This window comes from Lysobacter sp. DMC104, from assembly GCF_056313665.1.
On record NZ_JBQUZW010000013.1, the window covers coordinates 1 to 57,671 of the forward strand.

Consider the following 57,671-nt stretch of genomic DNA (forward strand, 5'->3'; position numbering starts at 1 on the left):
CTTCTTCACGTCCAATCTCCTCTCTCTGGGGAATTGGACTCCAGATCCGGCTGCTACTCAAAAGCGGGGGGACGTCGGCTTCTTTCAGGGCGCGCGCGTACTTATCCATGATAAGGATCGTATCGGTTTTTTTGAGCCCATGCAAAGCAGTTGTAAAGTCATTGACAAATAATTTAGGCATAGCTTAATTTCTTCGGCGTACCCGAGACGGCCACAGAGAGGTCGCGGGTCACAAGGAAGGAGAAGCATGCGTATCGCTACGTGCCAGATCGGGGGAAGCCTCCGGCTTGGGGAGAAGGCAGGGATCACCATCCACGCCCGGCAGGGGGAGCGGATCGCCTTCGGCGCCTGGGCGCCGTCGGGCACCTATCTGGTCCTCGGCGGCGAGGCCGTCCATCCCGTCTCTGGCCGGGCCGGCGTCTGGAGTTACCTGTTCTCGCTCTATGGGGGCCGCCGTTTCCAGTTCGGCCTGTACGAGGTCCGCATCTGGCTGCCGGGCGAAGTGGTCGAACTGGCCGCGGACTGTCTGGAAAGCCTGCACGTGGGCGTTGACAGCCAGTTCCCTGTGCCGCCGCCCGTGTACGTCCCTCCTGCGGGCGCCCGGCGACGGCCAGCTCGCGCCACTGAGCCATTGCCTTCCTGGTCGCCGGCCACAGGCAGCGCCGCGTTTCAGCACGCGAGGGGGATCTGAATGCCCATCCTCGACTGCACCCTGCTCGAATCCATCACCATCGGCCGGGACATGCGCCTGCACCTGACCGGCCGCATCGACGACGTACTGTACGTCTACCTCGATGCGTCGGCGCGCCACGATCTTGGCGGCGTCGACGGATTCCACGCGAGCGCACCATCCGGCATCGGGCGCGTCGCCCACGTCCTCGCGCTGCGTGACGGGGATACCTTCACCATGGGCCCGACCACGATCGCCGTGCAGGCCGTGTGCCTGCGGATGGACGGAGCACAAGCTCTGCGGGATATCCGCCTGAGCATCGACCCGCCAAAGGTGCTTCGGATCGTGCGGACGCCGCCACCGCGTCGCCGCACGTCGAAGCTGGCGCGCACGACGGAACCCGGGAGGCAGCCATGCTGGTCCTGACTCGTCGCGTGGGCGAGAGCATTCGCATTGGCGACCACGTGCGCCTGACGATCCGCGGGAAGGTACGCAACCACTACACGGTGGCGATTGTCGCGCCTGGCGATCTGTCGATCGTGGATGGCGATGGCGAGCCGCTCACCGCCTTGCGTCACCGGCAGCGGCATAAACGCCGCTACGTGGCCGCACTGCTGGCCGGCGAGTGCCTGCGGATCGGCGATGCGGTCCATGTCCTGTTCGGAGAAGACCGCTACGGCGGCACGTCGCGCCTGCGATCCGGACAACAGGTGCGCATCAGCATCGACGCGCCGCGCGAGGTGTCGGTGCACCGCGAAGAAATCTACTGGCGGATCTGGCACCAATCTCGTGAACGGCCCGGGAGGGCGGCTTGATTGCGGCAGAAATTGAAGGCGTCGCATAGCAGTCATGACTTTCCGGAAGGCGTGCTTCTTTTCATCTTCAAATCGATGTTTGGTCTGCTGATGTATTTCTTCTGTTGAGGACGGATCGGCAACTCCGGAGCAGACGAAACCCGCACGGAGAAGCACCCAGGAAATTGCACATGTCCCATTGCCAGAGACAGGTCCCAAGGCTCGCATGCACCGTCTCAGCTGGTGCGTCAGGCGAGAAGCATACTTTCAGCGGGGCGCCTGTGTTTTGGCAGGGATGGGGAAATAGCCGGAAGCGGAGAAGTTTCCGATGACGCGGGCTCTCTTCCGCAACAGGAAAATGGCTGCACCTTATTGAGCGAATGCATCGTCGATGCAATCGGCCCTGCATGCCCATGAGGAGCAGCGTTCAAGGATCGAAATCTGTCGAAGTTGATGGCCCCCGCAGAACGAGGGGTTTGGTGACAAGTGAACAGTGAGGTCTGGAGAAGAAAAATGAAGACAACCGAGTCTATGGAAAATTCAAAGAGACACCGGGTGGTGTCAAGGCTGGTGCGTCGATATCGAATCGCGATCGTGCTTGTCGTGCTGTCCTTGTGCGCGGGTGCCATTGTGTGGGCGCAGCAGGAGCCATTGCCCTACTGCTACAAGGGCGTTGCAGGCGATCAGTGCTTTGCAACGCGCTCGCAGGCCGAACAGGCCATGCGCGCCGCGCCCGAGAACGCATCCATCGCGAATCTGCTCGAACAAGGCGACACCAATCCTCAGCCGAGCCTGGGGAGGGCAGCGTACTACTACCGCGTGAAGAACCAGCCTGCCTCGGCGATCTACGGGCCGAGCTACATCGAGGAAAACAGCAGCGGCGGCATCGTCAGCACGATGCACAACTGCACGCCGGGCAACGATCCGAACATGCCGGACGGCTGCTCCAGCGAGAGCGAACTCCTCGGCAATGTTATGCAGTATCTGCGTGATGCCCGGCCAGACTGCAGCCACGAAGGGCCGATCTTCCTGACGGACCGTGTCCCTCCCTACAAGGCGATCACGCCGCACGAGAACGGCCTGGGAAGTTGGACCTATGGCGTGATCGATTACGGACAGACCGAGCATCGAGCGATACGCACCTGCAACGGTACGACCAACAATTTCACTATCCGCATCTCGAAGAAGGAAACGTATCGATGCCCGGCGGGATACGAGCGCATCGGCGATACGTTCAAGCCGAACGACGGCGTCGATGATCGCATCATTCCGGTGCTGTGCAAGTTCAAGCCGGACGGGATCAACAGGATCATCACCGGCCCGATCGAGCAATGCGCCAGCTGCGCGGCCAGCCCGTATCCGTTGTATCCGGCGACCGGCGAAAAATCGCGTGTCGAACCGGACTTCACGTTCGCGGGGCGGACGTTCTCCCGCTACTACCACTCCTTGCGACAGTTCCGGAACAACCCGGGCTTCGCCGAAGGGTGGACGCACACCTTCAGCGATCAGCTGATCGTCTACGGCTCCACGCCTGGCGGCCTCGTCGACGAAACGGGCGCCTACGAATGGTTCGACACGGTGTCGACGAACCACTATCGCGGACAGAACTCGACGGACAAGTTTCTGGAATACGCGCCCACCGACGTAGTGCGCTGGCGCCTGCGTCTTCCCGATGGCGAAGTCCATGAGTTCAACGCCAACGGTGCCCTGACGGCCATCCGCGATCCGGACGACCCGAGGCAGGACGTGGTGCTCTCCTACGGCAACGGGATGCTGTCGGCGGCGACGGATGGCCAGGGGCGCGTACTGCGCTTCGAGTACAACGCTGATCAGCTGATGAGCCGCGTCGTCCTTCCGGATGGGTCTTCCATCGCCTACGGCTACGATACAGGCAAGAATCTGGCCTTCGTGGACTACGGCGGCGGTGTCCTCAAACGGTATCACTACGATGAGTCCGGTCTTGTGGGGGATGCCAGCCAGCGGCATCTGCTGACGGGCATCACTGCGGAGACGGGGCGCCGCTTCGCTTCGTTCCGTTACGACGCCCGCGGGCGCGCAGTCGAAAGCCGCATCTTCGGCACGCCGAACCATGTCACGACTGTCAGCTACGACAGCGATACGCAGGCGACGGTCACATCGGCGAGCGGTGAGCAACGCGTCTTCACGATCCAGCCCGGCCTCTATCGCCGGATCACGGGCGTGTCCACGGTCGGCGAGACGAAGCAGGACGTGCAGGCCTTCGATCCGCAGGGACGATTGGTCAGTCAGACGGATCGACGCGACGTCCAGACCACCTATGGCTACGACCCAACGAATGGTTACCTGAACACGGTCACGGAAGCGGTCGACACTCCGGAACAGCGTCGGCAAGAGATCGTGCGAGACCCCACGCGGAACCTCGTGACGGAGCGTCGGACTTTGGACGCTACGGGTGCAGTGAAGGCCAGGACCACCTGGACCTACAACGGTCGAGGGCAGGTCCTCACGACTTCCGATGTCGACCCGGTCACCGGAGTCCAGCACACAACGACGAACACCTACTGCGAGGCGGGTGACGTGGCGGCGGGGGCTTGTCCGATGGTCGGACTGCTGCTCGCCATCGATGGGGCGCGAGATAACGTGCAGGACGTTGTCGACATCACCAGTTTCGAGTACCGATCTGCCGATGCGCAGGGCTGCTCCACGTCACCGGCCACCTGCGGATGGCGGAAGGGCGATCTATGGAACATCACCAACGCGAAATCCCAAATCACGGAAATCCTCTCGCACGATGCGTGCGGCCGCGTCACGTCGGTCCGTGACCCGAACGGCGTGGTCACCGAGTTCGAATACGATCCGCTCGGGAGACCGACGGCCACGAAGACCCGCGGGACGAACGACGCGAGTGAGGCCGACGATCGAATTCAGCGACTGGAGTACACGGCTGATGGCCTTATCCATCGGTTGATCCAACCTGACGGCAACTACCTGACCTTCGAGTACGACGATGCCCAGCGCATCAGCGCCGTGGTCGATCGTGACGGCAACAGGATCGTCTACACGCTGGATAGCGCAGGGCAGCCCATCCAGGAAGACGTGCGGGACGCGAGCGGGGTGCTGCAACAGACGCTGTCGCGGACGTTCGACACGCTCGGTCGGCTGAAGTCCATCGCCGATGCGGGGAATCACGCCGTGGTGTTTGATTACGACGCCGGCGGTCTGCTGACGAAAGCGACGGACACATTGGGGCGGCAGGCGACCCGGGGGTACGACCCGCTCGGACGTCTGATCAGTAGCGTCGAGAATGCGACCAGTACGTCTGAGTCGGCCGAAATCCGTTACGGCTACGATGTGCTCGATCAGATAGCGCGCATCACCGACCCTAAGGAGTTGGCGACCGAGTATCGCTACGACGCCTTCGGCGGCATGGTCGAACTGCGCAGCCCCGATACCGGCCTCTCGACGCAGTCCTACGATCCGGCCGGGAACGCGGTCAGCGAACTCGATGCGAACGGCAAGTCGACGCAGTATCGCTACGATGCGCTGGATCGCCTCAAGACGGTCGATTACGCCGCAGTTGTTCCCGATGAAGCCCTGAGCTACGACATCGCCATGAGCGACTGTCCAGCGGGCGAGCAGTACCTGGTCGGGCAGCTGGGTCGATTCGCGGATGCGACCGGGTCCACGACGCTCTGCTACAACCGCTTCGGCGATCTCGTTCGCAAAGTGCAGCGTGCTGGAGCTTCCTCGCTCACGGTGCGATGGGTCTACGAGGCCAGCGGGCGATTGCAGAAGATGATGTATCCGGGCGGCGTGGAGGTGGACTATGTCCGCGACGCTCAGGGGCGTATTGCCGAAATTGGTGTCACCCGCAACGGGAGCCGTCAGGTCCTGCTGAGCGGCGCGAGCTATCACCCATTCGGTCCCGTCAAGCGTTGGTCGTTCGGCAACGGCCTTGAACTGCGGCGTGCGCTTGACCTCGATGGTCGTCCCATGGCGGTGGAAGATGGCCCGGTCAACGGCACCGGTCCTGGCATCGCCTTGCGCTACACCTACGATGACGCAGGGAGGCTGAGCCGCCTGCGTAGCGGACATGGTGCGGCCAGTGTCGAGCAGGCCTACACATACGACGGGCTCGACCGCCTGTTCGAAGTAAAGGACGCGGCTGGTCTGGTGCTCGAACGCTATACCTACGACCGCACCGGCGATCGGCTGACCGCGGGCGAATGGGTTGCATCAGGCGTCTCGGGCGGTCCTGGCGGTGGAACACCGACCTATACCTTCCAGACGCTTTCGTACGGCTACGCGCCGGACAGCCATCGGCTCACGAGCGTAGGCGACGAGCCTCGCCAGTACGACGCGGTCGGCAACTTGGTGAGCATGGGTGATCCCAACGCACCGGGCGGCCCGCGTCGGCAATTCAGCTACAACGATGCAGAACGCCTAAGCACGGTGACCAGCACGGCGCCCATCGCGACGTATGGCTACAACGCACTGGGCGAGCGCATCCGCAAGACCGCCTATGGGATCAACACCTACACCATCTACGACACCGACGGTCATTGGCTGGGCGACTTCAACGGTACCGGCAGCCTGGAGCGCATCGCGATCTGGCTGGATGACCTGCCCGTGGGCTTGGTGGTGGGTACTGGATCGGCGCAATCCCTGTACTACGTCGAAGCGGACGCACTGGGCAGCCCGCGCGCGGTCATCGATCCCGTGCGCAACCTCGCAGTGTGGCGCTGGGAGGCGCTGGGCGACGCCTACGGCCACGATTACCCCGAGGAAGACCCCGATGGGGACGGTGCTGTCTTCAACTTGGACATGCGCTTCCCGGGGCAGCAGTTCGATGCCGTCAGTGGCCTGCACTACAACGGCTTCCGTGACTTCGATCCGACGACGGGGCGCTACGTTGAGTCCGACCCGATTGGCTTGGCGGCCGGCCCAAGCACTTACGGGTATGCGAACGGATCGCCGATGATGCATAGCGATCCCGATGGGCTCTATATTCAATTTGGCGCAAGGCTGGCCATGCGGTTCATCCTTCCGCGTCTGGGCATCCGTGTGGGTTTGGGGTTTGCTGCAAGAAGTGCCGCTCTCGCTGCGAGACGAGAAACGTTTGCGCAATTTGCCAGGCGTCTAGCGCAGCGCCAAGCGGAGAGGATCGCTCGCGCAACGCAGTCTATTGCCTGCGGCGGTGGTAAGAGAGCAGTTGTCCCCGGTGAAGCTGGTCGCTTTGCTGATCTTGCCAAGAGAGGTGTCAAGGGCGACAAGTTGACGCCGCATCACATGCCACAAGTTGCTGCGAATTTCACCTCGCGCGCGGATGGCGGTGCGTTGATGATGACGGAGGCTGAGCACGTTCTAACGAGAACGTATGGTTACGCTGGCTCAATTACAGCCAAGCAAGAAGCAGGTATGGCTTTCCGTGATGTGCTTGCCAGAGATCTGAGGGATGTTCGAAGAATCGTCGGAGGACGCTACAATTCAGGCATGCTCGATTTGATAGAATACTATCGGGTCAACTTTCCGTGGTTGATGGCTAAGCCTTAAAGGAGGAATCCATGCAGTCCGCAATTTCGTCGCTTCTGGAAATGGGGCCGCTTCCTGGTTCCGATGACGCTAGTCCAGATTTCCTACAGAAATTTCAGGGCCTCTTGACGAAAATCCATCAGCCAATCACTGATGAAGATGCCTTGCGGCTGGCAAAGTTGCTGGGTCCGGATGACTGCTTCGGACTTGCCTGGACGCTTGTTCACATCATCGAGACTGCGCCGGGATGGCCGTTGAAAGAAGCAATTTCTGGCCTGAATGAAGACTGGCGAAATATCCTCAATGACCGTTGTGGAAACTAGATGGTCTTGTTTCCCGATGATCAAAAACAGGCCCACTCCGAGTGAGTGGGCCTGTCTGTTGTAGGGGCGGGGCGGTCTGTTGGTATGGATTTTTTAGGATAAAAGCATGGACCAATTTTCTGGAGACTGGGCTGCTTTCATGGAGCGCGTCGCATCCATGCTTCGTGCGGGTCGCGACGAGTCGAGCATTTCAGATGAATTTTCCGGGGCCTTTGTGGCCTGGAAAGGAAAGGTGCTGGAGAAGAAGCTGCACGAAGAGTATGCACAGGGCATCAGCCTTGAAATGAGTCCAGGCTTTGTCGCCTTGGATCATGGGAAAGTGCTGAGAGGTGACTACCTTTTCGTTAACGTCTCCAATGAGCACAGAGAGGAATGGCGCGACACCCCTGTGGGTGCTGAGGTTGTGTTCACCGCCAAGGTGGCAAAGGCAGCTGGCCCCTTTCCTGAGATACAGGTTTCCGAAGTCGAAGGCGAGCCTGAACTCATTTTGATGGTCGGTGTCTACCAAGGTCGGCCTGCCTAGCGCTTCTCTCTGTCTGTTTAGTGGGATGTCTTTTTCGGCGGCACTCTGTCTTTGGATGGAGTGCCGCCGTTTTCATGTATTGGGACTAGGCAGGAGATTAGTGGTGATTTTTGAAGATATCATCGCGCGGTACGTCGCTGTGCACTCCGATGATGTCATGGACCTCATTGGATTTTCTGAGCGACCGGATGGCGATGGAAAATACCTCATCTTGCAAAGGTCGCATGAGTTCGATGAGCAAGACAGGGCCCTTGGTATGGATAAGGTTCACGTCCAGATTTCGGACGAGTCCAGATCTTGCTATGGGGGAATCAGCGAAATTGTCGTGTCACATGACGGCATTTGCTTTTCCTTTGACGAGAAAGCCGCAGTTGCTCTTGGGTTGAATGGCCCACTGTATATCAACGTAGATGAGGCGCTCCTATCGTCGACAGGGGCTATCGATCTCATAAGCAAAATTTGCGATCCTGATGGAATCAGGATTTCCAGAAAATAGCCCTGATAGGTAGGCTCCGCGCTGACGGAGCCCGCCTATTGGCATAATCGCGTGACCCGATGGGTGTTGCGATCTTGGCTTGGCGTCAAACTTTGAGGTAGAGATACATGCAGTCAGCGATTTCTGCGCTCATAGAAATTGGGCCGCTTCCTGGTTCCGATGACGCTAGCCCAGATGCCCTCCAAAAATTTCATGGTCTCTTGACGGAAATCCATCAGCCGATCACTGATGAAGAAGCCTTGCAGTTGGCAAGGTTGTTGGGTCCGGACGACTGCTTTGGAGTTGCCTGGACGCTTGTTCACGTCATCGAGAGTGCGCCGGGGTGGCCGTTGAAAGAAGCAATTTATGGCCTGAACGAAGACTGGCGAAATATCTTTAAGGACCGTTGTGGAAAATAAAATAATTTGATTCTTTATGATGAAAGAGGGTCGGCTTCCTTGGGGTGGGCGTTTTTGCTATTGGGTTGATATCAGGATAGTAGGCGCCTTCTTTTGGGGGCTGCCCTCATGTGGGGCGTGTCGCATTGATGCTTTGGTCGGGCTCGGGCGATTGAGTATTTCTATATATTTTCTTGGCCTGTTGCAAATTGGTAGTATAAGAAAGCATTTTGCTAATCGAGAGGGATGGGGAAGTGAGCCAGCTAAAGTCTGCTGCAGATATTCGCCGTAGGATCATGGAATCGCCCGGCACCACCGTTATAAATCGTGCCCACATGCGCACGTTTTCCTTCAACGTATTTCAAATCAACGCGATTGAACTCATCGAGGCCACTCACAGAGTGAAGGACCCAAGTCAAGGGGTGGCACTCATGATGACGAGAAATAGGGATGCGGGAACTCAAGCGCATCGCGAAATAAATAGGCATATACACAATTTCGTGGCATCCGCTTTAACACTCGTTGAGCACACGCGCATTCATATGCGTGAGAACTACGAAGGCACCGAATTCATGGCGGCCTATGATGCGCAAGTGGCCGCCACATTTGCGCAGTCTCCTGTTGCTCAATTCGTGCAAGGTCTCCGCAATTACATGCTTCATCGAGGTCTGCCTAATTCCCATATGTTCATGAAATTCACCGCTGCGCCTGAAGCCACTGATGGGTCAGGTACAGCGGAAACCGGCATCAGCATCAGCACGGCCTCTCTTCTGGAGTGGAAGGGCTGGAAGTCTGCGGCGCGAACATACTTAGAGAAGGCAGGGGCAGATCTTGATGTTCAAGAGTTCGCGCAAGAATATTTGGTTCTGGCTAGTCAGTTCCAAGGGTGGTTAGAGGCTTCGCTTTCGGATCATCATCAACGTGAGCTGAAGGAGCTAGATGAGCTTCATTCGGCTCTTGAAGAAGCTGATTCAGAAGCTGGACTAGCCAACGCCTCGGTGGCCACGCCTTTGGTTCCGGACCTGGAGACTGCTTCTGATCTTAAGTTAGATGGAATCAATGATCTTGATGGGATTGCCTTGGAGCTTTTTGGGAAAATTCGCGAGCTTTATTTTCGGAATTCAACCCGTAGCTTTCGGAGCGAAAGGGAGGCGATCACTATCACCGATCAAGATCTGAGCGGGCCCGTTGTCTACTCTGGTCAGCAGGAGGATGGAACCGCTGCCTTTGCTTTTATCCAGCAAAAGGGCAAGTTCTACGGCCTCACGGAGAACGATAATGATTTGTTTGAGGCTCTATTCTCTAGTGTCAAGAAGTCAGCTTGGGCTCGTGAAAGTATCAGCGACTTATTCACAAAAGAAGTTTTTGTGGACTGGGCCCGGACTCGCTTCCAGTCTGGTGCTTCGACGCCGTTTTCAGTTGAGCTTATGAAGATCGTTCGCGAGAAGGTCACGTCGGTTGAGGTCTGGGCGCCGATCGCCTATATGGAGGTCGAAGAGGCATTCACCTTTGGGCCTGTGCGTATAGAGCCGATCACTGCTGCCTTTATGAAGGGCCTTGCCACGAAGGTGCATTCGGAAGATGCGGAACAGCAGGATAGAGTCAAGCAACTGCTCGACGACATGAAGCGAAAATTTCAAGGGTATGCTGCAGTGCTCGTCAGAGTGACCGCCGAACCAAGGATGGCGAAGGAAGCGGCCTTGCAGCTCGCGCAAGATGCTGTTGGATTGTTACGTTTCTTCTCCCCTCCAGCAGCAGTATCGTATTTGTTCAGTCCGCTTTCGCTGAACGGCGCAGAGCACATTCCAATCGCTAGATTGATAGTTATTCTTCAGGACGGGTTGATCTACAGCGAGAATGTGCTGCCTAAAAATATCGGTCATTGGAGTCTCTCCAAGAGACAAATCTCTGAATTGCAGACAGAATTATTTGAAGAGGCTGCATCCCTTGTAATTTCTAATGGGTTGAGCGAATTTGCGCTGGCTGTGCGCGCAAGCCTTCTCGCATACAGCAAGTCAATGACTTTCGTCGACCCACTGGATCGGCTGAGGGGCTGTGTATCGGCGGTGGAAGGCGTTTTACTAAAGCATGAATTGGAGCCGCGCGTGCACAGTATCGCCAATCGAATTGCACTACTTGTTGGGGGCGATAAAGAAGGTGAACTGCTGAGGCAGATGGTACGAAAAATTTACTGGTTGCAAGAGCAACCTAGTCGCCACCGTCTACGTCATGAGGAAGAAGAACTTATCTTCGATTTCACGGCTTGCGCGCATCGCGTGCTTTGTTTATCTCTAGCTAACACCGCCAATTTCACATTTAAATCGCACTTCCTAGGTGAAGTCGACAGCTTTAGCTAAAGCTCGGTCGTGCGCTGCTTTAATCTTCGTGTGGGCGATTGCCCGCTCGGCGATGGCACTTTCCAGCATATCCGTTTGAGAAATTGCTTAACACTTCTGTCGTGTAGGAGGAATGGGGGAGGCTTCGATAATACAAATTTCCCGCGCAGAGACTTGAGATTTCTGATGGCGCGTTCACTTTCGAATCGTGAGACCCAGCAGAATGACGCAAACCAGCGGATTAGCCTGTGCTGCTTCATTGCTAAGTGCAGCTGCCCATGGTCGATGGCTACCTGAACCCGCGGGAACGATACCGAATGCATGCCCTAAACGACGCTGGCCTGTCGCTGCGGCCCATCGGCTGTCGGCATGATCGCGCATCCAACACGATCAGCGGGTAGCTGCGAAGAAGCAGCGCTCGCCCGTCCCACTAACCGGAGTAGGCGGTATGCCTTGAGGCGGGTGAGGCGCTCCAATGCCAGTTTACGACCGTGCATCAATGTTCGTCGCATCGGCCGCATCGAGGCGTATCTCAAGGGTGACTTGAGCCTGTAGCAGATCGCCGGTACGACCGGACTGGCCAGCCATGAGTGGATCTACCGGCACTTCTATGCCGACCAGCGTCGTGGCGGCAGCCAGTTCCGCTGAGTCCAGCGCCGACGGTGTCAGCGACTTCGGCGCAGTTGTGGCGATAGTTGCGGCCAGCTTCGCAACAGGCGCAGATTGCGCGAATGCCAGGCCGTGGTCGAACGACGTAGCCGTATCAGCGACTGGCTGGTCGACACGATTTACGGTTGCGGCACGGCCGTGGTGGTGACCATGACCGTGCATCTTAACTGGCTGCGCCCGCTTGCCCGTTTGCCCGATCGCTAGGCCGAGAACGTCGCAGGTACGGTCATCGGGCGGCTGGGCGGGCTGTTAGCTGCGGTGCATGGTCGACCACGGCAAGGAGTTCGCCGGGCGCCGGGTCATTGAGTCGGCGTTGAGGGCCGACTTCTACTTCGCCGACGCCTGTACTTCCTGGCCGCGCGGCAGCAACAAGAACACCAATGGCCTGAGCCGGAGTTGCTGGTAACCGCAGCTGGTTAGCTACGGTAGTGCAACGCACTTTTTTTGTTATAATATAAATCGTTGAATTAATTGATAAAAATAGAAATATAAGTCCAGTCCATCATCGGCGCCACCGAGAGGCGGAGGGCATCGCGATCAATATGATTTCTCAAGACTTTCCTTTTTGCCTCAATGGGTTCTTGATGAATCATTTCGTTCACTCTAATGGCTGCGGCATCAATGTCGGGTCCACAAACGCTCTGGCTCTGGACAGGTTGAGCCCATCGATGAATTCTCGCGTGGCGAGACGCAGAGATGCGCTAATACAGTTGATAGCTAACCAGCGACTTGCGATGAAGCGTCAAATATTAGCATCGCGAACTCGGCAGGGACGCGGCTCAAAAGTGATCGTCAGAGTTCTCCAAGGGGTGCTTCGATGTTGATATGCACGTTCATTCGTGAGTTTGCGCTGTCCAGCATCCTCGTGGTCACCGCGGCCTCCGCCTTTCCAGCCTTTGCACAATGCTGTCCCGGTGATGGAAATGGGGCGCCGAGGTCGCTTTCTGGTTTGGGGCAGACGCATCCGGTCGCTGTAGATCGATCATTCGATCCGAATTGGCGTGTCTACCAATTCCAGAGGGCGGGTATCAATTACATCCAAGTGAACGATCGGAACGGTATCGTTCGTGCAGCGGTAGGCAGCATCGATCAATTGATCTGGGTAATGCCGATAGGCGTTGATGCTGATCGCGTACTGGTAGCGCGTGATGAAGAGCAGTTCGGCTACGGAACTCTGCTCTATCGTGATGATGCTGTAGCGGTGCTGCGATCACCGGATGCGTCCGGTAGCCGGTGGGTATTCCGCGTGCCGGATCCGAAAACGGGTCGGATGTCGCCGGTTCCAACAGTCAGGTAGCTCTTTCGTTACCAGTTCCAGCGCCGCGAGTGCGCTGGAACGGAATGTGTGCAAAGAGACTCTGCCACCATGGAGAGACCATGGTGCCTGATGTGAGGTCACTGCCGCGTCGGTGCCGGCGTCGCCAGGCCTTTCGCGAAGGCGTCGTCGATCAGTCGGCGGGTGCGGGCTTCGGCGTCCGCGGCGCTGCGCTCGATGCGGGCGCCGAGGGCTTCCATGTCCTTGCCGATCGCTTCCATCGGCTTGCCGGCGGTTTCCATCTCGCGGCCGATCGCTTCCATCGGCGCGGTGCGGGCTTCGATCCGTTCGCCGGCGGCCTCCATGATCGCGCCCTGGCGCTCCATTTCGCGGCCGAGGCCTTCCTGCTCGGCCGACAATGCTTCCATCTGCGCCTGCAGGCGATCGCGTTCGGCTTCGTCGGCGCCGGCCATGCGCGCGCCCAGCGCGCCCTGTTTCTCGCCCAGCGCCTGCATGCGTTCGCCGAGCCGCTCCATCTCGACCCGGGCGGCTTCCATTTCCGGCGGCTGGACGACCTCCACCTGCAACGCCTGCATGCGTGCGCCCAGCGCCTGCATCTTTTCCTGGTGCGGCTGCATGCGCGCGCTCAGCGTTTCCATCTGCGCGCTGAGTTCGCGCGTTTTCGCCCAGGCGGCGTCGGCTTGCGCGAGCGTGGCGGCGTCGCGCACCACGTAGGCCTTGCCGTCGCGACGGAACCACAGGAAATCGCCGTCGATGCCGCGTCGTGCCGCTTCGATGTCGCCGGTATCGCGATCGTCGTGGCTGCCCGACATCGTCATGCCATCCTCGCCCTTGCGGACCAGCGCGTAGGCGGTCTGGTCGTGGCGGTCGTCGGCGCGGGCGACGGTGCGCGTTCCGGCGATGTATGACGTGTCCGGTGACGCGACCACCGAGGCGTTCGCCGGCGCAGTGCCGTGCGGTGCAGGTGCGGCGGCCGGCTTCGGCGCCAGATGGGCGTGGGCGTAGAACGCGCCCGCGGCCACGGCGAGGCCGAGCAGCGGCGGGAGCACGGCGCCGCCGAGGGCGCGGCGCGAGGGGCGGACGAGACGTTGGATGCGGGACATGAGATGACCTCCGTGCGCGGCTTGCGCGAATGCGGGGAGCGGGAAGGGCGATCGCGGCGCGGCGGCGAGGCGATCGAGGGTGGCGAGGGCGATGGCGAGGCGGCGGCGGTCGCCCAGCGCGGTGGCGGCGAGATCGTCGGCGACGAGTTCGCGTTCGATGCGGATGCGGTGCGACAGCCACCACACCACGGGGTGGTAGAACAGCAGCGTCTCGACCAGCCGCTGCAGCAGGTTGACGAGGTAGTCGTGGCGGCGGACGTGGGCGAGTTCGTGCGCGAGCAGGGCTTCCAGCAGGTCTGCGGGCATGTGCATCGCGACGGCCGCCGGCAGCAGGATCACCGGACGCCACCAGCCCGCGGTCGCGGGGCCGTCGCCGTCGGTGGTCAGCCGCAGCGCGACCGCGCGCCGCACGCCGAGGCGGCGGGCGAGGTCGTCGACCCGCGCCTGCCACGGGCCGGCCTCGTTGCGCGCGTCGCGGCAGAGGCGATGCAGCCACAGCGCGCCGCCCAGCATCCGCAGCGACAGCAGACCGGCCCCCGAGGCCCACAGCGCGACCAGCCAGGCCATCGAGGCTTCCGGCGGCGTCGGCAGGGCGAAGGCAACGCCGGCGTGCAGTGTCTGCGTGGCGATGGCGAGATCCGGGATCGCCATCGATGCTGCGCCGGCCGGCATCGGCGCATCGCCGGCCGCGCCGACCGCGAGCACGAACCGTGCGATCGGCAGCAGCGCGCACGCCAGCAGTGCGAGACAGGCCGCGGCGTAGCGCCACTGCGGCCGGGCATTGCGCAGCAGCGTCAGCGCCAGCCAGGCCAGCAGGCCGATGAGTGCGCCCTGCCAGATGAAATCGATCAGGACGCTGGCGAGAACCGGGACGAAGGCGGCGTCAGACATCGCGGGTGTCCTCCAGGAAGCGCTGGATCTCGTCGCGTTCGGCGTCGCTGACGCTGCCGCTGCGCAATGCCGCCATCACCAGTTCCTTGCCGGAGCCCGAGAACGCCTTGTGGATCAGGTCGTCCAGCAGCCGCGTCTGCAGCGAGTCCTGCGGCTGCGCGGCGGCGTAGACGTGCGAGCGCTGGCTTTCGTCGCGGGTCAGCAGGCCCTTGCCATGCATGATCTGCATCAGCCGCAGCACGGCGGCGTAGGCGAGGTCCGGTCGCTCCTGCTGCCGGGCTTCATGCACCTGCTTGACGGTGGATGGGCCGAGCTGCCACAGCGTGCGCAGGAGTTCGAGTTCGGCCGGCGTGGGGCGGGGCGTGCGGGACATGGGGGCGTCCTGTGCGGGGTCGGATCTAGACTATGTTGTCTAGACTGACTTGTCTAGAACGTTTTGTCTAGGCCCATTCGTCTCGGGTAGGACCGGATGGAGCCATGCCTCCCGGCCGGCGGGATTTCGATGGTTTTCGTTATGCTGGCGGCCCCCTGCGCAGCGCGTGCGGGCACGGACCGGATCGCAGGCATTCGAGGGAGAAAGGATGTTCAACGCCGACTATCGCGAGATCAGGCAGTGGCTGGTCGAGCAGATCCGCGCGGGCCAGCCCGCCGAGGCGCTGCTGCGCTCGATGCGGGACCGCGGCTGGAACCGCGACGTGGCCATGGGCCTGATCGCCCAGGCGATGTCGATCCGCGCGGGGGGCGATGGCGCCGCGACGGCGGCCGCTGCGCCCGCCGTCGCGACGCCGGCCGCGCTGCCGCGCCGGGCCGAGATGCCGAGGCCGATCGTGTCCGAGGGCGCGATGCACGTGGACCTCGGCGACCGCAAGGTGACGGTCATGGCCGCCATGGACGCGCCGGAAGTGATGCAGTTCGACGGCTTCCTCAGCGATGCCGAATGCGATGCGGTGATCGACCTCGCGCAACCGCGCATGCAGCGTTCGCTGACCGTCGACATCGAGACCGGCGAAAGCCGCAAGGATCTGGTGCGGACCAGTCGCGGCATGTTCTTCACCCGCGGCGAGACGGCGCTGGTGCGCACGATCGAGGCCCGCGTCGCGCGCCTGCTGGCGTGGCCGGTGGAGCGCGGCGAACACCTGCAGGTGCTGCATTATCGCCCCGGCGACCGCTACGAACCGCACTACGACTATTTCGATCCGAACGGTCCCGGTGCCGGAGCGGTGCTGGCCCGCGGCGGCCAGCGCATCGCGACGTTCCTGATGTACCTGCGCGAACCCGAACGCGGCGGCGAAACCACGTTCCCCGATCTCGGCATGCGCTTCATGCCCAAGCGCGGCAGCGCGCTGTTCTTTTCCTACGAGCAGCCCGACCCGCGCACCCGCACGCTGCACGGCGGCGCGCCGGTGATCGCCGGCGAGAAATGGGTGGCGACGAAGTGGCTGCGCGAGGGCCACTTCGAGTAAGCCGACGCACCCCGCCGTGATGCGGGGCGCATCGAAGCTGTCAGCGTTGCCTCAGCGCTTCAGCGCGCGGAGCGCGTCGGCCATCGCGGTGTTCGCCGGCGGCGCCGACTGGCCCGGGCGCGGCTTCGCACCCTGACCGCCGCGGGCGTCGCGGCCCTGCGGACGGTTGTTGCGATCGTCGGGCCGGCCCGCACCGCGTGCGTCATCGCGCTTGCCGCCGCGCGCTTCGCCCGGCACGTCGTCGAGGCGACGGGTGAGGGCGATGCGCTTGCGCGGCACGTCGACCTCCATCACTTTCACCTTCACCACGTCGCCGACCTTCACCACGTCGCGCGGGTCCTTCACGAATTTCTCGGCGAGCGCGGAGATGTGCACGAGACCGTCCTGGTGCACGCCGATGTCGACGAACGCGCCGAACGCGGCCACGTTCGTCACCACGCCTTCCAGCACCATGCCCGGCTGCAGGTCGGCGATCTTCTCGATGCCTTCGGCGAAGCGTGCGGCCTTGAATTCGGGACGTGGGTCGCGGCCGGGCTTTTCCAGTTCCTTCACGATGTCGCGCACGGTCGGCAGGCCGAAGCGCTCGTCGGTGAACTGTTCCAGCTTCAGGCCGCGCAGCGTCGCGCCATCGCCGATCAACTGCGCCACCGGGCGGCCGCAGTTCTTCACGATGCGTTCGACGACGGGGTAGGCTTCGGGATGCACCGCCGAGGCGTCCAGCGGTTCGTCGCCGCCGGCGATGCGCAGGAAGCCGGCGCACTGCTCGAACGTCTTCTCGCCGAGGCGCGGCACCTTCAGCAGTTCGCGCCGTGATTTGAATGCACCGTTCGCGTCGCGCCACACCACGATGTTCTCCGCGACCGACGCCGACAGCCCGGACACGCGCGACAGCAGCGCAGCGGAGGCGGTGTTCACGAACACGCCGACTGCGTTCACGCAGTCCTCGACCTTCGCGTCCAGCGCGCGGGCGAGCGCGTAGGGATTCACGTCGTGCTGGTACTGGCCCACGCCGATCGCCTTGGGTTCGATCTTCACCAGTTCCGCCAGCGGGTCCTGCAGGCGTCGCGCGATCGACACCGCGCCGCGCAGGCTCACGTCGAGATTGGGGAATTCGCGCGCCGCGAGTTCCGACGCCGAATACACCGACGCGCCGGCCTCGCTGACCACGACCTTCGTGAGTTTCAGTTCCGGATGCTTCGCCATCAGCTCGCCGGCCAGCTTGTCGGTCTCGCGCGAGGCGGTGCCGTTGCCGATGGCGACGAGTTCGACGCGGTGCGTGGCGCAGAGCTTCTTCAGCGTCGCGATCGAGGCGTCCCACTGCCGCTTCGGTTCGTGCGGATAGATCGTGTCGGTCGCGACCAGCTTGCCGGTGGCGTCGACGATCGCGACCTTCACGCCGGTGCGCAGGCCCGGGTCGAGGCCCAGCGTCGCGCGCGGGCCGGCGGGTGCGGCCAGCAGCAGGTCCTTGAGGTTGTCGCCGAACACGGCGATCGCTTCGTTCTCCGCCTTCTCGCGCGCGGCGGCGACGAGATCGAGTGAGAGGTTCGTGAGCAGGCGCGCGCGCCACGCGAGGCGGCAGGTGTCGGCCAGCCACTTGTCGGCGGCGCGGCCCTGCGCGGCGATGCCGAACGTCAGCGCGACGCGGCCTTCGGCGTAGGCGTGGCCCTGCTCGACGTCCTGGGTCGGTTCGAGGTCGAGCGACAGCATTTCCTCGCGGCGGCCGCGCAGCAGCGCGAGCATGCGGTGCGAGGGAATGCCGGCCAGCGATTCGCTGTGGTCGAAGTAGTCGCGGAACTTCTCGCCTGCGGCTTCCTTGCCCGGCAGCACCTTCGCGCGCAGCACGCCCTTCTGCTGCAGCCACGTGCGCAGTTCGCCGACCAGCGCGGCGTGTTCGCCGATGCGTTCGATCAGGATCGCACGCGCGCCGTCGAGCGCGGCGGCCGCGTCGGCGACGCCCTTGTCCGCATCGACGAACGCCGCGGCACGCACATCCGGCGCGACCGTCGGGTCGGCGAGGATGGCGTCCGCCAGCGGCTCCAGCCCGGCTTCGCGCGCGATCTGCGCCTTGGTGCGCCGCTTCGGCTTGTACGGCAGATAGAGGTCTTCGAGCCGCGCCTTGCTGTCGGCGGCGAGCACGTCGTCCAGCAGTGGCTTCGTCAGCTTGCCCTGCTCGGCGATGGAGGCGAGGATCGCGTCGCGACGGTCCTCCAGTTCGCGCAGGTAGACCAGCCGCGATTCGAGATCGCGCAACTGCGTGTCGTCGAGGCCGCCGGTGACTTCCTTGCGGTAGCGCGCGATGAACGGCACAGTCGCGCCTTCGTCGAGCAGGCCGACGGCGGCGCGCACCTGCGCCGGCTGCGCGGCGATCTCGGCGGCAATGGTGTCGGCGATGACGGTGGCGATGGCCGCGGCGGAGCGGACGGGCGCGGGCAGGCTTTCGGGTGCGGCAGTGGTGCTGGACATCGGGATCTGCGTGACGTGCGAGAGGCCCGGATTGTCGCCGCCGTCCACGCGACCGAACAGACTGGCGCCGGTCCCGGCGATGTGTCAGGCATCGCGCACGGGAGCGTGACGCCGGTCGCGACCATGCGCGTCGTGCGCAACAGCCCGCTTGTCGCTGTCGCGCCAGGGGTGTTATACGAAGCTTCAGGATTCGTTCCGTCTCGCAAGATGCCGCACGGCACGCGAGGACGCGGCAGGGATGCCCGGACGGGGCGATGGCGTCACGGAGTTCCGATCTCATGGAGGAGACGACAATGCAGCATCCGGTCCGTAGCCGGCGCACGAAGCGCCCGTCGTTCATATCCGGTCGCGCGGGTCTCTCGCTGGCGGCTGCAGTGCTTTCATTCGTCCTGTGCGCCACGGCCGCCGCCGCCGCCGCCGCGCCGGCGGCATCGCATGCCGCGGACACGGCCCGGACGACGCTGGCATCGGCCGATGCCACGCTGCAGCGCTGCGTGGCCGTGCTGGACGCGTTGCCGAAGACGCCGGAGGTCGAAGCGGTGCTCGGCGATCTGCACCGGCAACTGCGCGGGCAGCGCGGTGCGGCGTTCGATGCCGAAGCCGCCCTCGCGCGGGTGACGCAGGCGGCCGGCGCGCCGGTGCCGATCACCGCCGGGCAACTGGCGTTGTGCGCAGGTGCGTACCGCACGCAGGCGGAACTCGGCGAAGCCCCGGACGTCGCTGCGCGCGCCGGCGGCACGGGCAGCGGCTATCCGAACTGCGCCGGTGCCTGCCCCCAGCCGTCGTCCCCCGGCGGCATCTGCTGCGGCTCTTCGCTCTGTTCGCAGACCTGCGGCGCACGCGGCAACTGCGCGGCGATCTGCGAAAGCAGCTGCTTCCCGTCCGACGCCACGGTGCGGCTGGCGGACGGCAGCGTCCGCACGATGGAGAACCTGCGGCTCGGCGACCGTGTCCAGGTCGTGCGCGACGACGGCAGCATCGGCTACGAGGACGTCTACCTGATGACGCACGACGATCCGTCGATCGCCGCGGACTATCTCGACGTGGCGTTGTCCGGCGGCGCGCGGCTGAAGCTGTCGCCCCGGCATTTCGTGCCGATCGCGCCGGGTGGCGACGTGCACTGGCGTGGTCGCGTCATCGTGGGGGCGGACGAACTGAAGGCCGGCGACACGATCTGGCATCGCGCCGGCGACGGCACGATGGCGACGGCGACCGTGGTGTCGGTGCGTCGCTTCCGCACCCTGGGGGCGTTCAATCCCATGACCCGCTCCGGGACGATCGTGGTCGACGGCGTGGTCGCGTCGGCGCACAGCGACTGGTTCCTGGATGGCCTGGTCTCGGCCGATGCGCAGGCCGCCATCTACCAGCGGATGCTGGCGCCGGCGCGATGGCTCTATGCCGTGATCGGCCCTGCGCAGATGCAGCGGGTCACCCAGCAGTGGGGCGTGACCCGGTTCATGCGGACGCACCCGCTCATCGGCATCCCGCTGCTGCTGGTCGCGTTCGGCCTGCTTGCGGGCATCGCGTTCCGGCTGCTGCGTCTCTCGTGGCGGACGCTGGCGATGCGCATCGACACGCTGCACGAGGCACCGATCGATCTGCCGGCGCATTTCCGCACCGGATCGTGATCCGCCGGCGCGGGCCGCGGTTGCGGTCCGGGCTTGGCGAAAGGCATCCCCGCGTCAGTCGCCGAGCGTCAGCAGCGAGGCGTTGCCGCCGGCGGCCGTCGTGTTGACGGTGACGGTCTTCTCGGTGGCGAAGCGCGGCAGGTAGTGCGGGCCGCCGGCTTTGGGGCCGGTGCCGGAGAGGTTCTGGCCGCCGAACGGCTGCACGCCGACGACCGCGCCGATCTGGTTGCGGTTGACGTAGATGTTGCCGACCTTCGCGCGCTGCACGATGCGGTCGATGGTCTCGTCGATGCGCGAGTGGATGCCGAGCGTCAGGCCGAAGCCGGTGGCGTTGATGGTGTCGACGACCGCATCGAGCTGGTCGGCCTTCCAGCGGATCACGTGCAGCGCCGGGCCGAAATTCTCGCGCGTCAGCTGCGACAGCGATGTGAGTTCCCACGCGCGCGGCGCGAAGAACGTACCGTGCGCGGTGCTGTCGTCGGTGGCGGCGACCGCGATCTGCTTCGCGGCGGTCGCCATCTTCGCGGCGTGCGCTTCCAGCAGCGCCAGCGCATCGGCGTCGATCACCGGGCCGACGTCGGTCGACAGCAGGCCGGGGTCGCCGACCTTCAGCTCGGCCATCGCGCCGGCGAGCATGTCGACGACCTTGTCGGCGATGTCTTCCTGCACGAACAGCACGCGCGCGGCCGAGCAGCGCTGGCCGGCGGAGGTGAAGGCGGACGAGATCGCATCCTTCACCAACTGCTCCGGCAGCGACGAGGAGTCGGCGATCAGCGCGTTCTGGCCGCCGGTCTCGGCGATCAGCACGCCGATCGCGCCGTCGTGCGCGGCCATCGCGCGATTGATCGCGCGGGCGGTGTCGTTGGAGCCGGTGAACGCCACGCCGGCGACGCGCGGGTCGCGGGTCAGCGCGGCACCGACGGTGGCGCCGTCGCCGGGCAGGAACTGCAGCACGGCTTCCGGGATGCCGGCCTCGTGCAGCAGCTTCACCGCGGCGAAGCCGATCAGGTTGGTCTGTTCGGCGGGCTTGGCGATCACGCTGTTGCCGGCGGCCAGCGCCGCGGCGACCTGGCCCATGAAGATCGCCAGCGGGAAGTTCCACGGCGAGATGCACACGAACACGCCGCGGCCGGCGAGCTGCAGCGTGTTGGATTCGCCGGTCGGGCCGGGCAGGGCCTCGGGCGCGAAATGCTTGCGCGCCTGGCCGGCGTAGTAGCGCAGGAAGTCGACCGCCTCGCGCACTTCGGCGATGCCGTCGGACAGGGTCTTGCCGGCTTCCTTGGTGCACATCGCCATGTACGTCGCGATGCGCGATTCGAGCAGCGTGGCCGCGTGTTCGAGGATCGCGGCGCGGCTGGCGGCCGGCGTGGCGTCCCATGCGGGCTGCGCGGCGACGGCATTCTTCAGCGCCTGCTCGACGGTGGCGGCATCGGCCGGCAGCCAATGGCCGACGGTCTCGCGGCGGTCGGCCGGATTGGTGACGGCGACCTTCTCGCCGGTGGGCTGCGCGCCCGGCACCAGCGGCGCGGCGGTCCAGGTGCCGGCGCCGGCGTCGTTGATGCGCTCGGCCAGCGCGTGGAGCGCGGCGTCGTTGGCGAGGTTGATGCCCATGGAATTGTCCCTCTCGTGGCCCTGGCTGCGGTACAGGTCCACCGGCAGCGCGATGCGCGGATGCGGAATGCTCTCGAACGCCGACACGGTCTCGACCGGATCGCGGACGAGGTCCTCGATGGCGACGGCCTCGTCGGTGATGCGGTTGACGAAGCTGGAATTGGCGCCGTTCTCCAGCAGGCGGCGCACGAGGTACGGCAGCAGGTCCTCGTGCGAGCCCACCGGCGCGTACACGCGGCACGGCACGTTCAGGCGATCGGCCGGCACGACTTCGGCGTACAGGTCGTCGCCCATGCCGTGCAGCTTCTGGAATTCGTACTTCGACGCCGCGTTGCCGGCGGCGGCGTCCGCGCCCAGCAGTACCGACGCCATGCGGTGGATCGCGGCGATGGTCTGTGCGTTGTGGGTCGCGAACATCGGGTAGACCGCGTCGGTCGCGCCCAGCAGGCGGCAGGCGCAGGCCTGGTACGACACGTCGGTGTTGGGCTTGCGCGTGAACACCGGATAGCCCGGCTGGCCGTCGACCTGCGCGCGCTTGACCTCGCTGTCCCAGTACGCGCCCTTGACCAGTCGCACCGGGATGCGGCGGCCCAGCGCGCGCGCCTGCGCGGCGATGTGGTCGATCACGAACGGCGCACGCTTCTGGTAGGCCTGCACCACGATGCCGAAGCCGTGCCAGCCCGCGAGCGAGGGATCGGCGAGCACGCCGAAGATCAGGTCCAGCGACAGTTCGAGGCGGTCGGTTTCCTCGGCGTCGATGGTCAGGCCGATGCCGTAGCCCTTCGCCAGCTGCGACAGTTCCAGCAGGCGCGGGCCGAGTTCGGCGAACACCCGCGCGCGCTTGGCGTGCTCGTAGCGCGGGTGCAGGGCGGAGAGCTTCACCGAGATGCTCGGCGCGACGAAGACATCGCCGCCGGCGAAATTCCCGCTGCGGCCGATGGCGTGGATGGCCTGGCGGTAGGCTTCGAGGTAGCGCAGGGCGTCGCGGGTGGTCAGCGCGCCTTCGCCCAGCATGTCGAACGAATAGCGGTAGGCGGCGTTGGCGCCTTTGCGGCTACGCGCGAGTGCCTCGCCGATCGTGCGGCCCATCACGAATTGATGGCCCATGATCCGCATCGCCTGGCGCACCGCCAGCCGGATCACCGGCTCGCCGACGCGGCCGATCAGGCGCTTGAACGCGTTGTGGACGTCGCGCTTGGTGTCGTCGGCGAGGTCGACGAGCGTGCCGGTCAGCATCAGGCCCCAGGTCGAGGCGTTGACCAGCACCGATTCGGATTGGCCCAGGTGGCGCTTCCAGTCGGCATCGCCGAGCTTGTCGCGGATCAGCCGGTCGGCGGTGTCCTGATCCGGGATGCGCAGCAGGGCCTCGGCCACGCACATCAGCAGCACGCCTTCCTCGCTGCCGAGGTCGTACTGGCGCATGAAGGCCTCGATCGCACCCTGGTCCTGCGCGCGGGCGCGGACCCGGCGGACCAGGTCGGTCGCGGTGGCCTGGATCGCGGCGCGATCGGCCGCACCCCAGTCGGGATGGGGCTGGCGGGCGACGGCCAGCAGCTCTCGGACGTGTTGGGTTTCATCGCGGACCCAGGCCGAGGTGATCGCGGCGCGGAGCGGGCCCGGGGCGGCCGGCAGTTCGGGGGTGAGCAGGGCGTTCACGGCGGTCCGGGGGACGGCGAGGCGCGGATACTAGCAGTGCCGCCGGGCCCTTTCACACCCCTACGCAGGCGCATGGGCGCCGCGGCTCGGCTTGCCCCTCGCCGCAGCGAACGGATACCATTCTCAAGTTTCGCGGACGTCGAACCGCGGCCGGCCGGGCCTGAGCCCGCCTTCGCCGCAGGGGCTCGGCGTACTCCTATATATTTCGAGAAGATCGGTTTCCGCAGGGGATCGATCCGAACCGGCTCTCCGGAGTCGAGACAGCTTGGGGTTCTGGACCATGGTGCAAACGCGTGCGGGTGGGACGAAGGGGAGCCGGGGGCTGCTGGCGGGTGCGTGCGCATCCCTGGCCGCGGTGCTGGCGCCGGTGACGGCGATGGCGCAGTCCACCGAGCCGAAGCCCTGGCAGCTCAACATGGGCAAGGGCGCCACCGCGCTGTCCGAGAACGCTTACAGCGCGCACATGCTGGCGCTGTGGATCTGTTTCGGCATCGGCGTGGTGGTGTTCGCCGCGATGATCGTCGCGATGGTCAAGTTCCGGAAGTCGAAGGGCGCCGTGCCCGACGTGAACTTCACCCACAGCACCCGCCTGGAAATCGTCTGGACCGTGGTGCCGGTGCTGCTGCTGGTGATCATGGCCGTGCCGGCGACGAAGAAGATCTTCGCCATGTACGACCTGCGCGAATCGCAGATGACGGTGAAGATCACCGGTTACCAGTGGCTCTGGAAGTACGAGTACCCGGGCGACAAGCCGTCCGACACCGTTGCCTTCACCAGCCGTCTGGACCGCAAGAGCGACGAGATCCGCCAGAGCGGCGTCGACGCCCGCAACGCGAACCATCCGGAATACCTGCGCGACGTCGACAATCCGCTGGTCGTGCCGGTCGGCACCAAGATCCACTTCCTGATCACCGCCGACGACGTCATCCACGCGTGGTGGGTCCCGGCGCTGGGCTGGAAGCAGGACGCCATCCCGGGCATCGTCAACGAGGCGTGGACGCAGGTCGACCAGCCGGGCCTCTACCGCGGCGTCTGCGCCGAGCTGTGCGGCAAGGACCACGGCTTCATGCCGATCGTGGTGAAGGCCGTGCCGAAGGCCGAGTTCGACACCTGGCTGGCCGCCGAGCGCGCGAAGAACGCGCCGGCCCCGGCGCCCGAAGCCGCCCCGGCCGCGCCCGCCGACGGTGCCGCCCCGGCCGACGAAGCCACGCCCGCCGCCGATGCCGCCGCCCCGGCCACCGCCGACGCCGGCCAGAAGAATGCCGCAGCCGCCGCTCCGTCGGCCGGCTGATCGCAGCTCCCTTTCCGAGGTACACGTCCCATGGCAAGCACCCACGCCGATCTCGACCACGGCCACGACGCCCACGACCACAAGCAGGGGTTCGTCGAACGCTGGTTCTTCTCGACCAACCACAAGGACATCGGCACGCTGTACCTCGTGTTCAGCTTCGTGATGTTCATCATCGGCGCCTTCATGTCGGTGGTGATCCGCGCCGAGCTGGCGCAGCCGGGCCTGCAGTGGGTGAAGCCCGAGACCTTCAACCAGATGACCACCATCCACGCGCTGGTCATGATCTTCGGCGGCGTGATGCCGGCGTTCGTGGGCCTGGCGAACTGGATGGTGCCGCTGCAGATCGGCGCGCCCGACATGGCGCTGCCGCGCATGAACAACTGGTCCTTCTGGATCATGCCGTTCGCTTTCGCGCTGCTGCTCATCACCTTCTTCATGCCGGGCGGTGCGCCCAGCGGCGGCTGGACCCTGTACCCGCCGCTGTCGTTGCAGAGCAACAGCCTGTCGTTCGCGATCTTCGCCATCCACATGATGGGCATCAGCTCGATCATGGGTGCGATCAACATCATCGCGACCATCCTCAACATGCGCGCCCCGGGCGTCGACCTGCTGAAGATGCCGATCTTCTGCTGGACCTGGCTGATCACCGCCTTCCTGCTGATCGCGGTCATGCCCGTGCTGGCCGGCGCGGTGACGATGCTGCTCACCGACAAGTTCTTCCTGACCAGCTTCTTCAGCGCGAAGGGCGGCGGCGACCCGGTGATGTTCCAGCACATCTTCTGGTTCTTCGGGCACCCCGAGGTCTACATCATGATCCTGCCGGCGTTCGGCGTCGTGTCGGAGATCATCCCGACCTTCAGCCGCAAGCCGCTGTTCGGCTACCAGGCGATGGTGTACGCCACCGCGGCGATCGCCTTTCTCTCGTTCATCGTGTGGGCGCACCACATGTTCACCGTCGGCATGCCGATGGGCGGCGAGATCTACTTCATGTTCGCCACGATGCTGATCTCCGTGCCCACCGGCGTGAAGGTCTTCAACTGGGTGACGACCATGTGGCGCGGTTCGATCTCGTTCGAGTCGCCGATGAAGTGGGCGATCGCGTTCGTGATCCTGTTCACCATCGGTGGTTTCTCGGGCCTGATGCTCGCCATCGTGCCGGCCGACTCGATGTACCACGACACCTACTTCGTGGTCGCGCATTTCCACTACGTGCTGGTGACCGGCGCGCTGTTCGCCATCATCGCCGCCGTGTACTACTGGTGGCCGAAGTGGACCGGTCGGATGTACAGCGAGAAGCTCGCCTCGTTCCACTTCTGGTGGTCGGTGGTCTTCGTCAACCTGCTGTTCTTCCCGCAGCACTTCCTCGGCCTGGCCGGCATGCAGCGCCGCATCCCCGACTACAACGTCGTGTTCGCCGACTGGAACTTCGTCAGCTCGATCGGCGCGTTCGGCATGTTCTTCACGCCGTTCATCATGGCCTACGTGCTCTGGCATTCGCTCAAGCACGGCGCCAAGGCCGAAGCCCGCGCCTGGGAAGGCGCCAAGGGCCTGGAGTGGACGGTGCCGTCGCCGGCCCCGCACCACACCTTCGAGACCCCGCCGGTGATCCGCGAGGGCGACCTCGCCCACGGCGACATCACGCACTGACGTCCCGACCGCACGCTCCGATCACGTCATCGCCATGACCACGCAGCCGCACCTGCCAGAAGACCAGATCGCCGCCCGCCGCGCTTCCGCGCGGCGCACGGCGCTGCTGTTCGCGGGCATCGCGGCTGCGTTCTACGTCGGCTTCCTTGTCCTGAACGTGGTGATGAAATGAGTGCGGCGCCGCATCCGCCGCGCTCCCGCCGGTTCGGCCTCGGCGCCATGGTCGCTGTGGCGGTGGCCGCGTTCGGTTTCAGCTTCGCGCTGGTCCCGATGTACCGCATCGCCTGCGAGAAGGTGTTCGGCATCCGGCTCGAGCAGGGCCCGGGCGACGCGCGCGCCGCCGAGCAGGCGGGCAAGGGCGGCCGTTCCGACCGCCTGATCACCGTGACCTTCGACGCCGGCGTGAATTCCAAGCTGCCGTGGGAGTTCTCGCCCAACCAGCGCCGCATGCAGGTGCGCCCGGGCGAGCTGTACGAGACGACCTACCACGCCCGCAACACCAGCAACCGTGCGATCGTCGGCAGTGCCACGCCTTCGGTCGCGCCCGCGCTGGGCTCGAAGTACTTCATCAAGACCGAATGCTTCTGCTTCACCGCGCAGACCCTCGCCGCCGGCGAGTCGCGCGAGATGCCGGTCCGCTTCATGATCGACCGGGACCTCCCGGACGACGTGAACAGCCTTACCCTGTCGTACACCTTCTTCAAGAACGATCTGCTCACCGCGCGCCTGTCCGAGGCGAAGCCGGGCGGATCGGCCGAAGCGCCCCGCAGCGCGCCCTGATTTCCGAACGCCATCCTTTTCCGAGACGACCGCCATGGCCCAAGCCCACGCCGATCACCACGATCCGAACGTCTACTTCGTGCCGCACGGCAGCAAGTGGCCGGTCTTCGCTTCGGTGTTCCTGTTCACGCAGATGATCGGCCTCGCCAGCTGGATGAACCACGCGTCGTGGGGCAAGCCGGTGTTCTTCGCGGGTCTCGCCGGCCTGCTGGTCATCCTGTTCAAGTGGTTCGCCGACGTGGTCACCGAGTCGCTGGCCGGTCACTACAACAAGCAGGTGGACACCTCGTTCCGCATGGGCATGGTGTGGTTCATCTTCTCCGAGGTGATGTTCTTCGCGGCCTTCTTCGGCGCGCTGTTCTACACCCGCCAGTTCGCGTTGCCGTGGCTGGGCGGCGAGGGCGACGGCGCGATGACCAACGCCAATCTCTGGCCGAACTTCAGCGCGGCGTGGCCGAGCGCGGGCCCGGCCAACGTGGGCGGCGCGTTCAAGACCATCCCGGCCTGGGGCTTGCCGCTCACCAACACCCTGATCCTGCTGACCTCGGGCGTGACCGTGACCCTGGCGCACCACGCGCTGAAGGCCGCGCACCGCACCGCGCTGCTGGTCTGGCTCGGCGCCACCGTCCTGCTGGGCTGCGTGTTCCTGTACTTCCAGGCGACCGAGTACATCCACGCCTACACCGAACTGAACCTCACGCTGGGTTCGGGCATCTACGGCTCGACCTTCTTCATGCTGACCGGCTTCCACGGCGCGCACGTGACCCTCGGCACGCTGATGCTGGCGATCATGTGGCTGCGCTGCGCGAAGGGCCATTTCACCAAGGACAACCACTTCGCGTTCGAAGCGGTGGCCTGGTACTGGCACTTCGTCGACGTGGTCTGGCTGGGCCTGTTCCTGTTCGTCTACGTGCTCTGACCGCGTGGCCGGCGGCGACGCCGGCATCGCGTCCACGCAGGCGGCCACGGATCGGCACGGTCCGTCGGTGTCCGACAGCAGAAGGCCGGCATGACGCCGGCCTTCTCGTCTTCGGGGTGGGCGTCGGAGCGACGCCGTCGCGGTGGCGGTCCGCTCAGCCCGCCGGGTTGCGACCGACCCCGTGCGGTTCGATCCAGCCCATCGCGATCGCCAGGACCACCAGCAGGATCAGCGCGATCGACAGCCCGATGCGCCGGGTCAGGGCGTTCACGGTGCGCTTGGTCTGCCCCTTGTCGACCAGCATGTAGTACAGGCCGGCGCCGAGATTCCACACGATCAGGATCAGAAACCCGACGATGAGCAGGGTCTTCAACGAATCGCTCATGGCGTACTCCCGTTGCGCGAAGCCGCGCGGTCAGAAGCCGGGATTATCGCAAGCCGCGAGGCCGCGCGGATGAAGTCCGGCTGGCGTCATCGGCCCGTCGTGCTGTGGGCATTCGCCCTGGTCGCTGCCGGGTTCTTCTGCATGCTCGGCTTCTGGCAACTCGGCCGCGCGGAGTGGAAGCGCGACCTGCTGCAGCGCGCGTCGCAGGCGCTGTCGGACCGGCGGCCCAAGCCGCCGGGCGTGATCGGGGACGCCACGCGCGATCGCGCCTACGACTGGGTCGAGGTCGAAGGCCGCTTCGTCGATGCGCCGGCGGTGCTGCTCGACAACCAGGGGCGCGACGGCCGGGTCGGCGTGCGCGCCTACCGCGTGTTCGCGATTGCCGGTGGCCCCGAAGTGCTGGTCGACCTCGGCTGGGTCGCGATCCCCGGCGACCGGCGCATGCCGGCAGTGCCGCGCGATGCCGCGCGCACCCGTCTGGCCGGCCTGCTGCTGCCGCCGCCGGCGAAAGGGCTGGCGCTGGGCGAACCGGCGGCGTTGCCGGATGGCGACCTGCTCGTGACCTGGGTCGATCCCGCCACGCTGCGTACGCGACTGCATGCGCCGACGCTGGCACCGCGCGTGCTGCGGCCGGCGCCGGAAGCCGGCTTCGGCTTCGAACGCGATTTCGACATCCTGCCCAACACCATGCCGCCCGAGCGGCACGTCGGCTACGCCGTGCAGTGGTTCGCCCTCTCGGCGACCGTGCTGATCACGGCGGTGGTCCTGACGCTGCGCCGCAGGCGGCGTGCCACCGGAGTGCCCGCATGAACGCTTCTTCCCCGTCGCCGATCGATCCCGTACAGCGTCGCCGCGGCCGTCGCGTGCTGATCGCGATCGTCGCGATCTTCTTCGGCCCGATCCTGCTCGCGAAGCTCCTGAACATGAACGGGCTGATTCCCGCCCCGTCCACGTACGGCGAGCGCTTCGATCCGCTGATCGACCTGCGCCGCACGCCGCCGCGGCTGGCCGACGGCAGCGTCTACGACTGGGCACCGGCCACGCGCATGCGCCGCCTGCTGGTGGTGGCGCCCGCGCACTGCAGCGACGCTTGCGCGCGACGCGCGGCCGACCTGGAGAAGTTGCGCGAGATCTTCGGCCGCGACGCCGAGCACATCGAACTGCTGTGGCTGGGCGATTACCCGGCCGGCGCCGCGCGTCCGCCGGGCATGCGCCTGCTGGCCGACGACGCCACGCTGCGCGCGCGCCTGCCGAAATCGACCGATCCGGCCGGCGCGCCCATCTACGTCGTCGATCCGTACGGATTTGTCATACTCCGCTACCCGCCCGAGGCCGACATCGCGCTGATGCGCAAGGACCTCGCCAGACTGTTGAAGATGCAATGAACGCGCCCATCCCCGCGGCCCATCGGTCTCCGCCGTATCGCCATTTCCACCGGATCGCCTGGCTCGCCGTCGCGCTGGCCTTCGGCGTGATCGTGTTCGGCGCGTTCGTGCGCCTGTCGAACGCGGGCCTGAGCTGCCCGGACTGGCCGACCTGCTACGGCCGCGCCACGTGGCCGCAGGCGATGTCGGAAGCGTCGTCGCACGCGGCCAGCGCGATCCGTCCGTTCGAGACCCACAAGGCGTGGCGCGAGCAGGTGCACCGCCACCTCGCCGCGACGCTGGGCACGCTGGTGCTGCTGCTGGCGCTGCTGGCCGCGCGTCGTCGCCGATTCGGCGTCGCCTGGGTGCTGGCCGCGACGGCGTGCATCGGCGCGGGCATCCCGCTGTACATGCACGGGCAGCACGAGGCGGCGTTCGCCCTGGCCGCGACCGGCGAAGCGCTGCTGCTGGCGGCCGCGTTGCGCTGGAGCAATGATGACCTCTCGCGCGTGGCTGCGCTGACGCTGATGACGATCGTGTTCCAGGCGCTGCTCGGCATGTGGACGGTGACGCTGCTGCTGAAACCCATCGTGGTGATGGGCCACCTGCTCGGCGGCATGACCACGTTCGCGCTGCTGACGTGGATGGCGTGGCGCGCCACCGACATCCCGGTGCGCATCGCGGGCGTGGCGACGATGCGGCGCTGGCTGATCGGTGCGGTGATCGTGGTCGGTGCGCAGATCGCGCTCGGCGGCTGGGTCAGCTCGAACTATGCGGCGCTCGCCTGCGGCAACGATTTCCCGACCTGCGTCGGCCAGTGGATCCCGCCGACCGATTTCCGCGAAGGCTTCGTGCTGTGGCGTGGCATCGGCGTGGACTACGAAGGCGGCGTGCTCGACGGCGCCTCGCGCATCGCCATCCAGATGGCGCATCGCGGCATGGCGGTGATCGTGTTCGTGTACCTGCTGGCGCTGGCGTGGCGCCTGCTGCGCACGCCGGGCCTGTGGCTGACCGGTGTGGTGCTGGCTGCGCTGGTGCTGGCGCAGGTGGGGTTGGGCATCGCCAACGTTGCGCTGGGGCTGCCGCTGCCGGTGGCGACGCTGCACAACGCCGGCGCCGCGCTGCTGCTGTTCCTGCTGGTGAGCTTGCTCGCCCGCGTGCGGCCGCCGGCGGACTGACGCCGCGATGGCCTTCCCGATGCGCGAATACTGGGCGCTGACGAAACCGCGGGTGGTGGCGCTGATCGTGTTCACCGCCTTCGTCGGCATGTTCCTGGCCGTGCCCGGACTGCCGCCGCTGCGCGAGAGCGTGTTCGGGTTCATCGGCATCTGGTTGGCCGCGTCCAGCGCGGCGGCGATCAACCATCTCATCGACCAGCGCATCGACCGGGTGATGGTGCGCACTGCGCATCGCCCGCTCGCCACCGGCGCGCTCCAGCCCGCGCAGGTGCTGGCGTTCGCGGTGGCACTGGGTGCGGTGTCGATGACGCTGCTGATCGCGCTGGTCAATCCGATCACCGCGGCGCTCACGTTCGCGTCGCTGATCGGCTACGCGATCGTCTACACCGCGTGGCTCAAGCGCGCCACGCCGCAGAACATCGTGATCGGCGGCATCGCCGGTGCCGCGCCGCCGCTGCTGGGCTGGGCCGCGGTCACCGGCATGCGCAACCCGTGGGACTGGGCGCACGCGCTGCTGCTGGTGCTGATCATCTTCGTGTGGACGCCGCCGCACTTCTGGGCGCTGGCGATCTTCCGTCGCGAGGACTACGCCCGCGCGCTGGTGCCGATGCTGCCGGTGACCCACGGCGTGGCCTACACGCGCTGGCAGATCCTGCTCTACACCGTGCTGCTGGTGGTGGTGACCGTGCTGCCGTGGGCGGTGGGCATGAGCGGCATGTTCTACCTCGGCGGCGCGCTGGTGCTGGGCGGCGTGTTCCTGTGGTACGCATGGCGCTTGCTCGATCCGCCCGACGATTTCTTCGCCATGCGCACGTTCCACTACTCCGTCGTCTACCTGATGGCGCTGTTCGTGTTCCTGCTGGTCGACCACTGGCTGCTGCCTTGGCTGTCGCCCGCACCCGCGCCCGCGCTCGAGTTCGTGCCTGCCGGCTGAGCCGCGCCGTGCATCCCGTTTCGTGAAACCTCGCCTTCCGGCCCCCTCCGCCGGCGTGGCATGATGCCGGCCACATGCGTCCGCCCGCGGGCGCCAGGCCGTCCATCGGTGGACGGGCTTCACGGGGAGAAAGGGAAACGATGAACGATCGCCGTTTCGAGCGCGGGGCGTTGGCCGCCTTCGTGGTGTCCGGGTTCGCCGGGCTGATCTACCAGTCGATCTGGTCGCAGTACTTCGGCCTCATCCTCGGTCATGCCGCCTACGCGCAGACGCTGGTGCTGGCGATCTTCATGGGCGGCATGTCGCTGGGCGCCTGGTGGGCGAGCCGGCGCTCGCAGGTCACGCGTTCGTTCCTGCGCGCCTACGTCGCGGTCGAACTGCTGATCGGCCTGATCGGCCTGGTGTTCCATCCGCTGTTCATCGGCTACCAGCACCTCACCTACGACAGCGTGCTGCCCGCGCTCGGCGGCGCCGGTTCGGCCAACGCCTATCTGTGGATCTCGTCCGCGCTGCTGATGGCGCCGCAGTCGATCCTGCTGGGCATGACCTTCCCGCTGATGAGCAGCGCGTTCATGCAGAACACGCGCGCCGCCGACATGCGCGTGCTCGGCGGCCTGTACTTCGCCAACAGCATCGGCGCCGGCTTCGGCGCGCTCGCGTCCACGTTCGTGATCATGCCGCGCGTGGGCCTGCCGGGCACCATCCTCGCTGCCGCCGCGCTCAACATCGTCGCCGCGATGATCGCGCTGGCGCTGTCGAAGCTGGAGGAGGGCGAGGCCGCCGAAGGCGAGAAGACCGAGCTGCCCGCCGCCCGCCACGCCTTGCCCGAAACGAAGCGGACGTCGGCGCTGCAGCGCATCCTGCTGGCCGCCGCCGCGATCACCGGTGCGACCTCCTTCGTGTACGAGATCGGCTGGGTGCGTTCGCTCAACCAGACGCTCGGTACCTCGATGCACAGTTTCGAGCTGATGCTGGCGGCCTTCATCCTCGGCCTCGCGTTCGGCGGCGGCTGGGTGCGTCGCCGCGCGGACCGCATCACCGATCCGATCCGCGTCGCCGCGGGCGCGCAGATCCTCATGGGCGTGTTCGCGCTGCTGTCGCTGCCGGCGTTCGCGAACTCGTTCCACTGGATGGCGTGGTTCATGCAAGGCCTGGCGCGCACCGACCAGGGCTACGTGTTCTTCTCGCTGGCGTCGTCCGCGATCGCGATCGCGGTGATGATGCCGGCCGCGTTCTTCGCCGGCATGACCCTGCCGCTGTTCACCACCGCGCTGCTGGAGACCGGCCACGGCGAGCGCAGCATCGGCCGCGTCTACGCGGTGAACACGCTCGGCGCGATCGTCGGCGTGTTTGCTGCCACGCACTTCCTGATTCCGGTGCTCGGCCTGTACTCGGCGATCTTCATCGCCGCCGGCCTCGACATCGTGCTCGGCTTCGTGCTGTTCGCGTTCGACAAGGGCGACGAGGCCGCGCGTCGCAGCTGGCGCGTGCCGGCGTTCGGCATCGCCTCGCTGGCCGCGATCGTGTTCGCGGTGGCGCATGGGCATGTGAATCCGCTCGACCAGATGTCCGGCGTGTACCGTACCGGCGGCATCAATTGGACCTCCGGCGACCGCGCGATCTTCCTCAAGGACGGCAAGACCGCGACGATCGGCGTGGCGCAGACCGAAGACGGCATGCGCACGATTCTCACCAACGGCAAGCCCGACGCCAGCCTCGTGGCGAACCTCTCGCTGCGCCCGACTGGCGACGAGCCGACCATGGCCACGGCCGGCGTGCTGGCGGTGACGCTGGCGCGCGATCCGAAACAGATCGCGGTGATCGGCTGGGGCTCGGGCCTGACCGTGCACACGATCCTCGGCAGCAAGGTGCCGAAGCGCGTGGAGGCAATCGAGATCGAGCCGGTGATGTTCGAGGCCGCACGCCAGTTCGGCGATCGCGTCGGTCGCGCCTACAACGACCCGCGCATGGTCCCGGTGTTCGAGGATGCGCGCTCGCACTTCGCCCGCGGCGGCCAGCGCTACGACGCCATCGTCTCCGAACCCTCGAATCCGTGGGTCAGCGGCGTCTCCAGTCTGTTCACCGAACAGTTCTATCGTTTCCTCGACCAGCATCTCGCCGACGGTGGCGTTCTGGTGCAGTGGATCCACGCGTACGAACTCGACGATCCGCTGTTCGGCACGATGGCTGCTGCGTTGAATTCGCGCTTCCCGCACATCCAGGTCTACGCGGCGGGTCCCGGGGATTTCGTCCTCGTCGCCAGCCGCAGTCCGATCCCCGCGCCGGACCTGTCGCGTTTCCCGGCGCGCATCGTCAAGGACGAACTGGCGCGCGTGGATCTCGGTGATGCGATGGCACTTCGCATGCGCCTGGTCGCCGACAAGCCGCTGCTCGACGCCTATCTGACCGCGATCGGCGCCACACCGTATTCGGACTTCTATCCGACCGTCGCGCTTGATGCGCCGAGGGCGCGCTTTCGCAGCGCCAGCGCGCTCGGCGTGACCATGGGCTGGGACGCGGGCCTGCCGCTGGTCGACGAACTGGTCGGGAAGCAGCCGTACGCCTTCACTGCGCCGATCATCGACGCGGGCGGCAATCTCCGGATGCAGAAGGTCGCGACGGCGCGGACGCTTTACGCCATGCTGCGTACGCCCGACATGGGAGGGCTGGGCGCATATCCGCCCGCGCAGTCCTTCTCCGATGCATTGCTGCTGCGGCGCGTGGCAGGTCGGCCGGTGTCCGAGGCACACGCCGTGGCGTGGCAGCAGGCGCTGACCCGCGTGGTCCGCATCCTCGGCGCAGGCACGACCCGCGAGGAGATGCTCGCGCTCTTCGATGGCGGGACGATCACCCCCGATTTCGCCGCCTCCGCGCCTTCAGTGGCTCGGGTATTCGAGGCCTACCGCACCATCGCCTCCCGCGATCATGCCTTGATCCTCGCACTACCGACCGAACATCTCGGTGACGCGAAGCTCGGAATTGCCGGTGGTGTCCCCGATTACGTGCTGACCGCGCAGTTGCTGTCTGCCGTGCAGGCCGGGTCGGCCGAGCAATTCGCGCACCTGCTCGCGCTCAGCGAACAGTTCGCGGGCGATCCGGGCGTGCGCCCCATCCGTGTCGTGCTGAAGTACTACGGCCTGCGCAAGTTCGGCGTCGATGCCGTGCGCAACGCGTTCGCGGCGGAGCAGGGCCATGCGGCTGCGCTACCCGCGACCGCTGCGGCACCGCAGCCCGAGGCTGGCAAGGACAAGCGGTAACCGATCTCCGGTGAGGTCGCCCGCGCGTGCGGGCGACCTGCCCTCGACCGTCCGCTGATGCGCGCGTACGCTTGGGGCTCCGTTCGTCCGGGGATCGATCCATGCTGCACGCGCGTCCGTTCGTTTCGCTCATCGGCCTGGCCATCGCGGTCGCCGCAGGCCTCGCCACCGCGCAGGACGCGCCCGCCGCTTCGCAGGATGCCGCCATCGTCACCGCCGCGCGCCTGCTCGACGTGCGCAGCGGCCGCATGCTCGACCACGCCGAAGTGCGCATCGAAGGCGATCGCATCGTGCAGATCGCGTCCGGCGGTCGCCACGTCGACACCGTGCCCGGTGCGCGCCGCTACGACCTCGGCGACATGACGCTGCTGCCGGGGCTGATCGACATGCACGTGCACATCGACAGCGATCCGACGTACAGCGGCTACACCTACCTCCAGTTCAACGATCGCTTCTGGTCGGCGATCTCGGTGGCGCAGGCGCAGCGCACGCTGGCCGCCGGCTTCACCACGATCCGCAACCTGGGCTCCGAAGACTGGAACGACGTCGGTCTGCAGCAGGCGATCGATGCGGGCAAGGTCGTCGGCCCGCGCATTGTGCCCGCCGGTATCGCGTTCGGCGCAACGGGCGGCCATTGCGACTCGACGTACTTCCCGCCGTCGATGCACGACCGCAATCCGTACAACGCCGACACGCCGGACGAGGTGCGCAAGTCCGTTCGCGAGATCCGCAAGTACGGCGCGCAGGTGATCAAGATCTGCGCGACCGGCGGCGTGTTCTCGCGCAACACCGAGCCCGGCCAGCAGCAGATGACCTATGCCGAAATGAAGGCCGCCGCCGATGAAGCGCACATGTGGGGCCTGAAGGTCGCCGCGCATGCGCATGGCGCTGCCGGCATCCGCGAGGCGATCCGCGCCGGCGTCGACACCATCGAGCATGCCAGTCTCATCGACGACGAAGGCATCCGCCTCGCGAAGCAGTACGGCGCCTGGCTGTCGATGGATATCTACAACACCGACTACACGCAGAGCGAAGGCCGGAAGAACGGTGTGCTCGAGGACAACCTGCGCAAGGACCGCGAGATCGGCGATCTCCAGCGCGAGAACTTCCGCCGCGCCTACCTCGCCGGCGTGAAGATGGTCTTCGGCACCGACGCCGGCATCTTTCCGCACGGCGACAACGCGAAACAGTTCGCGGTGATGGTCCGCTACGGCATGACGCCGATGGACGCGATCCGCAGCGCAACGATCAACGCCGCCGATGCATTGGGTCGAAACGATCGAGGCGTTCTCGAAGCGGGACGCCTCGCCGACCTCATCGCCGTGCCCGGTGATCCGACGCAGGACGTGACGCGGCTGGAGCATGTGGGGTTCGTGATGAAGGGGGGGATGAGCACCGGCAGGAGTCGGCTTCATGAATAAGCCGCGTCCTCGCGATCGATGGTCTTCCTCTTCGGCAATCGTTTTCTGTAAGGATTGAAAAACAAGAGGCGCCGTGCTATCAAGCGTGAAAATTTGCGCTGATATGCTCCTTTGCTCGAAAAGCGCGACGGTAAGTGTCGAGAGTGCGTTCGGTCTTGCTCTGCATTACGGGAATTCCAAGGAGGGAGTGCGATGGGTATCACGTTCCGCTTTTCCATGCTGATCCGGCCCCTTCGGGTGCTTCCAGTGCTCCTGTTTTTGGTCTCGATTGGAAGCGTTGTCGGTTTCGCGCATGCTGCGGAAACCGAGCAGTCGGCCTATCAGAGTTGCGAAAGCCATACGCAAACGGCGCTCAACAACTTCATTGCCGATCACGGTGCCCAATATGCGCAAGGGATGCGCTGCGTCCGGGTGACTTTGATTCCCGATCAGGCGTGGGAATTCCAAGGTTCGATTTATGTCGATGTCTACCACGACGGAAATTTCCAATGGATCCGGCAGTGGAATATTGGATACGGCATCGATACCTTCGATCGCGTCAAAGGGAGTGGCTTCAAGTGCCCAAGTCCCGGGCGTTGCCCGTTGCTTCAGGGCAATCCCATCGACATCATCACCGGCGCAAAGATTCAGCAGGAGACGGATCTTGCCGCTGGTGGATCTTCGGATCTTTCGTTTTCGAGGGTGTATCTCGGAGACAGTGTGCAACGCCCTGTCGGGATGTTCGGAGCGCGCTGGCGATCCGCGTACGACCGGCGGATCACCACGCTGACCTACGCAACCCCGCAGACCGTCTTGGCATTCAGGGGAGATGGTGCCGGCATCTATTTCGATGACGATGGCGCTGGCAACTTCAAGTCGGACAGCGACGTTCCCTACAAACTCGTCAAACTGTTCAGCGGCTCCACGCACATCGGCTGGTCACTGACCGATGACCAGGATAGGGTCGAAACCTACAACACGGATGGCTATCTCACCAAGATCGAATGGCCAAACGGGAACTACCAGACGCTTGGCTACGACGTCTATTCGCGCCTCTCCAGTGTTACTGCGCGCGATGGGCGCTCGCTCACGTTCGCCTATGACTCGTCGAGCCGCCTCCAGACCATGACGGATCCGTCCGGTGCAACGACGACATACGCTTATGATTCCGGCAGTGGACTGCTCGGGACGGTAACGTATCCCGGTGGTGCGACGAAGCAGTATTTCTACAATGAGTCCGGTTATGTCGTGTCGCCCCCCCCCGGTACTTACTATCTCACCGGTATTCAGGACGAAAGCACGCAACGCTACGCATCGTTCACATACGACAGCAGCAATCGTGCGATCGAGTCTACTCATGCCGGCAACGCCGACAAGGTGTCCATCACCTATGGTGCGCCCGGCGGTGTCGCGGTCACCGACGCCCTCGGTCAATCCACGACCATCGGTTGGCAGGAATCCCAGCGGACCGCGAAGTTCATCAATGCGTCGAATCTGAGCGTGAGCTCCGGCAGCACCGTCGCGTCCATGACATACGATGCGGCGGGCTATCCGAACACGTCTATGGATTTCCGTGGAAGCCAGACGGATCGCGATTTCAATGTGCGAGGGCTGGAGACGCAGCGCATCGAAGCAGCGAATGACACGTACGGCGACAAGCGCACGACCCAGACGGACTGGAATGCGACGTTCCGTCAGCCAGACGAACGCAGGGTCCTGGATTCCACGGGCGCTCTCAAGACGAAGACCAACTGGACCTACAACAGTCGCGGCCAAGTGCTGACCATCACGCGCACCGATCCTTCGGTCACGCCGAACGTGACCCGAACGACGACCTACACGTACTGCGAAGCTGCCGACATCACCGCGGGCACCTGTCCGCTCCTCGGATTGCTGACGTCGGTCAACGGCCCTCGCACGGACGTAAACGATGTGACGACCTACACGTACCGCATGTCGGACGAGACGACCTGCGCGTCGTCGCCGGCCACATGCCCTTATCGCAAGGGGGATCTGTGGAAGGTCACCAATGCCGCCAGTCAGATTGCGGAAACCGTGAAATACGACGGTAGCGGGCGGCCGTTGCAGATCAAGGACGTGAATGGCATCGTCACCGACTTCGAATACCACGCGCGGGGTTGGCTGACCGCACGCAAGGTACGGGGCACGAACGATACCGTCGAGACTGACGATCTCATCACGAGTTTGGAGTATTGGCCTACCGGACTGATCAAGAAGGTGACCCAGCCCGATGGTGGGTTTACCAGCTACACGTACGATGCCGCGCAGCGTCTGACCGGCATTAGCGACAATGCCGGCAACAGCATCACCTATACGTTGAATGCTGCCGGTCAGCGCACGAAGGAAGAGACGAAGGATCCTACGGCGACTTTGCGCCGCACCCTGTCTCGCACCTACAACACGCTCGGCCAGTTGCAGAAGCAGACTGATGCGCTGAGCCGTGATACCGGGTTCACCTACGACGCCAATGGCAATCTCGATCGCACCACGGACGCGCTCAGCCGAGTGGCGGACAACAACTATGACCCCCTCAATCGATTGAGCCGTACGCTGCTCGACATGAGCGGCATCGCGGCGGAAACGCAGTTCACCTACGATGCGCTCGACAATTTAGTGCAGGTCAACGATCCGAAGCTGCTGAATACGACCTACACTTACAGCGGTTTCAGCGATCTCAAGCAACTGGTCAGTCCGGATACCGGCACCACCACCTACACCTACGACAGCGCCGGCAACCGCGCCAGCCAGACCGATGCGCGCAGCAAGGTCGCGAACTACAGCTACGACGTATTGAACCGGCTCACCGGCATCAGCTATCCGACGGCGTCCACGCTCGACGTCACCTACACCTGGGACATGACGCAGGCCGCCTGCCTCACCGGAGAGACCTTCACCGCCGGGCGGCTCGCGAAGATCGTCGACGGCAGCGGCGACACCGTCTACTGCTACGACCGCTTCGGCCACGTCGTGCGCAAGGTGCAGACCACCAATGCTGTGGCCTTCACCCTGCGCTACACCTGGAACGCGGCCGGGCAGCTGACCAGCACGATCTACCCGGACGGCGCCGTCGTCGACTACGTCTACGACGCGCAGGGTCGCGTGTCCGAGATCGGCGCCAAGACATCCACCAGCACGCGGCAGGTGCTCGTGACGAACGTGAGCTACTACCCGTTCGGCCCGGCAGCGTCGTGGCGCTACGGCAGCAGCACGGGTCGCCTGCTCAATCGCACGCTCAACCAGAACTACCAGCCGGGCATCGTGCAGGACACGACGACGGGAGGGCTGAGCCTCGGCTACGAGTTCGACGAGGTCGGCAACCTCAAGAAGCTGCGTGACGGCAATCAGTCCGATCCGCCGCAGCGGATCTACGGCTATGACGGTCTGAACCGGCTCACGCAGACGCAGGACGGCAGCACCAGCGCCGTGCTGCAGGGATACGCGTACGACAGCACGGGCAACCGGACCAGCGCCACGGTGTCGGGCACGACGACCACCTACACCTATCCGACCACGAGCCATCGCCTGAGCCAGGTGGGCACCAGCACGCGCGCCTACGATTTCAACGGCAATACCACGTCCGTGCCGGCGGGTGCGATCACCCAGAACTTCGTCTATGGCGACCACAACCGGATGACGCAGTACAAGGAAGGCACGACGGTCAAGATGAACTACGTGTACAACGGCCGCGGCGAGCAGGTGCGCAAGTACCTCAGTACGACCAACACGTACACGATGTACGACGAGGCCGGCCACTGGATCGGCAACTACGCCAACGCCGGCGCGACGGCACCGGTGCAGCAGGCGATCTGGTTCGGTGACTTGCCGGTCGGCCTGTTCACGGGCGCGGGCGCCAGCCAGAAGGTGTTCTACATCCAGCCGGATGCGCTGGGCACGCCGCGCGTGGTCATCGACCCGACCCGTGGCGCCAACGGCACGACGGTGTGGAAGTGGGATCTGGCCGGCGAAGCCTTCGGCACGACGGCGCCAAACCAGGACCCGGACGGCGACGCGACCCAGTTCGTGTTTGACCTGCGGTTCCCGGGCCAGCGCTACGACAGCGCGAGCGGACTGAACTACAACTATTTTCGGGATTACGAAGCTGCTACCGGGCGGTATGCGGAGAGTGATCCGATTGGGTTGAGGGGTGGCATCAGCCTGTACGGTTACGCGAGCGGCAATCCGCTGACTCGCAATGATGCACACGGCATGGCGCACACATCAGGATTTTTTGACGCTCAGCGTGAGGCTCAGATCGTCGTTGCTCTTGCGGATGCAAGAGAGAAGATTCGCAAATGCGATATGGGTAAATGCTATGAAGGATTAGATCCCTATTACATGACGGAAAGCGATAGGCAGTACATCATCGAAAAGCTCAATACAATGCAGGTCGTATACAACCCTGGGCTAATCTACTGTGGCCATGCTCCCCAATTCCAAAGTTCATACATTGAAATTGGCCCGGTAACCTTTTCTGGCAGATGTTGTCTTTCCGCTACATTGGCGCATGAGGCTAATCACCTCGGAAGGAACTGGGGGGGGGGCAGGGGTGCCAATGAAGAGCGGCCTGAATACATTGAAAAGAAATGCTTTGGCTGTGGTGCAAACTTCGGGGCGCCTCGATGAAGAAGAAATCAAGGCTTGCGGTATTAATTTTTTCATCCCTTTCTATTGCCTCTTGCGCGGCAGGCACTTGTAACCCGGGGAACTACGATGGCGCGTGGGAGGCGATAGGGCGTCCTCCTCCTAATTATGATGAGGTCAAGCAAAGATTGGTTGGTATGAGATCAGCTGCTGCCGATGATTTTTTTGGAATCAAAGGCGATGATGAAACCGAAAATTCAAGTCGAGATACCGTTGTTCGCAGCTGGCTTTTCCAGAGAAAAAAACAACTTCTGCGTAGATCATGCGAAGCTTCTGATGAGGTTGTATTCAGGCAAGATGTCTTCTGGGTCAAGGCCCTGATGAAAGACGGTGTTGTCAGGTCCTGCTCGATGGGAGTCAAGGGGTTGATTGCAAATAGGTTGTTGACGAAGCAGGAAATCTTAAGAGCCCCTTTGGGACCTCTCGATGAGTCGTTGGGTAGTTGCTCCGGCGGGCAGTCAGGGCGATGATTCTATATAGAGCTATACCGTCAAATAACCGGGCGTCTCGCGTACATGGTCTAGTCGCGAACGCGTTTACTTGACCCTATTCCTCATTTCATCGTTACGTGCGGCTTGGCGTCTACGAAGCCGGTTGGGGTGGCATGACCGAGAGTTCGGAGCGCAGGATGGACTTCTGCCTACCGCTATGACGATTGAATTCCCGTTGCGGCGATCAGAAATTTGTGTCGTTTCGATCATTGCTCGCGACCACGGATATGTCGCAATGGTGGGCTGAAGTCCACGCTATGCGTCACCGACTGCACGCGTCGTGCGCATCGTTTTCCCCCGACACCGATCCGAGCAATACCGAACGTGCTCCCAATCCCGCTCCCATTTCTTCCTCCATGCGAACGGGCGGCCGCAGGTTGCGCAGGTCTTGGTCGGCAGGTCGGATTTATGGATGCCGCGAGGCATGGGATGAGGTCGATGGGGTGAGCGACTGGTTTCGCGACGTCAGGCCGTGGCGACCGCCTGCGGCCGCACATCCGGGGTGAGCTTCGCGCGCAGGAAGGCCATCACCGGTTTCTCGAACAGCAGGTGCAGGGCGATGCCGATGCCGCTGGTCAGCGCGAGCAGGCCGGCGATGATGGCAATGGTCATCGGCATCGACAGATGCGCCGCATCGGGCACGGCGAGGCGCAGCACGCCGAACACGATGTACGGGTGGATCAGGTAGATCACGTACGAGGCTTCGCCGAGCAGACAGGCGAGGCGGCTGCGCGAGGCGATGCCGAATATCCGCTCCAGCAGCAGCGCCGACACGACGATCACGAACGCGGGGATCCCGCCAGCGAGATAGCGCGGATAAGCGTCCTTGGCGACGTGCTCGAACAGCACGATTGCCGCGACGCCCGCGATCAGCGCCAGCGGCAGGGCGAGCTTCAACGCCGTGCTCTGCGTCAGTATCGCCTTGCGTCGTTCGCAGGCCGCGAGCAGGTAGTACGCGCCGATGCCGTAGCAGAATTCGAGGCTGGTCGTGCGCGCATAGAAGTCGAAGGCAGTCGAGACGGGGCCGACGAGTTTGCCGATCGCGACCACGATCACGATCGCGGCTGCGCACAGGATCGGCGCCCAGCGCGTCGAGAGCAGCAGCGCCAGCGCGAAGACCACGTAGAAGAACATCTCGAAGTTGAGCGACCAGCCAAGGATCAGCGTCGGCTGCACTTCGCCGCTGGACGACAGATGCGGGAAAAACAGCAGCGACGGCACGAGATGGCCGATGCTGGCGTCGGTGCTGCGGAAGAAGCGCGGCAGCACGGTCGCCGCGGTGAAGACGACCAGCGTCGCGGCCCAGTAGAACGGCACGATGCGGATCAGGCGGCGGACGAAGAAGTGCCCGGGTTGCTTCGAGCCGATATACGCGATGATGAAACCGCTGATCACGAAGAACACGTCGACGCCGCGGCTGCCGATGTCCCAGGCGAGGTTCAGGCCGGCGGTCGAGCTGATGTGGAAATAGACGACGCTGAGCGCGGCGAGGGCGCGCAGGAGATGCAGGTTGCGGAGCACGGGGCCTAGGTCCGGGGCGATCGTCGATGTCGGAGGATAGGACGTATCGATGGCTTGCGGGCGGCCATGATCGTTCCGTCGATGGCCTCGCTCAGCCCGGCATATCGTCCGCGAGCGCCCGGTAGCGTGCATCCAGCGCCGCCACGTGCTGGCGCAGGTGATCGAGCGTGCCGGTATTGACGACGATGTCGTCGGCGAGGGCCAGCCGCTGCGCGCGCGTGGCCTGCGCGGCGATCATGCGGTCCGCCAGTGCCTCGTCGATGCCGTCGCGGGCCAGGAGGCGGGTGCGCTGCACGTCGACGGGCACGTCGACGACCAGGATGCGGTGCAGCCACGCGTAGGCCGCGCGGCCACCGACTTCGGCCAGCAGCGGGATTGCGGCGACGGCGTAGGGGCCGGGCGCCGCGTCGCAGGTGCGGGCGAGCGTCTCGCGCACGCGCGGGTGGACGATGGCTTCGAGCCGGCGGCGGGCGTCTTCGTCGCCGAAGATGCGGCGGCGCATCGCGGCGCGGTCGAGGTCGCCGTCGGCGGCCAGCACGTCGGCGCCGAACGCGGCGACCACGGCGGCCAGGCCTTCGCTGCCCGGTGCGACGGCTTCGCGCGCGGCGATGTCGGCGTCGGCGACGACGATGCCGAGGGCTTCGAACGCGCTGGCGACCGCGGACTTGCCCGAGGCGATGCCGCCGGTCAGGCCGATGCGGTACGCGGCCATCGGGCCAGAGCGTGTCATGACCTTTTTCATGCGTCGCGTTGCGCAGCCTGTGGCGTCGAGACAAGGTCCCGTGGCGCAGTCCTTGGCTGGTGGCCAAGGCAAGCCGCGGGCCGCAGGATCGCCGCCACAGGGGCGCAACCCGAAGGGAAGGCCGTCCGCGGGCGCGATCCGGCGTTGTGCACCTTGCCAAGGCGGCCAGCCTTGGCGGCGGTGCGCGCCTTGGCTCGCACCCGCGGATGGCCTTCGCGGCGCATGAAAAAGGTCATGACACGCTCTAGCGGAGCCCGCTGAGGTGCAGGTAGCCCTCGATGATCGTGTCGCCCGAAAGGAACACGATCCAGCCGGCGACGGCGAGGTACGGGCCGAAGGGGATCGGCGTGTCGTGGTCGCGGCCCTTCATCGCGAGGAACAGCGACCCGATCAGCGCGCCGAGGAACGAGGAAATCAGCACGATCGGCAGCAGCGCCTTGTAGCCCGCCCACGCGCCCAGCGCCGCCAGCAGCTTGAAGTCGCCTTCGCCCATGCCGGTGCGGCCGCGGATCTGCTTGAACACCCAGTGCACGCAGTACAGCGAGAGATAGCCGAGCACGGCGCCGGCGATCGCCGCCTTGGCCGGCACGAACAGGTTGTCGACACTGGCGATCAGGCCCAGCCACATCAGCACCAGCGTGATCTGGTCGGGCAGCGTCTGCGTGCGCAGGTCGATGCCGGCGCCGGCGACGAGGTAGCAGCTCACCAGTGCCGCGCCGAAGCCCTGCCAGCCGAAGCCGAAGCGCCACACGCAGGCCAGCACCAGCAGCATGGTCAGCAGTTCGACCGCGGGGTACTGGATCGAGATCGGCGTCTTGCAGCTGCGGCAGCGGCCGCGCAGCGCCAGCCAGCTGAAGACCGGGATGTTCTCGTACCACGACAGCCGGTGCCCGCAGTGCGGGCAATGCGAGGGTTCGACCACGATGCCCGGCGGCGGCGGCTCGTACAGGTCGGTCTGGCCCAATTCCTCGCGCGCGTGGCGGCGCCAGTCCCAGTCCAGCCACTTGGGCAGGCGCAGGATCACCACATTCAGGAAGCTGCCGACGAGCAACCCGAGGCCGGCGGCGATCGGGTACCCGAGCGCCGGGTTCTGGTCGAGGAATGCCATCGCGTGCGTCTATGCCCTGTGTCCGTCAGCCCACCACGGCGGCCAGCTTGAAGATCGGCAGGTACATGCCGACCACCATGCTGCCCACCAGCACGCCGATCACGATCATGATCATCGGTTCGAGCAGGCTGGCCAGCGCGTCGACCGAGTTGTTGACTTCCATCTCGTAGAACTCGGCGACCTTGAACAGCATGGTGTCGAGCGCGCCGGCCTCTTCGCCGATCGCGGTCATCTGCACCACCATGTGCGGGAACAGGTTGACCTGCTTCATCGCCATGTTGACCGGATAGCCGACCGAGACGTCGTCGCGGATGCGGTAGGTGGCTTTCGAGTAGACACTGTTGCCGGTGGCGCCGGCCACGCTGTCCAGCGCTTCGACCAGCGGCACGCCGGCCTTGAAGGTCGTCGCCAGCGTGCGCGAGAAGCGCGCGACCGCCGAGCTGTTCATGATCTGCCCGATCACCGGGATCTGCAGCACCACCTTGTCCAGGAAATGCTGGAACGCCAGGGAGCGCTTGTAGAAGAAGATGAAGGCGACAACCGAGCCGATGACCGTCAGCAATACCGGGAACCACCACGCGACCATGAAGCGCGAGAGGTCGACGATGACCTGGGTGAAGGCCGGCAGGTCGGCGCCGAAGCCCTTGAACACGTCCTCGAACTGCGGCACCACGTAGACCAGCATGATGCCGCTGACCAGGATCGCCACCGCGATCACCATCGCCGGATAGAACAGTGCCTTCTTGATCTTCGACTTCAGCGCTTCGACGTTTTCCTTGTACGTCGCGATGGTGTCAAGCACGGTTTCCAGCACGCCCGCGGTTTCGCCGGCCTTGACCAGGTTGCGGTACAGCTCGTCGAACTGCACGGGGTGCTTGAGCATCGCCTCGTAGATCGACGAGCCGCCCTCGATGTCGGCGCGCAGCGAATCGACCAGGTTCTTCATGCGCACGTTCTTCTGGCCGTTCGCGATGATCTCCAGCGACTGCACCAGCGGCACGCCGGACTTCATCATCGTCGCGATCTGGCGGCTGAAGATGGCGATGTCCTTGGGCGTGATCTTCTTGCCCGCGGCGCCGAACAGCGGTTTGGGCTTGGGCTTGACCACCGTCGGGGTGATGCCCTGGCGGCGCAGTTCGGCGCGCAGCAGATTGCCGTTCTTGGCCTGCTGTTCGCCCTTCATCTTGATGCCGCGCTTGTCGGTGCCCTCCCACTGGTACATGGGCAGGGTGACGCCGGCGCGTTCGGGGGCGGCGGTCTTGGCGGCGGAACGGGAAGCGGCCATGGGTTAGTCCTTGGTGACGCGGTTGATTTCGGCGAGGCTGGTGATGCCGTTGCGGGCCTTCAGCAGCGCGGACTGGCGCAGGTTGCGGATGCCGACCGACCGCGCCACCTCACCGATCTGCATGGCGTTGCCGCCCTGCAGGACGATGGCCTGGATGGCCTCGGTCATCGGCATGACCTCGTAGATGCCCGTACGCCCCTTGTAACCGCCGGTGCACTCGCCGCAGCCGACCGCTTCGTACAGGGTGAAACCTTCGTGGATTTCGTCGCTGGTGAACCCTTCGGCCAGCAGCGCGTGCTCCGGCAACTCCGCCGGGCGCTTGCAGTTCGGGCAGAGCCGACGCGCCAGACGCTGCGCGATCACGAGGCTGACCGAGGAGGTGATGTTGTACGGCGCGATGCCCATGTTCATCAGGCGCGAGATGGTCTGCGGCGCGTCGTTGGTGTGCAGCGTGGACAGCACCATGTGGCCGGTCTGCGCCGCCTTGACCGCGATCTCGGCGGTCTCCAGGTCGCGGATTTCGCCGACCATGATCACGTCCGGGTCCTGGCGCAGGAAGCTGCGCAGCGCCGCGGCGAAGGTCATGCCGCGCTTGGCGTTCTGCTGCACCTGGTTGATGCCGGGCAGGCGGATTTCGACCGGGTCCTCGACCGTGGAGATGTTGCGCTCCTCCTCGTTGAGGATGCCCAGCGCGGTGTACAGCGACACGGTCTTGCCGGAGCCGGTCGGGCCGGTGACCAGCACCATGCCGTACGGCTTGTGGATGGCGTCGAGGAAGAGTTTCTGCTGATCGGGCTCGTAGCCGAGCTTGTCGATGCCGAGCTTCGCGGCGCTGCCGTCGAGGATACGCAGCACCACCTTCTCGCCGAACAGCGTGGGCAGGGTGCTGACGCGGAAGTCGATCTGCCGGGTCTTCGACAGGTTGAGCTTGATGCGGCCGTCCTGCGGCACGCGCTTCTCGGCGATGTCCAGCTGCGACATGACCTTGAGGCGCGCGGCCATGCGCTGGTTGAGCTTCACCGGCGCCTTCGCGACCTGCTTGAGGATGCCGTCGATGCGCAGGCGCACCCGGTAGTCGTTCTCGTAGGGCTCGAAGTGGATGTCCGACGCGCCGCGGCGGATCGCATCGACCAGGATCTTGTTGATGAACTTGACGACGGGCGTGTCGTCGCCCTTCGCATCGACGCCGCCTTCGCTGCCGCCGGCCTCGTCGTCGCCGCCGGAGACGTCGAGGTTGTCGAGGCCTTCGGCGTCCTCCATCCCCCCGAGCGAATCATTGTTCTCCAGCCACGCCTGCATCGTGCGCCGGATCGTGTCCTCGTCGACGAGGATCGGTTCGACCACCAGGTTGGTGTGGAACTTGATCTCGTCCAGCGCCGCGGTGTTGGTCGGGTCGGACACGCCGACGAACAGGCGGCCGCCGCGCTTGAACAGCGGCAGCACGTGATGCTTCTGCAGCAGGTCGTCCTTCACCAGCCGGATCGCGCTCTGCGAGGCGTCCATGGTGGCGGGATCGAACAGCGGCATGCCGAACTCGATCGAGTTCGCGGCGGCGAGCTGGGACGGGGTGACCAGCTTCTGTTCGCGCAGGTAGCCGGCGATCGGCTTGCGCTCGCGGGTGGCGGTGTCGAGCGCCTGGCGGGCGGTGGCCTCGTCGAGGGCGCCATCCAGCACCAGTCGCCGGGCGATGCCGGTGATTCCGATCAGATTGGCGGTCGCGGCCGAATTCATCGTCAGTGGTCGTCCTGTCGGAAAGCGTCGCCCGGGTCAGCGTCCTAGGTTACTGCGCCGGTTCGCGGCTTGCATCCCATTCCCCACCCGGAATCCTGCGCGATCAAGCGGATGAGTGCAATTGTTGAGGAAAGGATGAGGTGGGTCACGCCGTGCCGGCAGGCTCCGGATGTGACGCAGGCCACATCCCGGAATGCCGGGCTCGATGGGAGGCCGGGGTGGACGATCGTCGATCGTCCGTGGATCGCGCCAAAAAAGAACCCGGCCGTGGGGCCGGGTTCCTGGGCTTGCAAGAGACGCTGAAGGTATTACGGGCAGTCGCCCTGGCCCGGACGCAGGCCGCGGGTCTGGTTGCAGACCGTGCCGCCGTTGGTCCAGGTGATGTTGGACGCACCCGCGACAACGTTCGGCTGGTTGTCCCACGTGAGAGCCGCGCCGCCGCTGGAAGCCGTCGCGCCCGTGGTGGCGATGATCCGGCCATCGGTCACGCTGGTCAGCTTGGTCACGTTCTTCGTCAGCTGGAAGCTGGCAATGGTGGGCACGCCGTTCGCACCAGCGGTGCAGCCGACCTTGGTCTGGGTTTCGGAAATGCACACATTGACCGCAGTGCGGAAGCCGGTGAGCTCGGCAGCGGCGCCGGTGGCACGGGTACGGGAGATGTAGTCCTGGTACTGCGGGATGGCGATGGCGGCCAGGATGGCGATGATCGCGACCACGATCAGCAGTTCAATCAGGGTAAAGCCTTTGGTGTTCTTCATGATGTCCCCTTGTTGGAATGCCGTTGCCGGCACTCGTTCAATCCTTCTCTTCCACAAGGAACCCGGCACGAGGGCCGGGTTCCTTGTGTCGTACTGCAGCAGACAGCCAGAACCTTACGGGCAGTCGCCCTGACCCGGACGCAGGCCGCGGGTCTGGTTGCAGACGGTGCCGGCGTTGGTCCAGGTGATGTTCGAGGTGCCGGCGCCCACGTTCGGGGAATCGTCCCACGTCAGGGCGGCGCCGCCGCTGGAGGCTGTGGCACCGGTCGTGGCGATGATCTGGCCGTCGGTGACGCTGGTCAGCTTGGTGACGTTCTTGGTCAGCTGGAAGCTGGCGATGGTGGGCACGCCGTTCGAGCCGGCGGTGCAGCCGACCTTGGTCTGCAGCTCGGAGATGCAGACGTTGACCGCGGTGCGGAAGCCGCTGAGCTCGGCGGCGGCGCCGGTGGCGCGGGTGCGCGAGATGTAGTCCTGATACTGCGGGATGGCGATGGCGGCCAGGATGGCGATGATGGCGACCACGATCAGCAGTTCGATCAGGGTGAAGCCTTTGGTGTTCTTCATGATCAGTTTTCCCTCGGGATGTGGAGTAGCGAACGTTTTCACGTGCCCCGTACCAGGAAGGTGCATCCGGTCCGTGGCGCCCGTGCTACCGAGCACGTGCAATGAACCTATATGCACAACCCGTGCCAGCCTGCCGAATCAGACAGGTGCCCGGTCCTGCATCGGCGTTCGGGCATGGTTCACAGAATGGCGATTGCCAAAAGTGACGTTTTGCGTCACGTGCCTGCCCGGCAACGGCAAAGCTGTTCAGTGGGCCGGAGGCGGGGCGAGCGTGGTGACCGGTTCCGCAGTCCGGGCATCGACCAGCAACATCGAGGCCGCCCGGGCGGAGTGGATCGACACCAGCCGCAGATCGGCCTTGCGACGACCGCTGCGGGCGATCGCTTCGTCCAGCGACTGCGGGGTCATCCATTCCGGCAGCGACTTGGTGGCGACCGGCAGCGCGAACTTGAGGATCTCGGTACGCTTGTCTGCGTAAGCGCGGTAGTGTTCGGGCAGTTGTTCCAGCGGCCGCTGGCGGGCAATGAGGTCGGCGAAGACTGCGGCCCGGGCATCGGGATTCTTCGGCAGCGCCACGGCGTAGCGCCGGGGGCCGAACCAGGCCAGGCTGCGGGTGTCCGCGGTCCTGGCCTTCGCGAGATCTCGCGGTTCCAGCTCGTTGGCGTAGAGCAGGTACATCTTGTCCACCGACCACACCATGAAGACCGGCCGGCTGATCCACGCGGTGTGCAGGGCGTAACCCATGAAGAGCGCCTGCATCACGCCGATCATGGCCAGGTCGCGTCGGGTCAGGCGCATGTCGTGCGCCTTGAAGACGATCAACGTCAACAGCGGGCCGGCGACGATGTCCACGCACAGCATCGTGACCAGCAGCCGGTCCATGCCGGCGATGCGGATCATCCCGTACGGGAACCAGAGCCAGTAGATGAGGCCGGTGATGGTGCCGACCACGGTGAAGCTGATCAGCAGGTGGATCGCGGCGGCTTTCCAGCGGGTCATGCGGGTCATGCGAGGCGGGCGCGATGGGTTGGCCCGCGATTATGCGCAGCATACCGGCGGTCGCAAGTCCGCCGGGGAGCGCGGTCACTCGATCCCGAGCTTCTTCAGCTTGTAGCGCAGTGCGCGGAAGGTGATGCCCAGTGCGGCGGCGGTCTTGGTCTTGTTGTAGCGGTGTTCCTGCAGCGCCTGCTGGATGGCGTTGCGCTCGATTTCCTCGATGAACGAGGGCAGGGCGCTGGTACTGGTGTCGCGCGGATTGCCGCCGCGGGTGTCGGCGGCGGCCGGCGCGGGCGCCATCATCGCGGGCGCCGGGGCGGGTGCCTGGGTCAGCGCCGGCGCCTGCGGCAGGATCTGCGGCGCATTCGGCAGGCGCAGGTCGCGGGCACCGATGACCTCGCCGTCGGCCATGGCCAGCGCGCGCTCGAGGATGTTCTCCAGTTCGCGGACGTTGCCCGGGAACGGGTAGACCTCCAGCGCGGCGACCGCATCCGGGGACAGGCCCGGCGCGCGCCGCTTCATGGCGTAGGCCAGACGCTTGAGGATGGCCTCGGACAGCAGCGGCAGGTCGCCGGTGCGCTCGCGCAGGGGCGGCACGTCCAGCTCGATGACGTTGATGCGGTAGAACAGGTCGTGGCGGAAGCTGCCTTCGGCGACGAGGACGTTGAGGTCCTTGTGCGTCGCCGACAGGATGCGGACGTCGACCGGAATTTCGGTGTTGGCGCCCACGGGGCGGACGGTCTTTTCCTGGATCGCGCGCAGCAACTTGACCTGCATCGGCAGCGGCAGTTCGGCCACTTCGTCCAGGAACAGGGTGCCGCCGTCGGCGACCTGGAACAGGCCGGGCTTGTCGGTGTGGGCGCCGGTGAAGCTGCCCTTCTTGTGGCCGAAGAACTCGCTTTCCATGAGTTCCGACGGGATGGCGCCGCAGTTGACCGGGATGAACGGTCCCGCGGCGCGCGAGCCCTGGGCATGGATGGTGCGGGCGACCAGTTCCTTGCCGGTGCCCGACTCGCCGCTGATGTGCACCGGCGCCTGGCTGCGGGCGACCTTGGCGATGGTCTCGCGCAGGCCGACCATCGCCGGGGATTCGCCGAGCAGCAGCAGCGTGCCTTCGGGATTGGCCTGCCGGCTGCTGTTGAGGTCCAGCGCCTGGCGGACCAGGCCGCGCAGCACGGTCAGGTCGACCGGCTTGGTCACGAAGTCGAAGGCGCCGCTCTTGAGGGCCTCCACCGCCGCTTCGACGTTGCCGTAGGCGGTGATGACCGCGACCGGGGTGGTCGGGAAGCGGGTGGCGATCTCGGCCACCAGGTCCAGACCCGAGCCGTCGGGCAGGCGCATGTCGGTCAGGCACAGGTCGTAGGCCACCGTGCTCAGCATTTCCCGGGCGACAGCGAGGTTCGGCGCCGTGTCCGTGCGCAGTCCCATCCGTCCCAGTGTCACGACGAGAAGCTCGCGGATGTCGTGTTCGTCGTCGACGATCAGCGCGCTGCGTTGCTCGGCCATGGTGCCCTCCTGCGTCAATTTTAGCCCAGCTGCGGCAGTACGGACAGCAGTTTTTGAGATGGATTGGACGAAAGGGCAGCCCTATGGCGATCAGGCGGGCAGAAGGGTGTGCTGGCCGGGCATCGTGATCCGGAAACAGCAGCCGCCCCCGGGCAGCGGCACGTGTTCGAGCGTGGCCCCGTTGGCGCGGCACAGCTCGCGGGCGATGTACAGGCCCAGGCCGGTGCCGTGTTCGGAGGTGGTGAAGAACGGGCGGAACAACTGCGGGACCACGGCTTCGGGGATGCCCGGGCCGCGATCGATCACGTCGATGACCGGTGCGTCGTCCAGCCGGTAGGCGTGCAGGGTGATGCGGGCGGCCTCGCCGGGCAGGTGGCCGTGGCGGCGGGCGTTCTGGACCAGCGCGGTGACGATCTGGTGCAGGTGCTTGGGATCGATCAGCGCCGGCACCAGGGGCTGTGGCGCCGCCAGCGCGATGTTGCCGGTTTCGTCGGGCGCGCTCTGCTTGAATTCCTCGATGAAACCGCGCAGGAAGCCGACCAGCTCGACGTGCTCGGCGGTCGCGCGCTCGCGCCGGGCCAGGCCCAGCACGCTCTCGACGATGGCATTGGTGCGCATGCACTGCTGGTGGATGATCTGCGCCATCCGGCGGTCGCCGTCTGGCAGGTCGCGCGACTCCTCCAGCAACTGCGCGGCGTAGCTGATCGCCGCCAGCGGGTTGCGGATCTCGTGCGCCAGGCTGGCGGAGAAGCGGCCCATCGCGGTCAGGGTCAGCGATTCGGCGCGGCGCGAGACCAGCGAGGTGTCGTCGAGGAAGATCAGGGTGTCGTCGCCCTTGGCGAACAGGCGGGCAAAGCGCGGGACGACCTCGAACTGGTCGTTGCCCAGCCGCAGCGGGGTGTCGTTGGGCAGGCCATTGCGCAGCCATTCGCTGAGGCGCAGGGCGAGTTCCGGGGCGGCCTCGACCAATCGCCGCGTGCCCGCCGCGCCTTCGCCGAGGAGCAGCATCGCCGCTTCGTTCGCCAGCTTGATCTCGGCCTCGCGGTCCACCAGCAGCACGCCGGTGCGCATGCGCCGGATGATCAGTTCGTTGACCTCGGCCAGCCGGGTCGCCTCGGCGCCGCGGCGCTCGGCCAGCGCTTCGGTGGCGCGCATCTGCAGGCGCAACTGGTGGGTGAGGGTGGCGATCGCCAGAAAGCTGACGGTGAACATCATCAGCTCGGCCATCGGCCGGGTGGGTTCCTGCTCGATCACCAGGGTCCAGAAGTAGGCGGCGGCCAGTCCGGCGGCCGCGGACACCGCGACCCCCAGCCCCAGCCGCAGCGGCAGCAACAGCGCCGCCGAGCCGACGTTGAACAGCAGCATCAGCGCCACGCCCGAGGCGGCCTGCGGGATCGCGTGGGCAGCGAGCGCCGCGACCAGGATGTCGATGCCCACGCCGACCAGGGTCGGCGCGAGCGTGCTCCGGGCTCGCCGGGCCTGTGCCAGCAGCACGATCGCGGCCACGAGATAGCCCGCGGCCACCCCGCCGACCAGCATCCCGTGGTCGTCCCGGGGCGGGAGCGCGACCACAGGCCCGAACACCAGCAGCGCCAGCAGCCCGGCTTCCAGCACCCGGTACAGCGCGAACAGGTAGAGCTCGCGCCGTGCGTATTCCTGTGCCGGCGAAGCGGGGGCGGAGGTTGGGCTCAAACCCGGGGTCTCTGGTGGAACGAGGGGCGAGTATAGGCGGCCGGGACCGGGTCCGCCGCCGTTCGACCATGGTCCGGGCTGGCCCGGACCCGGCGCATCGGCGAGAATAGCCAGCTGTCCGCGCCCCTTTCCGCCGTCCCAGGCGCCCGTGGCCGCGCGGCCGACCGCACCCCGGTGCGCTCGCCCTTTCCCGCATGGAACCGACATGAACTTCCACGAATATCAGGCGAAGCAGTTGTTTGCCGAATACGGCATCGCAGTCCCGGCCGGGCGCGTCGCGCGCACCCCGGAGGAGGCCGTCGATGCGGCCAAGGCCATCGGAGGCGATTTCTGGGTCGTCAAGGCCCAGATCCACGCGGGCGGCCGCGGCAAGGCCGGCGGCGTCAAGCTCGCCAAGACCTACGACGAGGTCCGCGACTACGCCAAGGGCATGCTCGGCACGAAGATGTCGACCTACCAGTCCGCGGGCGTCGCGCTGCCGGTCGACAGCGTGCTGGTCACGCAGGCCACCGACATCGCGCAGGAGCTCTACCTGTCGGTGCTGGTCGACCGCAGCAGCAAGGCGGTCACCTTCATCGCCTCCGCCGACGGCGGCGTCGAGATCGAGAAGACCGCGGTCGAGAACCCCGACGCGATCAAGACCCTGCACGTGAACTACGTCCAGGGCCTGCAGCCGTACCAGTGCCGCGACATGGGCTTCGCCCTCGGCCTCAATGCGAAGCAGGTCGGCCAGCTGACCAAGATCATGCTGGGCCTGTACCGCCTGTTCAACGAGAAGGACCTGGCGCTGGTCGAACTCAACCCGCTCGCCATCCTCACCAACGGCGACCTCGCCGTGCTCGACGGCAAGATCAACTCCGACGACAACGCGACGTTCCGTCATCCGGAACTGGCCGCGATGCGCGACATTCGCCAGGAGGACGAGACCGAGGTGCTGGCCAGCCAGCACGACCTCAACTACGTCACGATGGACGGCAACATCGGCTGCATGGTCAACGGCGCCGGCCTCGCGATGGCGACGATGGACGTGATCAAGCTCAACGGCGGCGAGCCGGCGAACTTCCTCGACGTCGGCGGCGGCGCCAACAAGGAGCGCGTGACCGAGGCGTTCAAGCTGATCCTCCGCGATCCCGACGTGAAGGCGATCTTCGTCAACATCTTCGGCGGCATCGTCCGCTGCGACATGATCGCCGAGGGCATCATCGCCGCGGTGAAGGAAGTCGACGTGAAGGTGCCGGTGATCGTGCGTCTCGAAGGCACGAACGTGGACGCCGGCAAGGCGCTGCTGAAGTCCTCGGGCCTTGCCATCATCCCCGCCGACGACATCAACGACGGCGCGAAGAAGGCCGTCGCGGCCGTCGCCGCCTGATCCGGGATTTTGTAGGGCGGGTCTCGACCCGCCTCCAACGCATACAGGAAAGGCGGGTCGAGACCCGCCCTACGGGATAAAAGCAATGTCCGTCCTCGTCAACAAGAACACCAAGGTCATCGTCCAGGGCTTCACCGGCCAGCAGGGCACCTTCCACGCGCAGCAGATGCTCGACTACGGCACTCAGGTCGTGGGCGGCGTCACCCCGGGCAAGGGCGGCACCGAGCACATCGGCCTGCCGGTCTTCAACACCGTCGCCGAAGCCGTGAAGGCCACCGGCGCCGACGCCTCCGTCATCTACGTGCCGCCGCCGTTCGCGGCCGACGCGATCATGGAAGCGGCCGACGCCGGCATCAAGGTGATCGTCGCGATCACCGAAGGCATCCCGGTGCTCGACATGCTGCGCGCCAAGAACGCGCTGAAGGGCTACCCGGACACCGTGCTGATCGGCCCGAACTGTCCGGGCGTGATCACGCCGGGCGAATGCAAGATCGGCATCATGCCGGGCCACATCCACATGCCGGGCAAGATCGGCATCGTCTCGCGCTCCGGCACGCTGACCTACGAAGCCGTGAAGCAGACCACCGACGCCGGCCTCGGCCAGTCGACCTGCATCGGCATCGGTGGCGACCCGATCAACGGCACCAACTTCATCGATGCGCTGAAGCTGTTCCAGGACGACCCGCAGACCGAAGGCATCATCATGGTCGGCGAGATCGGCGGCAGCGCCGAAGAAGAAGCCGCCGAATACATCTCGAAGCACGTGACGAAGCCGGTGGTCGGCTTCATCGCTGGTGCCTCGGCCCCGAAGGGCAAGCGCATGGGCCACGCCGGCGCGATCGCCTCCGGCGGCACCGGCACCGCCGAGGGCAAGTTCGCCGCGCTGGAAGCGGCGGGCGTGACCACGGTGAAGTCGCCGGGCGACCTCGGCGCCGCCATCGCGAAGCGTCTGGCGAAGTAATCCGCGCACGATTCGCGCCCGGCGCCGCGCCGGTTCGCGCAGTCCGACGAAGGCCGCCTCCGGGCGGCCTTCGTTTTGCCTCGCCGTGGCCGGTACCACGACATTTGGTGTTGACCCTCTGCGGCGAGCCCATTATGTTGTGCGCGTCGAAGGTGCCGACTCCGCCCGGAGTCGGCTGAAATGGGAATCCGGTGCGGCAGGCGACCTCGGTCGACCGCCCATTCCGGAGCTGCCCCGCAGCGGTAACTGGGAACGACCCGCGTCAATGGCACTGGCTTCGCCCGCAACGGGCGCGCCGGGAAGCGACGCGCAGTAGGTGCGACTCCGGTCGCGTGCCCGTGAGCCCGAAGACCTGCCTCGACCGACGCCTTCCTTCCGGCGTCGTCTGGCCACCGTCTCCGCGGGGAGCGCAGGTCGACGTCGTGCGATGCGCCGCGTGCGCACGCCGGCTCGTGCCGTTTCGCCACCGCGTCGATGCAGGCCCGCCCGAGGGGGCGGGGGCCGGCGTTGTGCGCGACCCGTCGTTCCCCCGCGATGCCGGTCGTCCGTCCGCGTCCCCTCCGCGCCCGGTCGCATGCGCCGCTCCCGCTCCCTCTCCCTTTTTCCGGAGAGCCCGCATGCGCCACGACACCCTCCTCGCCACTTCCCCCATCCCGTCCGTCGCGACCGTCCCCGTCCGCCAGGCCGATTTCGCCCTCGTGCCGCCGCACGCGCCCGTCACCATGACCGTGACCAAGCGCGACGGCCGCCGCGAGCCGGTCGACGTCGGCAAGATCGTGCGCGCCGTGCAGCGCTGCTGCGACGGGCTCGACGACATCGATCCGATGCGCGTCGCGCTGAAGACCATCGCCGGCATCTACGACGGCGCGACCACGCGCGAGCTCGACGAACTCTCGATCCGCACCGCCGCTGCGTTCATCGCCGACGAGCCGCAGTACGCGCGCCTCGCCGCGCGCCTGCTGTCCGGCTGCATCGACAAGGAAGTGGCGGGCCAGGGCGTGCACTCGTTCTCGCAGTCGATCGCGCTGGGCGCGGAACTCGGCCTGATCAACGATCGCCTGCGCCAGACGGTCGAGCAGCACGCGCGCAAGTTCAACGATGCGATCGATCCTGCGCGCACGCGGCGCTTCGAGTACTTCGGCCTGCGCACGCTGCACGACCGTTACCTGCTGAAGCATCCGCAGCGGCGCACGGTGATCGAGACGCCGCAGCAGTTCTTCATGCGCATCGCGGTGGCGCTGAGCGAGACGCCGGGCGACGCGCTGGAACTGTACCGGCTGATGTCGTCGCTGGATTACCTGCCCAGCTCGCCGACGCTGTTCAATTCCGGCACGCGCCAC

General features: G+C 65.4%; 45 protein-coding genes and 1 riboswitch (1 of these 46 running past the window's edge). Of the genes, 28 read left to right on the plus strand and 17 right to left on the minus strand.

The window, feature by feature from the left end:
• Positions 1-247: 247 nt before the first annotated feature.
• The 9 genes from ACT53R_RS15915 to ACT53R_RS15955 all read left to right on the plus strand — a co-directional run bounded on the left by ACT53R_RS15915 (position 248) and on the right by ACT53R_RS15955 (position 11,051).
• Entirely contained in the window at positions 248-691 is a 444-nt protein-coding gene (locus ACT53R_RS15915) for a hypothetical protein (protein ID WP_476172889.1), read from the plus strand.
• Positions 692-1,096: a hypothetical protein gene (locus ACT53R_RS15920; RefSeq protein WP_476172890.1), complete on the plus strand. Its 405-nt coding sequence runs from the start codon at positions 692-694 to the stop codon at positions 1,094-1,096.
• Complete coding sequence (locus ACT53R_RS15925; RefSeq protein ID WP_476172891.1) at positions 1,084-1,485, plus strand: carbon storage regulator; 402 nt, start codon at positions 1,084-1,086, stop codon at positions 1,483-1,485. The genes ACT53R_RS15920 and ACT53R_RS15925 overlap by 13 nt, the downstream gene beginning before the upstream one ends.
• Positions 1,486-1,977: 492 nt before the next feature.
• Positions 1,978-6,996 carry an RHS repeat-associated core domain-containing protein gene (locus ACT53R_RS15930; RefSeq protein WP_476172892.1) on the plus strand — a complete coding sequence of 1,673 codons (5,019 nt, stop codon included), beginning with the start codon at positions 1,978-1,980 and terminating at the stop codon, positions 6,994-6,996.
• 11 nt (positions 6,997-7,007) lie between these two features.
• Entirely contained in the window at positions 7,008-7,298 is a 291-nt protein-coding gene (locus ACT53R_RS15935; RefSeq protein WP_476172893.1) for a hypothetical protein, read from the plus strand.
• 106 nt (positions 7,299-7,404) lie between these two features.
• Positions 7,405-7,821, plus strand: coding sequence for a hypothetical protein (locus ACT53R_RS15940; protein WP_476172894.1), 417 nt, complete (start codon positions 7,405-7,407; stop codon positions 7,819-7,821).
• A gap of 103 nt (positions 7,822-7,924) precedes the next feature.
• Positions 7,925-8,317, plus strand: a complete 393-nt coding sequence (locus tag ACT53R_RS15945) for an Imm10 family immunity protein (protein ID WP_476172895.1) — start codon at positions 7,925-7,927, stop codon at positions 8,315-8,317.
• A 107-nt stretch (positions 8,318-8,424) separates the two neighbouring features.
• On the plus strand, positions 8,425-8,715 hold the full coding sequence (locus ACT53R_RS15950) for a hypothetical protein (protein ID WP_476172896.1): 291 nt from the start codon (positions 8,425-8,427) through the stop codon (positions 8,713-8,715).
• A gap of 233 nt (positions 8,716-8,948) precedes the next feature.
• Positions 8,949-11,051 carry a hypothetical protein gene (locus ACT53R_RS15955; RefSeq protein ID WP_476172897.1) on the plus strand — a complete coding sequence of 701 codons (2,103 nt, stop codon included), beginning with the start codon at positions 8,949-8,951 and terminating at the stop codon, positions 11,049-11,051.
• Between the two features lie 462 nt (positions 11,052-11,513).
• On the opposite strand, the gene ACT53R_RS15960 is transcribed toward ACT53R_RS15955, so the two are convergent.
• Positions 11,514-11,861, minus strand: a complete 348-nt coding sequence (locus tag ACT53R_RS15960; protein WP_476172898.1) for a hypothetical protein — start codon at positions 11,859-11,861, stop codon at positions 11,514-11,516.
• A gap of 655 nt (positions 11,862-12,516) precedes the next feature.
• On the opposite strand from ACT53R_RS15960, the gene ACT53R_RS15965 reads away from it, so the two are divergent.
• On the plus strand, positions 12,517-12,996 hold the full coding sequence (locus ACT53R_RS15965; RefSeq protein ID WP_476172899.1) for a hypothetical protein: 480 nt from the start codon (positions 12,517-12,519) through the stop codon (positions 12,994-12,996).
• Between the two features lie 98 nt (positions 12,997-13,094).
• On the opposite strand, the gene ACT53R_RS15970 is transcribed toward ACT53R_RS15965, so the two are convergent.
• Positions 13,095-14,969 (minus strand): M56 family metallopeptidase, encoded by a 1,875-nt coding sequence (locus tag ACT53R_RS15970; RefSeq protein WP_476172900.1) that lies wholly within the window; start codon positions 14,967-14,969, stop codon positions 13,095-13,097.
• Positions 14,962-15,342, minus strand: coding sequence for a BlaI/MecI/CopY family transcriptional regulator (locus ACT53R_RS15975; RefSeq protein ID WP_476172901.1), 381 nt, complete (start codon positions 15,340-15,342; stop codon positions 14,962-14,964). Before ACT53R_RS15975 ends, ACT53R_RS15970 begins: the two co-directional genes overlap by 8 nt.
• A gap of 208 nt (positions 15,343-15,550) precedes the next feature.
• Here ACT53R_RS15975 and ACT53R_RS15980 point away from each other — a divergent pair, with 208 nt between their 5' ends.
• Positions 15,551-16,432, plus strand: a complete 882-nt coding sequence (locus ACT53R_RS15980) for a 2OG-Fe(II) oxygenase (protein ID WP_476172902.1) — start codon at positions 15,551-15,553, stop codon at positions 16,430-16,432.
• A 51-nt stretch (positions 16,433-16,483) separates the two neighbouring features.
• Here ACT53R_RS15980 and ACT53R_RS15985 read toward each other — a convergent pair whose 3' ends face one another.
• Entirely contained in the window at positions 16,484-18,895 is a 2,412-nt protein-coding gene (locus ACT53R_RS15985) for a Tex family protein (RefSeq protein ID WP_476172903.1), read from the minus strand.
• Between the two features lie 374 nt (positions 18,896-19,269).
• Here ACT53R_RS15985 and ACT53R_RS15990 point away from each other — a divergent pair, with 374 nt between their 5' ends.
• Positions 19,270-20,523 carry a Hint domain-containing protein gene (locus ACT53R_RS15990; RefSeq protein WP_476172904.1) on the plus strand — a complete coding sequence of 418 codons (1,254 nt, stop codon included), beginning with the start codon at positions 19,270-19,272 and terminating at the stop codon, positions 20,521-20,523.
• A gap of 54 nt (positions 20,524-20,577) precedes the next feature.
• Here the strand turns inward: ACT53R_RS15990 and putA are convergent, their stop codons facing one another.
• Entirely contained in the window at positions 20,578-23,781 is a 3,204-nt protein-coding gene (putA, locus tag ACT53R_RS15995) for a bifunctional proline dehydrogenase/L-glutamate gamma-semialdehyde dehydrogenase PutA (RefSeq protein ID WP_476172992.1), read from the minus strand.
• Positions 23,782-24,166: 385 nt separating this feature from the next.
• Between putA and coxB the strand changes: the two genes are divergently transcribed.
• The 5 genes from coxB to ACT53R_RS16020 are packed head-to-tail and all read left to right on the plus strand — an operon-like array spanning position 24,167 to position 28,427.
• The gene (gene coxB, locus ACT53R_RS16000; protein WP_476172905.1) at positions 24,167-25,081 is read left to right on the plus strand and encodes a cytochrome c oxidase subunit II; all 915 of its coding nucleotides are present in this window, start codon (positions 24,167-24,169) and stop codon (positions 25,079-25,081) included.
• Positions 25,082-25,111: 30 nt separating this feature from the next.
• Positions 25,112-26,728 (plus strand): cytochrome c oxidase subunit I, encoded by a 1,617-nt coding sequence (gene ctaD, locus ACT53R_RS16005; protein ID WP_476172906.1) that lies wholly within the window; start codon positions 25,112-25,114, stop codon positions 26,726-26,728.
• 34 nt (positions 26,729-26,762) lie between these two features.
• Positions 26,763-26,900: a hypothetical protein gene (locus ACT53R_RS16010; protein ID WP_476172907.1), complete on the plus strand. Its 138-nt coding sequence runs from the start codon at positions 26,763-26,765 to the stop codon at positions 26,898-26,900.
• Positions 26,897-27,508 carry a cytochrome c oxidase assembly protein gene (locus tag ACT53R_RS16015; protein WP_476172908.1) on the plus strand — a complete coding sequence of 204 codons (612 nt, stop codon included), beginning with the start codon at positions 26,897-26,899 and terminating at the stop codon, positions 27,506-27,508. Before ACT53R_RS16010 ends, ACT53R_RS16015 begins: the two co-directional genes overlap by 4 nt.
• A 34-nt stretch (positions 27,509-27,542) precedes the next feature.
• Entirely contained in the window at positions 27,543-28,427 is an 885-nt protein-coding gene (locus ACT53R_RS16020; RefSeq protein WP_476172909.1) for a cytochrome c oxidase subunit 3, read from the plus strand.
• A 154-nt stretch (positions 28,428-28,581) separates the two neighbouring features.
• Here ACT53R_RS16020 and ACT53R_RS16025 read toward each other — a convergent pair whose 3' ends face one another.
• Positions 28,582-28,812 (minus strand): twin transmembrane helix small protein, encoded by a 231-nt coding sequence (locus tag ACT53R_RS16025; protein WP_476172910.1) that lies wholly within the window; start codon positions 28,810-28,812, stop codon positions 28,582-28,584.
• Between the two features lie 69 nt (positions 28,813-28,881).
• On the opposite strand from ACT53R_RS16025, the gene ACT53R_RS16030 reads away from it, so the two are divergent.
• The 8 genes from ACT53R_RS16030 to ACT53R_RS16065 all read left to right on the plus strand — a co-directional run bounded on the left by ACT53R_RS16030 (position 28,882) and on the right by ACT53R_RS16065 (position 42,077).
• Positions 28,882-29,622: an SURF1 family protein gene (locus ACT53R_RS16030; RefSeq protein WP_476172911.1), complete on the plus strand. Its 741-nt coding sequence runs from the start codon at positions 28,882-28,884 to the stop codon at positions 29,620-29,622.
• Positions 29,619-30,197 carry a hypothetical protein gene (locus tag ACT53R_RS16035; protein WP_476172912.1) on the plus strand — a complete coding sequence of 193 codons (579 nt, stop codon included), beginning with the start codon at positions 29,619-29,621 and terminating at the stop codon, positions 30,195-30,197. Before ACT53R_RS16030 ends, ACT53R_RS16035 begins: the two co-directional genes overlap by 4 nt.
• A complete protein-coding gene (locus ACT53R_RS16040; protein WP_476172913.1) occupies positions 30,194-31,354 on the plus strand; it encodes a COX15/CtaA family protein in 1,161 nt (386 codons plus the stop codon). Before ACT53R_RS16035 ends, ACT53R_RS16040 begins: the two co-directional genes overlap by 4 nt.
• A gap of 7 nt (positions 31,355-31,361) precedes the next feature.
• Positions 31,362-32,288, plus strand: coding sequence for a heme o synthase (gene cyoE / locus ACT53R_RS16045; RefSeq protein ID WP_476172914.1), 927 nt, complete (start codon positions 31,362-31,364; stop codon positions 32,286-32,288).
• Between the two features lie 140 nt (positions 32,289-32,428).
• Positions 32,429-35,545 (plus strand): fused MFS/spermidine synthase, encoded by a 3,117-nt coding sequence (locus ACT53R_RS16050; protein ID WP_476172915.1) that lies wholly within the window; start codon positions 32,429-32,431, stop codon positions 35,543-35,545.
• 101 nt (positions 35,546-35,646) lie between these two features.
• On the plus strand, positions 35,647-36,966 hold the full coding sequence (locus tag ACT53R_RS16055; RefSeq protein ID WP_476172916.1) for a Xaa-Pro dipeptidase: 1,320 nt from the start codon (positions 35,647-35,649) through the stop codon (positions 36,964-36,966).
• A gap of 192 nt (positions 36,967-37,158) precedes the next feature.
• Positions 37,159-41,589 carry an RHS repeat-associated core domain-containing protein gene (locus ACT53R_RS16060; RefSeq protein WP_476172917.1) on the plus strand — a complete coding sequence of 1,477 codons (4,431 nt, stop codon included), beginning with the start codon at positions 37,159-37,161 and terminating at the stop codon, positions 41,587-41,589.
• Positions 41,586-42,077 (plus strand): hypothetical protein, encoded by a 492-nt coding sequence (locus ACT53R_RS16065; protein WP_476172918.1) that lies wholly within the window; start codon positions 41,586-41,588, stop codon positions 42,075-42,077. The genes ACT53R_RS16060 and ACT53R_RS16065 overlap by 4 nt, the downstream gene beginning before the upstream one ends.
• Positions 42,078-42,353: 276 nt before the next feature.
• Here ACT53R_RS16065 and ACT53R_RS16070 read toward each other — a convergent pair whose 3' ends face one another.
• The 11 genes from ACT53R_RS16070 to ACT53R_RS16120 form a co-directional block, all read right to left on the minus strand.
• Entirely contained in the window at positions 42,354-42,524 is a 171-nt protein-coding gene (locus ACT53R_RS16070) for a DUF2256 domain-containing protein (protein ID WP_476172919.1), read from the minus strand.
• 39 nt (positions 42,525-42,563) lie between these two features.
• The gene (locus ACT53R_RS16075; protein ID WP_476172920.1) at positions 42,564-43,619 is read right to left on the minus strand and encodes an acyltransferase family protein; all 1,056 of its coding nucleotides are present in this window, start codon (positions 43,617-43,619) and stop codon (positions 42,564-42,566) included.
• A gap of 91 nt (positions 43,620-43,710) precedes the next feature.
• Positions 43,711-44,331, minus strand: a complete 621-nt coding sequence (gene coaE / locus ACT53R_RS16080) for a dephospho-CoA kinase (RefSeq protein WP_476172993.1) — start codon at positions 44,329-44,331, stop codon at positions 43,711-43,713.
• 274 nt (positions 44,332-44,605) lie between these two features.
• Positions 44,606-45,469, minus strand: a complete 864-nt coding sequence (locus ACT53R_RS16085; protein WP_476172921.1) for a prepilin peptidase — start codon at positions 45,467-45,469, stop codon at positions 44,606-44,608.
• A 25-nt stretch (positions 45,470-45,494) separates the two neighbouring features.
• The gene (locus tag ACT53R_RS16090) at positions 45,495-46,754 is read right to left on the minus strand and encodes a type II secretion system F family protein (RefSeq protein WP_476172922.1); all 1,260 of its coding nucleotides are present in this window, start codon (positions 46,752-46,754) and stop codon (positions 45,495-45,497) included.
• A gap of 3 nt (positions 46,755-46,757) precedes the next feature.
• Positions 46,758-48,485: a type IV-A pilus assembly ATPase PilB gene (gene pilB, locus ACT53R_RS16095; RefSeq protein ID WP_476172923.1), complete on the minus strand. Its 1,728-nt coding sequence runs from the start codon at positions 48,483-48,485 to the stop codon at positions 46,758-46,760.
• Positions 48,486-48,793: 308 nt separating this feature from the next.
• Positions 48,794-49,243, minus strand: a complete 450-nt coding sequence (locus ACT53R_RS16100) for a pilin (protein WP_476172924.1) — start codon at positions 49,241-49,243, stop codon at positions 48,794-48,796.
• A 114-nt stretch (positions 49,244-49,357) separates the two neighbouring features.
• Positions 49,358-49,807 carry a pilin gene (locus tag ACT53R_RS16105; protein WP_476172925.1) on the minus strand — a complete coding sequence of 150 codons (450 nt, stop codon included), beginning with the start codon at positions 49,805-49,807 and terminating at the stop codon, positions 49,358-49,360.
• Between the two features lie 246 nt (positions 49,808-50,053).
• Entirely contained in the window at positions 50,054-50,806 is a 753-nt protein-coding gene (locus ACT53R_RS16110) for a hypothetical protein (RefSeq protein ID WP_476172926.1), read from the minus strand.
• An 84-nt stretch (positions 50,807-50,890) separates the two neighbouring features.
• The gene (locus ACT53R_RS16115; RefSeq protein WP_476172927.1) at positions 50,891-52,309 is read right to left on the minus strand and encodes a sigma-54-dependent transcriptional regulator; all 1,419 of its coding nucleotides are present in this window, start codon (positions 52,307-52,309) and stop codon (positions 50,891-50,893) included.
• Positions 52,310-52,399: 90 nt separating this feature from the next.
• On the minus strand, positions 52,400-54,001 hold the full coding sequence (locus tag ACT53R_RS16120) for a sensor histidine kinase (RefSeq protein WP_476172928.1): 1,602 nt from the start codon (positions 53,999-54,001) through the stop codon (positions 52,400-52,402).
• A 205-nt stretch (positions 54,002-54,206) separates the two neighbouring features.
• Between ACT53R_RS16120 and sucC the strand changes: the two genes are divergently transcribed.
• The 3 genes from sucC to ACT53R_RS16135 form a co-directional block, all read left to right on the plus strand.
• On the plus strand, positions 54,207-55,370 hold the full coding sequence (gene sucC / locus ACT53R_RS16125; RefSeq protein ID WP_476172929.1) for an ADP-forming succinate--CoA ligase subunit beta: 1,164 nt from the start codon (positions 54,207-54,209) through the stop codon (positions 55,368-55,370).
• 85 nt (positions 55,371-55,455) lie between these two features.
• Complete coding sequence (gene sucD / locus ACT53R_RS16130; protein ID WP_476172930.1) at positions 55,456-56,331, plus strand: succinate--CoA ligase subunit alpha; 876 nt, start codon at positions 55,456-55,458, stop codon at positions 56,329-56,331.
• Between the two features lie 132 nt (positions 56,332-56,463).
• Positions 56,464-56,705: riboswitch (cobalamin riboswitch) on the plus strand.
• A 243-nt stretch (positions 56,706-56,948) separates the two neighbouring features.
• A protein-coding gene (locus tag ACT53R_RS16135) for a ribonucleoside-diphosphate reductase subunit alpha (RefSeq protein ID WP_476172931.1) crosses the window boundary here: on the plus strand, positions 56,949-57,671 show its start. Its footprint extends 1,728 nt past the window's final position; the window shows 723 of its 2,451 coding nt (coding positions 1-723); the start codon lies at positions 56,949-56,951; the stop codon falls past the right edge of the window.

Coding starts and splice junctions, on each gene's coding strand:
- ACT53R_RS15970 (WP_476172900.1), bottom strand. CDS start 14,969: ATGTCTGACGCCGCCTTCGTCCCGGTTCTCGCCAGCGTCCTGATCGAT.
- ACT53R_RS15960 (WP_476172898.1), bottom strand. CDS start 11,861: ATGCACGGTCATGGTCACCACCACGGCCGTGCCGCAACCGTAAATCGT.
- ACT53R_RS16115 (WP_476172927.1), bottom strand. CDS start 52,309: ATGGCCGAGCAACGCAGCGCGCTGATCGTCGACGACGAACACGACATC.
- ACT53R_RS15980 (WP_476172902.1), top strand. CDS start 15,551: ATGTTCAACGCCGACTATCGCGAGATCAGGCAGTGGCTGGTCGAGCAG.
- ACT53R_RS15920 (WP_476172890.1), top strand. CDS start 692: ATGCCCATCCTCGACTGCACCCTGCTCGAATCCATCACCATCGGCCGG.
- ACT53R_RS16050 (WP_476172915.1), top strand. CDS start 32,429: ATGAACGATCGCCGTTTCGAGCGCGGGGCGTTGGCCGCCTTCGTGGTG.
- ACT53R_RS15940 (WP_476172894.1), top strand. CDS start 7,405: ATGGACCAATTTTCTGGAGACTGGGCTGCTTTCATGGAGCGCGTCGCA.
- ACT53R_RS16070 (WP_476172919.1), bottom strand. CDS start 42,524: ATGCCTCGCGGCATCCATAAATCCGACCTGCCGACCAAGACCTGCGCA.
- sucC (WP_476172929.1), top strand. CDS start 54,207: ATGAACTTCCACGAATATCAGGCGAAGCAGTTGTTTGCCGAATACGGC.
- ACT53R_RS16085 (WP_476172921.1), bottom strand. CDS start 45,469: ATGGCATTCCTCGACCAGAACCCGGCGCTCGGGTACCCGATCGCCGCC.
- ACT53R_RS15935 (WP_476172893.1), top strand. CDS start 7,008: ATGCAGTCCGCAATTTCGTCGCTTCTGGAAATGGGGCCGCTTCCTGGT.
- cyoE (WP_476172914.1), top strand. CDS start 31,362: ATGGCCTTCCCGATGCGCGAATACTGGGCGCTGACGAAACCGCGGGTG.
- ACT53R_RS16060 (WP_476172917.1), top strand. CDS start 37,159: ATGGGTATCACGTTCCGCTTTTCCATGCTGATCCGGCCCCTTCGGGTG.
- ACT53R_RS16025 (WP_476172910.1), bottom strand. CDS start 28,812: ATGAGCGATTCGTTGAAGACCCTGCTCATCGTCGGGTTTCTGATCCTG.
- ACT53R_RS15950 (WP_476172896.1), top strand. CDS start 8,425: ATGCAGTCAGCGATTTCTGCGCTCATAGAAATTGGGCCGCTTCCTGGT.
- ACT53R_RS16035 (WP_476172912.1), top strand. CDS start 29,619: ATGAACGCTTCTTCCCCGTCGCCGATCGATCCCGTACAGCGTCGCCGC.
- coaE (WP_476172993.1), bottom strand. CDS start 44,331: ATGGCCGCGTACCGCATCGGCCTGACCGGCGGCATCGCCTCGGGCAAG.
- ACT53R_RS16030 (WP_476172911.1), top strand. CDS start 28,882: ATGAAGTCCGGCTGGCGTCATCGGCCCGTCGTGCTGTGGGCATTCGCC.
- sucD (WP_476172930.1), top strand. CDS start 55,456: ATGTCCGTCCTCGTCAACAAGAACACCAAGGTCATCGTCCAGGGCTTC.
- ACT53R_RS16010 (WP_476172907.1), top strand. CDS start 26,763: ATGACCACGCAGCCGCACCTGCCAGAAGACCAGATCGCCGCCCGCCGC.
- ACT53R_RS16110 (WP_476172926.1), bottom strand. CDS start 50,806: ATGACCCGCTGGAAAGCCGCCGCGATCCACCTGCTGATCAGCTTCACC.
- ACT53R_RS16055 (WP_476172916.1), top strand. CDS start 35,647: ATGCTGCACGCGCGTCCGTTCGTTTCGCTCATCGGCCTGGCCATCGCG.
- ACT53R_RS16020 (WP_476172909.1), top strand. CDS start 27,543: ATGGCCCAAGCCCACGCCGATCACCACGATCCGAACGTCTACTTCGTG.
- ACT53R_RS16015 (WP_476172908.1), top strand. CDS start 26,897: ATGAGTGCGGCGCCGCATCCGCCGCGCTCCCGCCGGTTCGGCCTCGGC.
- coxB (WP_476172905.1), top strand. CDS start 24,167: ATGGCGCAGTCCACCGAGCCGAAGCCCTGGCAGCTCAACATGGGCAAG.
- ACT53R_RS15930 (WP_476172892.1), top strand. CDS start 1,978: ATGAAGACAACCGAGTCTATGGAAAATTCAAAGAGACACCGGGTGGTG.
- ACT53R_RS15915 (WP_476172889.1), top strand. CDS start 248: ATGCGTATCGCTACGTGCCAGATCGGGGGAAGCCTCCGGCTTGGGGAG.
- ACT53R_RS15985 (WP_476172903.1), bottom strand. CDS start 18,895: ATGTCCAGCACCACTGCCGCACCCGAAAGCCTGCCCGCGCCCGTCCGC.
- ACT53R_RS16090 (WP_476172922.1), bottom strand. CDS start 46,754: ATGGCCGCTTCCCGTTCCGCCGCCAAGACCGCCGCCCCCGAACGCGCC.
- ACT53R_RS15975 (WP_476172901.1), bottom strand. CDS start 15,342: ATGTCCCGCACGCCCCGCCCCACGCCGGCCGAACTCGAACTCCTGCGC.
- ACT53R_RS15965 (WP_476172899.1), top strand. CDS start 12,517: ATGTTGATATGCACGTTCATTCGTGAGTTTGCGCTGTCCAGCATCCTC.
- ctaD (WP_476172906.1), top strand. CDS start 25,112: ATGGCAAGCACCCACGCCGATCTCGACCACGGCCACGACGCCCACGAC.
- pilB (WP_476172923.1), bottom strand. CDS start 48,485: ATGAATTCGGCCGCGACCGCCAATCTGATCGGAATCACCGGCATCGCC.
- ACT53R_RS16065 (WP_476172918.1), top strand. CDS start 41,586: ATGAAGAAGAAATCAAGGCTTGCGGTATTAATTTTTTCATCCCTTTCT.
- ACT53R_RS16100 (WP_476172924.1), bottom strand. CDS start 49,243: ATGAAGAACACCAAAGGCTTTACCCTGATTGAACTGCTGATCGTGGTC.
- ACT53R_RS16040 (WP_476172913.1), top strand. CDS start 30,194: ATGAACGCGCCCATCCCCGCGGCCCATCGGTCTCCGCCGTATCGCCAT.
- ACT53R_RS16105 (WP_476172925.1), bottom strand. CDS start 49,807: ATGAAGAACACCAAAGGCTTCACCCTGATCGAACTGCTGATCGTGGTC.
- ACT53R_RS15925 (WP_476172891.1), top strand. CDS start 1,084: ATGCTGGTCCTGACTCGTCGCGTGGGCGAGAGCATTCGCATTGGCGAC.